At 43.4% G+C, this 43,598-nt stretch carries 42 protein-coding genes and 1 tRNA gene; 33 read left to right on the top strand and 10 right to left on the bottom strand.

Going from position 1 to position 43,598, the window contains the following annotated elements; all coding sequences use genetic code 11:
• Positions 1 to 106: 106 nt before the first annotated feature.
• From RDW05_RS08205 to RDW05_RS08185, 5 genes are all read right to left on the bottom strand, one after another.
• Positions 107 to 637: a 2-oxoacid:acceptor oxidoreductase family protein gene (locus tag RDW05_RS08205; RefSeq protein ID WP_021720380.1), complete on the bottom strand. Its 531-nt coding sequence runs from the start codon at positions 635 to 637 to the stop codon at positions 107 to 109.
• A 2-nt stretch (positions 638 to 639) separates the two neighbouring features.
• On the bottom strand, positions 640 to 1,476 hold the full coding sequence (locus RDW05_RS08200) for a thiamine pyrophosphate-dependent enzyme (protein WP_365688239.1): 837 nt from the start codon (positions 1,474 to 1,476) through the stop codon (positions 640 to 642).
• Positions 1,477 to 1,506: 30 nt separating this feature from the next.
• Positions 1,507 to 2,646, bottom strand: coding sequence for a 2-oxoacid:acceptor oxidoreductase subunit alpha (locus RDW05_RS08195; protein WP_021720378.1), 1,140 nt, complete (start codon positions 2,644 to 2,646; stop codon positions 1,507 to 1,509).
• A gap of 18 nt (positions 2,647 to 2,664) precedes the next feature.
• Positions 2,665 to 2,847: a 4Fe-4S binding protein gene (locus RDW05_RS08190; RefSeq protein ID WP_009146451.1), complete on the bottom strand. Its 183-nt coding sequence runs from the start codon at positions 2,845 to 2,847 to the stop codon at positions 2,665 to 2,667.
• Between the two features lie 385 nt (positions 2,848 to 3,232).
• Positions 3,233 to 4,141 carry a LysR family transcriptional regulator gene (locus tag RDW05_RS08185; protein ID WP_307978615.1) on the bottom strand — a complete coding sequence of 303 codons (909 nt, stop codon included), beginning with the start codon at positions 4,139 to 4,141 and terminating at the stop codon, positions 3,233 to 3,235.
• A 121-nt stretch (positions 4,142 to 4,262) separates the two neighbouring features.
• Between RDW05_RS08185 and RDW05_RS08180 the strand changes: the two genes are divergently transcribed.
• The 7 genes from RDW05_RS08180 (at position 4,263) to RDW05_RS08150 (ending at position 13,098) form a co-directional block, all read left to right on the top strand.
• The gene (locus RDW05_RS08180; protein WP_307978613.1) at positions 4,263 to 5,060 is read left to right on the top strand and encodes an MBL fold metallo-hydrolase; all 798 of its coding nucleotides are present in this window, start codon (positions 4,263 to 4,265) and stop codon (positions 5,058 to 5,060) included.
• Positions 5,061 to 5,219: 159 nt separating this feature from the next.
• A complete protein-coding gene (locus RDW05_RS08175) occupies positions 5,220 to 6,116 on the top strand; it encodes a LysR family transcriptional regulator (RefSeq protein ID WP_293822656.1) in 897 nt (298 codons plus the stop codon).
• 133 nt (positions 6,117 to 6,249) lie between these two features.
• Positions 6,250 to 7,857, top strand: a complete 1,608-nt coding sequence (locus RDW05_RS08170; protein WP_307978612.1) for a nitrogenase component 1 — start codon at positions 6,250 to 6,252, stop codon at positions 7,855 to 7,857.
• Positions 7,858 to 7,898: 41 nt separating this feature from the next.
• A complete protein-coding gene (locus tag RDW05_RS08165) occupies positions 7,899 to 9,005 on the top strand; it encodes an ABC transporter substrate-binding protein (protein ID WP_304134352.1) in 1,107 nt (368 codons plus the stop codon).
• Positions 9,006 to 9,058: 53 nt separating this feature from the next.
• Complete coding sequence (locus tag RDW05_RS08160; RefSeq protein WP_307978611.1) at positions 9,059 to 10,030, top strand: iron ABC transporter permease; 972 nt, start codon at positions 9,059 to 9,061, stop codon at positions 10,028 to 10,030.
• Positions 10,027 to 10,809: an ABC transporter ATP-binding protein gene (locus RDW05_RS08155; protein WP_307978610.1), complete on the top strand. Its 783-nt coding sequence runs from the start codon at positions 10,027 to 10,029 to the stop codon at positions 10,807 to 10,809. Before RDW05_RS08160 ends, RDW05_RS08155 begins: the two co-directional genes overlap by 4 nt.
• Before the next feature lie 60 nt (positions 10,810 to 10,869).
• On the top strand, positions 10,870 to 13,098 hold the full coding sequence (locus tag RDW05_RS08150; RefSeq protein ID WP_307978609.1) for a TonB-dependent receptor domain-containing protein: 2,229 nt from the start codon (positions 10,870 to 10,872) through the stop codon (positions 13,096 to 13,098).
• Between the two features lie 84 nt (positions 13,099 to 13,182).
• Here the strand turns inward: RDW05_RS08150 and RDW05_RS08145 are convergent, their stop codons facing one another.
• Entirely contained in the window at positions 13,183 to 13,515 is a 333-nt protein-coding gene (locus tag RDW05_RS08145; RefSeq protein ID WP_307978608.1) for a hypothetical protein, read from the bottom strand.
• A 135-nt stretch (positions 13,516 to 13,650) separates the two neighbouring features.
• Here RDW05_RS08145 and RDW05_RS08140 point away from each other — a divergent pair, with 135 nt between their 5' ends.
• Entirely contained in the window at positions 13,651 to 14,916 is a 1,266-nt protein-coding gene (locus RDW05_RS08140) for a metallophosphoesterase family protein (RefSeq protein ID WP_307978607.1), read from the top strand.
• A gap of 51 nt (positions 14,917 to 14,967) precedes the next feature.
• Here the strand turns inward: RDW05_RS08140 and RDW05_RS08135 are convergent, their stop codons facing one another.
• Positions 14,968 to 15,918 carry a DUF362 domain-containing protein gene (locus RDW05_RS08135; RefSeq protein ID WP_307978606.1) on the bottom strand — a complete coding sequence of 317 codons (951 nt, stop codon included), beginning with the start codon at positions 15,916 to 15,918 and terminating at the stop codon, positions 14,968 to 14,970.
• Between the two features lie 283 nt (positions 15,919 to 16,201).
• On the opposite strand from RDW05_RS08135, the gene RDW05_RS08130 reads away from it, so the two are divergent.
• From RDW05_RS08130 to RDW05_RS08075, 12 genes are all read left to right on the top strand, one after another.
• Positions 16,202 to 16,699, top strand: a complete 498-nt coding sequence (locus RDW05_RS08130; RefSeq protein WP_307978605.1) for a PepSY domain-containing protein — start codon at positions 16,202 to 16,204, stop codon at positions 16,697 to 16,699.
• Positions 16,700 to 17,231: 532 nt separating this feature from the next.
• Positions 17,232 to 17,669 (top strand): GtrA family protein, encoded by a 438-nt coding sequence (locus RDW05_RS08125; protein ID WP_307978604.1) that lies wholly within the window; start codon positions 17,232 to 17,234, stop codon positions 17,667 to 17,669.
• A 2-nt stretch (positions 17,670 to 17,671) separates the two neighbouring features.
• On the top strand, positions 17,672 to 18,613 hold the full coding sequence (locus RDW05_RS08120) for a diacylglycerol kinase family protein (RefSeq protein ID WP_307978603.1): 942 nt from the start codon (positions 17,672 to 17,674) through the stop codon (positions 18,611 to 18,613).
• 39 nt (positions 18,614 to 18,652) lie between these two features.
• Complete coding sequence (locus RDW05_RS08115; protein WP_307978602.1) at positions 18,653 to 20,662, top strand: sulfatase-like hydrolase/transferase; 2,010 nt, start codon at positions 18,653 to 18,655, stop codon at positions 20,660 to 20,662.
• Positions 20,663 to 20,834: 172 nt separating this feature from the next.
• Positions 20,835 to 22,091, top strand: a complete 1,257-nt coding sequence (dcuC, locus tag RDW05_RS08110; protein WP_307978601.1) for a C4-dicarboxylate transporter DcuC — start codon at positions 20,835 to 20,837, stop codon at positions 22,089 to 22,091.
• Positions 22,092 to 22,198: 107 nt separating this feature from the next.
• A complete protein-coding gene (locus tag RDW05_RS08105) occupies positions 22,199 to 22,891 on the top strand; it encodes a uracil-DNA glycosylase (RefSeq protein ID WP_307978600.1) in 693 nt (230 codons plus the stop codon).
• Complete coding sequence (locus RDW05_RS08100; RefSeq protein WP_293850299.1) at positions 22,891 to 23,682, top strand: threonine/serine exporter family protein; 792 nt, start codon at positions 22,891 to 22,893, stop codon at positions 23,680 to 23,682. Before RDW05_RS08105 ends, RDW05_RS08100 begins: the two co-directional genes overlap by 1 nt.
• A complete protein-coding gene (locus RDW05_RS08095) occupies positions 23,673 to 24,155 on the top strand; it encodes a threonine/serine exporter family protein (RefSeq protein ID WP_303679651.1) in 483 nt (160 codons plus the stop codon). Before RDW05_RS08100 ends, RDW05_RS08095 begins: the two co-directional genes overlap by 10 nt.
• Positions 24,156 to 24,186: 31 nt before the next feature.
• Positions 24,187 to 24,744 carry a manganese efflux pump MntP family protein gene (locus tag RDW05_RS08090; protein ID WP_307978598.1) on the top strand — a complete coding sequence of 186 codons (558 nt, stop codon included), beginning with the start codon at positions 24,187 to 24,189 and terminating at the stop codon, positions 24,742 to 24,744.
• Between the two features lie 77 nt (positions 24,745 to 24,821).
• Positions 24,822 to 25,955 (top strand): M20/M25/M40 family metallo-hydrolase, encoded by a 1,134-nt coding sequence (locus tag RDW05_RS08085; protein ID WP_307978596.1) that lies wholly within the window; start codon positions 24,822 to 24,824, stop codon positions 25,953 to 25,955.
• Positions 25,956 to 26,079: 124 nt separating this feature from the next.
• Complete coding sequence (locus RDW05_RS08080; RefSeq protein WP_307978594.1) at positions 26,080 to 26,355, top strand: type II toxin-antitoxin system Phd/YefM family antitoxin; 276 nt, start codon at positions 26,080 to 26,082, stop codon at positions 26,353 to 26,355.
• Complete coding sequence (locus tag RDW05_RS08075; RefSeq protein WP_307978593.1) at positions 26,352 to 26,753, top strand: type II toxin-antitoxin system RelE/ParE family toxin; 402 nt, start codon at positions 26,352 to 26,354, stop codon at positions 26,751 to 26,753. The genes RDW05_RS08080 and RDW05_RS08075 overlap by 4 nt, the downstream gene beginning before the upstream one ends.
• Before the next feature lie 47 nt (positions 26,754 to 26,800).
• On the opposite strand, the gene RDW05_RS08070 is transcribed toward RDW05_RS08075, so the two are convergent.
• A complete protein-coding gene (locus RDW05_RS08070; protein ID WP_307978591.1) occupies positions 26,801 to 28,333 on the bottom strand; it encodes a Ppx/GppA phosphatase family protein in 1,533 nt (510 codons plus the stop codon).
• A gap of 214 nt (positions 28,334 to 28,547) precedes the next feature.
• Between RDW05_RS08070 and RDW05_RS08065 the strand changes: the two genes are divergently transcribed.
• The 11 genes from RDW05_RS08065 (at position 28,548) to RDW05_RS08015 (ending at position 39,542) form a co-directional block, all read left to right on the top strand.
• The gene (locus tag RDW05_RS08065; RefSeq protein WP_307978590.1) at positions 28,548 to 30,098 is read left to right on the top strand and encodes an HD domain-containing protein; all 1,551 of its coding nucleotides are present in this window, start codon (positions 28,548 to 28,550) and stop codon (positions 30,096 to 30,098) included.
• Positions 30,098 to 32,200 carry an RNA degradosome polyphosphate kinase gene (locus RDW05_RS08060; protein WP_293807082.1) on the top strand — a complete coding sequence of 701 codons (2,103 nt, stop codon included), beginning with the start codon at positions 30,098 to 30,100 and terminating at the stop codon, positions 32,198 to 32,200. Before RDW05_RS08065 ends, RDW05_RS08060 begins: the two co-directional genes overlap by 1 nt.
• Positions 32,201 to 32,332: 132 nt before the next feature.
• Positions 32,333 to 32,671, top strand: coding sequence for a hypothetical protein (locus tag RDW05_RS08055; RefSeq protein WP_307978589.1), 339 nt, complete (start codon positions 32,333 to 32,335; stop codon positions 32,669 to 32,671).
• Between the two features lie 87 nt (positions 32,672 to 32,758).
• Positions 32,759 to 33,367, top strand: coding sequence for a hypothetical protein (locus tag RDW05_RS08050; protein ID WP_307978588.1), 609 nt, complete (start codon positions 32,759 to 32,761; stop codon positions 33,365 to 33,367).
• 96 nt (positions 33,368 to 33,463) lie between these two features.
• Positions 33,464 to 33,540: transfer RNA gene (locus RDW05_RS08045), tRNA-Arg, on the top strand.
• A 760-nt stretch (positions 33,541 to 34,300) separates the two neighbouring features.
• Positions 34,301 to 34,525, top strand: coding sequence for a helix-turn-helix domain-containing protein (locus tag RDW05_RS08040; protein WP_307978587.1), 225 nt, complete (start codon positions 34,301 to 34,303; stop codon positions 34,523 to 34,525).
• Positions 34,526 to 34,600: 75 nt separating this feature from the next.
• Entirely contained in the window at positions 34,601 to 35,809 is a 1,209-nt protein-coding gene (locus RDW05_RS08035; protein ID WP_307978586.1) for a tyrosine-type recombinase/integrase, read from the top strand.
• 80 nt (positions 35,810 to 35,889) lie between these two features.
• Positions 35,890 to 37,953: a hypothetical protein gene (locus tag RDW05_RS08030; protein WP_307978585.1), complete on the top strand. Its 2,064-nt coding sequence runs from the start codon at positions 35,890 to 35,892 to the stop codon at positions 37,951 to 37,953.
• A gap of 401 nt (positions 37,954 to 38,354) precedes the next feature.
• A complete protein-coding gene (locus RDW05_RS08025; RefSeq protein ID WP_307978584.1) occupies positions 38,355 to 38,729 on the top strand; it encodes a hypothetical protein in 375 nt (124 codons plus the stop codon).
• Between the two features lie 3 nt (positions 38,730 to 38,732).
• Positions 38,733 to 39,239, top strand: coding sequence for a relaxase/mobilization nuclease domain-containing protein (locus tag RDW05_RS08020; protein ID WP_307978582.1), 507 nt, complete (start codon positions 38,733 to 38,735; stop codon positions 39,237 to 39,239).
• Between the two features lie 15 nt (positions 39,240 to 39,254).
• Positions 39,255 to 39,542 (top strand): viroplasmin family protein, encoded by a 288-nt coding sequence (locus RDW05_RS08015; RefSeq protein ID WP_307978580.1) that lies wholly within the window; start codon positions 39,255 to 39,257, stop codon positions 39,540 to 39,542.
• A 153-nt stretch (positions 39,543 to 39,695) separates the two neighbouring features.
• Here RDW05_RS08015 and RDW05_RS08010 read toward each other — a convergent pair whose 3' ends face one another.
• Positions 39,696 to 39,881, bottom strand: a complete 186-nt coding sequence (locus RDW05_RS08010; protein WP_307978579.1) for a helix-turn-helix domain-containing protein — start codon at positions 39,879 to 39,881, stop codon at positions 39,696 to 39,698.
• A 101-nt stretch (positions 39,882 to 39,982) separates the two neighbouring features.
• Complete coding sequence (locus RDW05_RS08005) at positions 39,983 to 40,165, bottom strand: helix-turn-helix domain-containing protein (protein ID WP_307978577.1); 183 nt, start codon at positions 40,163 to 40,165, stop codon at positions 39,983 to 39,985.
• A 263-nt stretch (positions 40,166 to 40,428) separates the two neighbouring features.
• On the opposite strand from RDW05_RS08005, the gene RDW05_RS08000 reads away from it, so the two are divergent.
• A complete protein-coding gene (locus RDW05_RS08000; RefSeq protein WP_307978576.1) occupies positions 40,429 to 42,999 on the top strand; it encodes a type I restriction-modification system subunit M in 2,571 nt (856 codons plus the stop codon).
• A 1-nt stretch (position 43,000) separates the two neighbouring features.
• Positions 43,001 to 43,598 (top strand): restriction endonuclease subunit S (locus RDW05_RS07995; protein WP_307978575.1); only part of this gene is annotated, 598 nt, incomplete at its 3' end.

Genomic DNA, 43,598 nt, shown 5'->3' with positions numbered 1-43,598 from the left:
TGCGAGAGTAAAGCAACATACTTTTTCTCTTACACTTATATGGTACTAAACTGCTGCCTCCGGCATGAATGCCGAAAGCAACAGCTTTAATTGTATAGGTCTGCTTTTATTTTTCAATAAGTGCCATACCAGCTTCAAGAGCTTTGGTATTAGCTTCTTCGGTTCCTTTCGGAACGCGGTTCAGCACAGCTTTGAGAATTGCTTCTTTGGAAACGCATTTGGTGAGTGCAACTACTGCGCCCAGAGCAACGATGTTCGCAAACAGTGTCTTGCCGCAAACAGTGTTGGCAGTGTGGGTAATAGGCAGGTCAACGCGTTTGCCGTACTTGCCGGGAACATCAGTTACGAAAAGAGTATCGGTGATAACAGTGGTGTGCTCATCGCAGTCGGCAATGAATTTGTTGGCAGCCTCCTGGCTCATTACCAGCAGAGTATCCGGGCAGATAACACGGCTGAAGTAAATAGGCTCGTCGCTGATGATAGCTTCGGCCTTGGAGGAGCCGCCGCGGGCTTCCGGGCCGTAGGATTGGGATTGTACAGCCAGCTTGTCATCTAAGAGGGCAGCTTCGGCTAAAATAATACCTGCAGTGATCAGGCCCTGACCACCGGTACCGGAGAAACGAAAGCTATGTCTCATAATTATTTACCCTCCTGTGCACGTTGAATAATTTGGTCATATGCCTTGGTGTATTCCATAACGTCGTTGTTTTCGTAGAGAACGCCGATGGGGAATTTGCCGGCAGCAATTGCTTCTGCCTTTTTCTCTTCATCCATGCGGTCCCAAACAGCCTTCATAACGCCATGGTCACGCTGCCAAGCCATCATCTGAGCAGGTCCGCCCATCTTGTTCTGACGGCCAAAGGAAATCGGGCAAGCGCTTACTGCTTCGATGATAGAGAAGCCCTTGTGTGCAATGCCTTTAGCGATAACATCAACCAGTACGGGAACATGGTAGGTGGTTGCGCGTGCTACATAGGTTGCGCCGGCAGCTTTTGCCAGGTCGAGCAGATTGAAGCTCGGTTCAACAGTGTAGTACGGAGCGGTGGTTGCTTTGGAATGAATCGGTGTCATCGGAGAATACTGACCGCCGGTCATGCCGTAAATGCTGTTGTTGAAAACAACCAGAGTCAAATCAATATTGCGGCGTGCTGCATGAATCAGGTGGTTGCCGCCGATAGCGGTGCAGTCACCGTCACCGCTGCAAACGATAACGTTCAGTGCAGGGTTAGCCATTTTTACACCGGTAGCAATCGGCAGAGCACGGCCGTGCAGAGTGTTGGCGGTGTTGAAGTCCAAATAACCGGAGGAACGGCTGGAGCAGCCGATACCGCTGATTACTGCAACGTCGTCTTTTTCCAGACCTTGCTTATCAATTGCTTTTACAATGGCGCCGGTGATAACGCCGTTGCCGCAGCCGGGGCACCAGATGTGAGGCAGACGGCCCGGGCGGAAATATTTATTGATTAAATTTTCCATTTCACTCATCGTTTTTTCTCCTCTCATCCGTTAGGCCATAGCCTTTTTGATTTCAGCTAACAGTTCTGCCGGAGTAGCAGATTCGTTATCGTATTTAGCGTACAGGCTTACAGGAACCTTGCCTGCTACCGCACGTTCAACCTCCAGAACGTACTGACCGCAGTTGAGCTCGTGTACGAGGATGCCTTTAACCTTGCCTGCCAGCTCCTGCATTTGCTTTTCGGCAAACGGCCAGATAGTAATCGGGCGGACGAAGCCAACCTTCAGGCCTTCCTTGCGTGCCATGTCAACTGCTTCATAAGCAGTACGGGCAGCGCCGCCGAAGGCTACAACAGCAAATTCGGCATCTTCCATACGATAGTTTTCTACTTGTACGATGTCGTCTAAGTTATCTTCTAATTTAGTGCGCAGACGGTCCTGAGAGGTGCGGGTTGCTTCGCCGGTGCCTTTCGGGAAACCGGTTTCGTCATGTACCAGACCGGATACGTGCCAGCGGTAACCGCTGCCGAAGTCTGCCATAGCAGGAACCTTGGAGCCTTCCTCGCAGCCGTAAGCCAGATAATCTTCGGGTGCGCAGGTCGGGCGTTTGCGTTCTGCCTGCGGAATTTCATCATAGTTGTCGGGAAGCTCGATTTTCTCGCGCATATGGCCGATAACCTCGTCCATCAGGAGAATAACCGGGCAACGATATTTTTCGCTCAATGCTACTGCACGCAAAGTCAGGTCGAAGCATTCGGGAACACTGGACGGAGAAACGGTAATCAGCCAGTGGTCACCGTGAGTGCCCCAACGGGTTTGCATAACCTCGCCCTGAGCGGGGGAGGTCGGTTGGCCGGTTGCGGGGCCTACACGTTGTACGTTAACGATAACGCAGGGGATTTCGGCGCTGCAGGCGAGGCCGAGCATTTCCTGTTTCAGGGAGAAGCCCGGGCCGCTGGTTGCGGTCATAGCTTTTTTACCGGCCATAGATGCACCGATAACAGTGCCGAGACCGGCGATTTCGTCTTCAGTCTGCATAAATTTACCGCCAACCTGCGGCAGACGCAGAGCTAATTGTTCAGCAATTTCGGTAGAAGGGGTGATCGGATAACCGCCGTAAAATTTTACACCGGCAGCAATCGCACCCTCAACAACCGCTTGGTTACCTTGTAACAGCAGGATTCTTGACATGGGTTACCTCACTCCTTTTTATTTATCTACAAAGATAGCATAGTCGGGGCAACGCATTTCGCATTGTCCGCATTTGATGCAATTTTCTTCAGCAACGGCTTCGACTTTGCCGACTTCGCTGACTGCCAGAACTTTTTTCGGGCAGAAGGCCGCACAAATACCACAGCCCTTGCAACGCTTAGTAATTATTTTTAAGCTCATATGGTCTCCTCCTTATGATACCTTGTTTAAAATAACAGCATGCGATAGCTTTACCTTATATTATAGCAAAAACAGCATTGAAAAACAGTACCTCTGTAAGCTTTTTACTATTTTATTTTTTAAGCAATAAGTCATATTATAGTTTATGATAAAAATACTGTAATTACAGATAGAAATCTTTTGAGCAATTAGGATTTCTTGCATGAAAAAGTATAATAAACTATATTTCTGTGAAGGAGAATAGTTATGCTAGGAGGTTTTACGCCGATGGTAGATTAGGCGCAAAGTAAAAATAAACGTATTCTGCAAGCAGCAGCTGAAGGCCTGATGAAGAAAAACGTGATGCCGGAAAGCTGCAGCAAGCTCATCTTTTGTTGAAATGAGGTCACAAAATAATTTTATCTTTGTTGTGTATGGGCAGCCATGCCAATAAAAAATTCTGCAAATCACGGCACACCTTGCGCGGCAGAGTATTTTTTAGACTTGCAATATACATGTTCTGACCGCTTACTTCAGCATCGAGCATCTTCCATCTAATATCAGGATGTCTTTGCATTGCAGCAATGTAGTCATAGCCTAGATAGATTACGTTGCTTTTCTTTACTAAATCCAGAGCAACGTCAATATCAGTGATTTCCGCAAAAATATCTACATTCAGACCATTACCAAGAACATATTTTTCCATATTGTCGCGAAAACAACGGAAGGATCTTCCTTTACTGATTATTTTTTGATTTTGAAGATCCTGATAGCTGATTCTTTCTTTAGCAGCTAAAGGGTGGTCAGCAGAAAGTGCTATGCAATAATGCGTATAAAATATGGGTGTAAGTGTAAAATTTGTGTTGTCCAACGGATCTGTAGTAATAGCGAAATCTGCATTGCGGGCAAGCAAGGCGTTGAGAGCGGTCTCATCGGTGTTTTCGATAATGCTGAGAATAATATTCGGATATAATTTGCGAAAGTCAAAGAAAAATTCTGCTGTTAAATATTTTACGATGTTATCAAGCGCATAGATGGTGATAACATTTTCCTTTTGCTTTGCCAAGGTGTTCAGGCCTGTTATGTAGTTATATTCATCGAGCAGCTTTTTGGCATGGGGGAATAATGCTTCGGCAAAATCCGTTGGCTCTAAGCCTTTGGATGAGCGTAAGAATAAGTCTGCGCCTAATTCCTGTTCCAGCTCACGAATTGTTTTACTTATTCCTTGGCGAGACACGAAAAGCTTTTCTGCTGCGCGTTGGATATTTTTCGTTGCATAGGCTGTGATAAAATATTGTAATTGCTTTGGCTGCATTGCTTTTTCACCTCAATCTTATTTTACCGCAACGTATTGGTTGCGGTAAAGAACTAAGTTTTTTCTTTTGCTGCAGTGAATTTACATCTATAATGGAATAAAAACTTATGGGAGGAACAAAATGAAAATCAAGCAAATTCGCAGTGCGACGAATAAAATTTTTTATGGTGGCAAAACTTTTCTTTTAGATCCTTGGCTTGTGGAGCAATATGGTTTAGGTTGTTTCGATAGTATTCCGGGAAATCCTTACATGCCTGTTGACTCTGTAAAAGCGAAAATACCAATGCCGCTTTTTGCTTTGCCGGAAACGGTAGAAAGCATTTTAAGTGGAGTTGAAGCTTATATTATAACGCATCTGCACCCTGATCATATAGATATCAATATGCAGAAGGGCACTTTTGGTGATGTTTTGGAGCATGATAAGCCAATTTTTGTGCAAAATGAAGATGATGCGCAGGCTTTAAAAGCTTCAGGTTTTCAGGATGTACGCATCCTGAAAAATGATGGGGTTAAGTTTGCAGATATAACCTTATATAAAACGCCAGCTTTGCATGGCACGATAAAGCCATCGTCCGATGCTTGCGGTGTAGTGTTTAAAGCAGAGCAGGAAAAAATTTTATACGTTGCCGGAGATACGATTTGGTTTGATGGCGTGCGTAAAACTTTGGTAAATTATCAGCCGGAGGTAATTATGCTTAATGCCTGTGCTGCGGAGTTGCGTGCTTATGGCAGGCTGATAATGAATGATGAAGATGTGGATTGCGTACATCAGACATTGCCGGAAGCAAAGCTGTATCTGACACATTTCGATAATGTTGCTCATGCTTCGATTACACGTGGCCAAATGCGGGGTGCGCTTGTACGTCGTGGTGTTGGTAATTATGTGATTCCGGAAGATGGGGAAACAGTGATATATTAAAGTAAGACAAAAATAAGCAGCTGCCTTTAGGTGAAGTGTTTCGACTAAAGGCAGCTGCTTGTTGTTATATATGGGGAAAGACTGTATAATATAAATAACGCAATAAATAGCTTGTTACTATAAATTTTTTGATGAGTAATGATATCGTTTGGAGGAAGTATGGACTTACGTTATATTAACACCTTTCACACTATTGTAGAAGCCGGGGGCTTTAATAAAGCAGCGGAAAAATTATGCTATACGCAGTCAACGATTACGTTTCATGTTAGTCAGCTGGAGAAGGAGCTTGGTGTGCAGCTTTTTGAAAAAGCTGGCAGGCATATGGTTTTGACTAAGGCAGGACAGGAACTGGTGCCTTACGTAGAAAATGTGCTGCAGTCTGTAAATAATATGAAAAGCTTTCGCAGTGTTATTGAAGAGTGCCAGGGAGATATACGTATTGCTGCGCCGGAATCTCTTCTGTGCTTTCATCTGCCGAAGATTTTGCGCGAATTTCGTAAACAGGCACCGCGTGTGCATATTTACCTTGACTCTATGACCAGTACTTCGGTGTATAGGGCTATAAGAGAAAATAAAACTGATATCGGCATTTTTTATGATTTGCCTGTAGATGATGCTACGATAAAGGTTGTACCATATAAGGATTTTGATTTCGTGATGTTTGCTTCGCCAAAAATTAAAAAGCTATATAGCGATTTTATTACGCCTAATCAGGATTTCAGCTCGTTAGCACGTATTTGTCAGCCTGCAGTAGGCAGGGTGCGTAAAAGATTCGATGAATATATCAAAAGCAAAAATTTTACTATGGGACCGACGATAGAAATTCGCGGTACACAGACGATAAAAAATTTAGTGAAGAATGATATGGGTATATGTTTTTTGCCCAAATTTACTATTCAAGAGGAATTGGATAAAGATGTACTGGTAGAAATTCCTATAGATAAAAAGTTTGAGCCGATTCATGCGGTATATGCCTATCGCAAAGATAAATGGCTGAGTCCGCCGTTGAAATTATTTTTTCAGCTGTTGGAACAATATAAAAGGGTAGCAGATTGACAGTTTAAAATTTTTTAAGGAACGGAGCCTTGGTTCAATATAATTGAATCAAGGCTTTAGTAACATCAATTATTATTAACAATGCAAATGTGATAGAATATTAATAGAAAATAGCACGAAAGAAGTGAAAGTAATGAAGCCAATCAAGACTATGGAGTTTAATATGCCAAAACCTCCCTCTGATGTTTTGTGGCAGAGAAAAGACATAATGTTAGTTGCCGCCGGTTCCGGTCCATGCTTGCGAGAGCTTTATTATCGTGCCGTAGAGCAGGGCAAGCTGCAGCAGCTTATGTTTTGCCATACAATAGATGATGATTATACTATGGGAACTGCCGAAGAAAAAATTACGCGCGTTATAAAACGGGCTGCAGCGGTGCATGGTGTACAGGTTGTGGTACTATATTTGAACTGTCTGGATATATTGACAAGACTTGATTTTGATTATCTGGAGAGCAGTCTTTCTGAAGCAACCGGTATTATGGTACGCTACTTCTTTCGTGGACCGTTGGGCAAGATGGACATAAGGCATTTTAAGCCTGTTTACGAGTTTATGGCTGAACTGCCAGAGGAAAATGGTTGCATAAGTCATAACCTGTATCAGCTGCCGCCTTTAGCTACTGATGTTGCCGGTGTTATAGACACATTGCCTGCAAATGAGGCGAAGGTATTGGTAGCGCCCAGCGGTTGCCGGGCTTGTCTGCGCGATGGTGATTTACTGGAGCAAACGCAGGGAGTGTATACTCTGGAAACAAAAAAGCAGGATTTTATTTATGGTATAGAAGATAATTGTGTTAAGCAGTGCAGGGAGCTGATGTCAGACGGAAAATATAAATCGTTGAATCTTATCAGCTCTGCAGTAGCAGCTTTTATTGGCTTTGACGGCAATTGGGTGGCAAATTCAATGGAAAATAATTTGAAAACACGAAGCTTTAATATAGATGGATTTAATGATGCTGTATATGGCGTAAGCTGTGCGCAGGAGCTTTTAGTAGAGGAAGAGCAGGAGCTATATGTAAAGCCTGCTCGTGAGATACTTATTCTAGGATATAGTCCTCTTCTCTGTGGTGAAAGAGAGCAGTATGCGGAATGCTTTGCCTATATTAGAAGTATGGGCTATGAGCCACGGTTTGTTGGCGAAACGGCTGGTGGCAAACCTGCTTTATGTTGGGTTGTATCAACTGCCGGTATACCGGCTGCGCGTATGCTGAACGAAAAATATGCTGTACCGCTGCTGCTGTCATGTCCTGTAGGAGAACATGCTATGAAGATGTGGCGAAAAAATGTGCAGGAGTTGTGCAGCTCAGGAAATAATGAGATACGTCAACTATGTATTCATAACTACAGCATACAGGAAACGGATAAACGCAAGCTGTTATTTATAGGTGATCCCCTGCAAACAATGGGATTGGCGCATGCACTTTGGCATGAAGGCTTTCATCATATACAGTTGGCAACGCTGTGTACCGGTGTAGCCAGCCGCAAATTATACCGTAATACTCCAGGTGCTGATAAGTGGCTGATTATTGTAGATAGCTTAACAGCTTTGCAGGATTTGTGGGAGGATGCAGATATCGTATTTGCCGATACGTTGTTAGCGGATATCATGAGTTCTGTCGGAGCAGAGACGAAGAAGCATGTACCGTTGCCATGGGGAGTTATCTCCGGCCGCAGTGCTTGCACTGCCGGCAGTGGTGCTTTAGGCAAGAATATAGCTGAGCAGCTTAAGCTGCTGGTGAAATAAAATTTGAGTATGAGGTTGCGTGAAGTGAAAGGAGCTTTTCTATGAAAAACTGGAAAAAAATGACTGCTGCTGCGCTGGCAGCGTTAGCTTTGGTGGGAGCGTTAGCAGGTTGCGGTAATAATGCCGACAAAAAGGTGGCTACTAAGCAGGCAACAAAAATAGTTACGGATTTAAAAGGCAGAGAGGTAAGTGTGCCGCAGGATGTGAAGCGTATTGCTGTTGTGCCTATTCCTTGGGCCAGTGTTATTTATGCTATCGACGGAAGCTCTGAGCGTTTGGCGGCAATTCATCCAGGAGCAATGTCAGCCTATAAGGGCAAGTTTTTGGAAACGAAGGATAAGCATTTCGCACAGTTAGATACTAAAATTATTGCGCAGAATTTTTCTGTTAACATTGAAAGTGCAGCCCAGGCCGGTATTGATACTGCTATTTTGTGGCAATATCAGGATAAGGATGCGGAAAAGCTGACTAAGGTTGGCATTCCGACATTATTGATTTACAATGATACCGTAGAAAATCTGAAGAAAAGCTTTTTGATTATTGGCAAGCTTTTGGGCAAAGAAGAACGTGCTGCAAAGATTAACCGGTATTACGATGCAACCAATGAAAAAATTATTGCTAAAAAAGCCTGGGAAAAGACAGATAAGCCTACTGTTTTGTTCCTGCGTAATGCCAAACTGCGTTTACAGGGTAATGATAATTTTATGCATGAGGCACTACGCATTGGCGGAGGTAATAATCCATATGGTCAAATAAATGGTGGCAGTGAGCAGACTATCGCTATGGAAGAGGTATATAAGCTGAATCCGGATATTATTTTGCTGAGTAATTTTGATAAATTTGTGCCTGACGATTTGTATGATAATAAAATTCCCGGTCAGGACTGGAGTACGGTGAAAGCAGTAAAGGAGAAAAGAGTGTATAAGGTGCCTATGGGCATTTACCGCTGGGATGCTCCGGGCGTAGAAACACCGCTCATGATGGAATGGCTGGCACATGTGTTGCAGCCTGAATTATTCAAGGAGCTGGATGTGCGTGCAGATGCAAAAAACTTCTATGAGGATTTTATGCATTACAATATTTCGGAAGCAGATATGGCGCAAATTTTTGCTGATGAAGCTAATAAAAACAGTAAGCCGTTATTCTGATGCAGATAGAAGCAAGTAAATCAAATTATGCGGTAATCATGCTTGTATTTTGCATGTTACTGTTTTTGATGGTAGTAGTGAGCCTGGGAATGGGACGTCTTCATATTGCGCCTATGGATGTCTTTAAAATCTTGTGCTCTTATGTTGTGCCTGTAGAGCAAAGCTGGAGTGATCAGGCGGCGAGTGTTATTTATACGCTGCGACTGCCGCGTGTGCTGGCAGCAATTTTGATTGGTGCGGCGTTGTCACTTTCCGGCGCTGCCTATCAGAGTGTTTTTAAAAACCCGCTTGTAGCGCCGGATATGCTGGGTGTATCCTCCGGTGCATGCGTGGGTGCGTCACTTTGTATATTGTTGGGCTTAGGCAGTACCTTTATTCAGATAGGAGCTTTTGCCGGTGGTATGCTTGCCGTGGGCTGCGCTGTTATTATTCCGCGTATTATCGGTAAAAATTCGATAGTTATGCTTGTTTTGTCCGGTCTTATCGTTTCTGGCCTGATGAATGCTTTGCTGGGTATTATAAAATACCTTGCAGACAGCGAAACACAACTGCCGGAAATCACCTATTGGCAGCTAGGCTCTCTTGTTAGCGTAACCTGGGCTAATATTTTTTCCAGCGGAATACCTATTGTATTTTGTCTTGTGTTTATGTTGGTCATTCGTTGGCGTATGAATATCCTGACGCTTTCCGATGAAGAGGTACATATGCTGGGACGTGATGCCGGCTGGCTGCGCTACGCGATTATCCTGTGTGCGACTGTTCTTACAGCCTGCTCAGTTTGCATTAGCGGTACAATCGGTTGGGTTGGTCTTGTTATTCCGCATTTTTCCAGAATGCTTGTCGGCCCTAACAACCAACGCCTGCTGCCGTTAGCTATCGTTCTGGGAGCATTTTTCCTGTTGGCTGTTGATACGATTTCACGTGCGTCGATGAGTGCGGAGATTCCCTTGAGTATTCTTACTGGTCTGATTGGTGCTCCGTTTTACTTCTATCTCTTGTTAAGACAAAGGTTGGCGTTATCATGAAGTTAATTGTGAATAATTTAGCATTTGCCTATAATGAGCAGTCACCTTTATGGCAGAACGTCAGCTTTACGCTCAACAAGGGTGAGGTTATGACGATTTTAGGCAGCAACGGTATTGGTAAAACAACACTGTTACGTACCTTGATAGGATTTTTTAAACCGTTAGCCGGCGGCAGTGTACGTCTTATTACGGACGAGGGTGATGAATATACGCCTTACGAAAATCAGAAAGAGTTTACTGCACAGATTGGTTATGTGCCCCAGGTACAAAATACTGCTTACTCGTTCCTGGTGCGTGATTATGTTGTTATGGGAAGAGCGCCGCATCTTGGTGTCTTTACTAAGCCTAAACAAAAGGATTACGAGTTGACTGATGAGGTGCTGAATGATTTAGGCATTTATCATTTGCGTAACCGTTCCTTCAATACATTGAGCGGTGGACAGCAACGACAGGCAGTTATTGCCCGTGCTATTGTGCAGCAGCCGCAGCTGGTTATTATGGATGAACCGACCAATCATCTTGATTACGGTAATCAGTTCCGCGTATTGCAGATGGTACAGAAGCTGTCACAAAGAGGAATAGCTGTTATTTTAACAACGCATATGCCTGACCAGGCCTTTTATCTGGGCAGCAAGACGGCGATTTTAAAGCCCGACGGACTTGAGGTTGGCGATGTGCGAGATGTGTTAACAGAGTCAGCGTTAGAGGAAATTTATAAGCTGAAAATAAAGCTGCTGTATTTGCCGGATCAGCAAAGAACTATTTGTGTTCCCTACTAGCTTGTTATTTTACTCTCACATATAAATTTTATAAAGTTGATGATTAAGAGGTGTATCAGAATGTCGAAGAGAAAAAAATTGCTTTTAAGCAGTATCATGTGCTCACTTATTCTTGGAGTGAGTGCAGCTCCTGTAAGCGCAGAAACCATTGAAACCTTCAATCTGGATGAGATGGTTGTTGAAAGCTCCCGTAACCACAAAACTCCTTTGCCGGGTGGTTTTAACAACGATTCCTCCAGAGTAGGTCTTTTAGGTGAAACAGAGGTTATTAAGGCACCGTTTACTGTCCAGAGTATTACTGAGGATACTGTAAGTAAGATGGCTATGCCTAATCAGGATTTGGATACTGTTCTTTCCAACGTGCCTGCAATTCGCACAGGTACTTCTCCGATTAAAACAGACTTTTCTATCCGTGGTATTGCGACCAATGCTTCTGCATATTTGGTAAATAATATTCCCGGCTTTTACATTATGGCTACCGGCCCGATTACGAATACTGTGGGCAGCATAGATGCTATGGTTGGCCCTGCTGCAACGTTAAATGGCTCTGTACCGTCTTTTCAGGGCAGCGGAATTTCTGGAGCGACACCTGGTGCAATTTATTTAAACACTAAGCGTGCAGGCGAGAATGATTTCATAAAATATACGCAGACCTTTGGTGGTCGTGGCGATTATGGCGAATATATTGACATTAGCCAACGCTTTGGCAAAGACCGTAACATCGGCGTGAGAATATATGGCCAATACGATGATGGCGGTTTGGCAATTTCCGGTGCAGGACAGCGCAAGAAAAACTTATTTGCCAATATCAGCTATGAAGGCGAAACAACAAAGACTAATGTTTTTGGCGGTTATTATGACCAAAAGCTTATGGGTACAGAGCGTCGTTTTTCGTTGCATGAATCAGCTACAAAATTCCCTGGTGCTCCGGATAACAAAATGAGCTTTGATGATCCGGATGTTATGCATCAGGATAGTAATGGCTATATGCTGACGTTAAATCATCAGAAGAAACTTAGTGATAATGTTAACTGGTTTGTTAATGCTGGCATGAATCAGACGATTGTACGTCGCTTTATCTATAACTCTGAGTTCATGATTGATGCTAATGGTAATGTTATGGGCGAAGGAGCTTATCCTTGGTCTGACTATATTGACTTGCAGAATCAATATTTGCAGACTGGCTTAAAGGGCGATTTTATGACTGGCATGGCCAAGCATAATGTGGCTGTTTCAGTTGACCGTTCTCATCGAAAATATTACAAGACTGGTAAGAATAGAGAAGATTTAGGTACTACAGGTAATATTTATACAGGTCTCAATTTTAAACCGGGAATTTTTGATGCCGACGAGTCTACTTCTTTGCAGAAAAGATTGAATCAGGAAGAAACTATTGTAAGCTTAAATTTCATGGACAAGATTGAAATTGGCAAATTTACTTTGATAGGTGCAGTTTCTCGCCGTCATGGTGATTATGTGCCTGGATATGGTCCTAAATCAGGTAAGGAAGGTCCTAATTATAAAAAGGAATTAAAGGATAGCAACTGGGCACCGACTTACGGTTTATCCTATGCGCCGACGGAAAACTTATCTTTCTATGCTGCTCAGTCTACTGCCAGAAATCGTGGCAGCTTTGTTGATGATAGCAAAGCTCTCAATAATAATGACTTTTTGGATGCAACGAAGCTGAAAAATACTGAGTTCGGTATTAAAGTAAAACCAAATGAAAATCTTTCTATGAGCATCGCTTATTTTGATATGACGCAACCTAATACGTTGAAAACTTATAGTGCTACTGCCCCCGGTAAATATTGGGTAAGCAATAATGGCAAGAATCGTTTTAAAGGCGTTGATTTCAGTATTGATGCAAAGCTGGCAGATAAATGGAATACCTTTGGTGGCTTTGAATGGCTGAATGCAAAGCAGGAAAAAACTTCAGATGCCAAATTTGAAGGTTTGCCGACACATGGTTCTGTAAAATGGAGTGGAATCTGGGGCTTGGAATACAAGCCTGATGAGGACACCAGCTTTACCAGTCGCTTGAGTTATACCGGTACAGGCAAATTCGTTCATAGTCAGACTGCAAGAGTCTTGGATATTCCTTCTCATGTTACTCTGGATTTGTTTGCAAGTCATAAAACAAGAATTAATAACGTGCCTGTTAAATTTATTGCAGCTTGCTATAATGTGGCTAATGACAGCCATTGGATCGCACAGGTAGGGCAGACTGATAAATTCATGCTCAATAATCCGCGTTCCTTCATGCTTTCTGCAGAGTTTGAATTTTAATTAAGCTCATTATATTTAACTCCATCTCATATACGAAAACAGCAGCTCCAACTCTTTGTGAGTCAGGGCCGCTGTTTTTATTTCTTAAGGAAAATGATAGTATTTTTTCAATCCTCTGCCTTGAACGGTAAGCAGGTTTTTATTCAGCATTTCTTTGGCAATAAGATAGGCGCGGGTGCGCTTTACGTCGAGCAGTGTTTGCAATTCTTCATCAGTTATTTTTCCGTGTTCCCTTAAATAGCTTAAAACCTTTTGCTGCTGTGCATTGGGATAGTAGTTGCCTGCTGCCTGTTTTTCTGCCGCAAGCGGGATTTGCGGATGGTTATTGTTATAGTTAAGGTTAGGCAGCGTAATCTTAAAGGCGTGCTGCGTAACAGTAATGTTAGGATTTACATAGCAGTCCTTGTATAAATTCATTCACTATATTCATTAAAATCACTTCCGACGGTGAATGTAAGTGAAAAATATCTTCTTGACCGCAGTTTTTTCTTGACTTCGACCTCACTCCAAATGTTATGCTATAAGCGAAAACAGCATGAAAGGAAGATACGTATGAGCAAGAAATATAAATTTTTGCTGCTTACACTGTGCGTTGCGGCTTTGGCCTTAAACGGTTGCGCTAAAAACGCCGACAGCGAAGTGCAGGGCAGTGATACGGCTGCGGCAATTACCAATCCGCGTCAGATTGTCGCAGCAGATAACAAAACAGGCCGCACGATTATGTGGGAAGCAAAGGTGAAGCAGCCTTATACGCTGGAATATCGCTTGCAGGGAAGCAAGGATATACAGGCAGTGCAGGCAACGGACAGCAGCTTTACGGACAAGAATAGCGTTATTCAATACACCGCGCGTTTAAGCGGCCTGGCGCCGGGCAGTGCTTATGAATATCGCATCAGCACAGCGCAGAATAAAGGGCGTTGGCACAAGCTGCAGACGGAAAACGGCGCAGGCTTTACTGCCTTAATTTTTCCGGATTCGCAAAGTGCGAATTACAGCGGCTGGCAGCAGCTGGCACGTGAAGCGTACAAGCGTCATCCGCAGAGTGCGTTTTATGTGAATATGGGTGATTTGGTGGACAACGGACAGGATGCGAGCCAATGGCGCGCGTGGTTCAATAGTGTGAGCGTGTTCAGTGATGCTGTTCCATTGGCACCAATCCTCGGCAACCATGAGGCGTACAGTCTGGAGTGGAAGGAATGCCTGCCTGCAAGCTATACGCATTTGTTCAATGTACCGCAAAACGGCTTGGCGAAGTATCCGAATCAGTTTTACAGCTTTGATTACGGTCCGGTGCATTTTGTAGTGCTTGACACCAACTTTCCGGAGATGAAAAATTTTCAGCCTGATTTGCTGGCAGACGAGCTGCCTTGGCTGGAAAAGGATTTGGCGGCGAGCAAGGCACAGTGGAAGGTTGTTCTGATGCACCGCGATATTTTCCTTTACGGCTTTGGGCCGGAGTCCGGCAGAGCGCAGACCAAGACACAGTTTCTTGATTTCAGCTACCAGCTGATGCCGGTGTTTGAAAAATACAAGGTTGACGCAGTACTGACGGCGCACTTGCATACCTATCGCCGCCGTGTGCCGCTGCGGAACTTCGCACCTGCACCGCAGGGAAGCGGTGTTACCTATATCCTGACAGGTGTGGCCGGCAGTGTGCGCTATCCTAAGCTGTGGGGTGATTTTGAGTGGGATGCGGCAACAGCACCGAAGCCGGAAACCGCCAACTATATGACACTGAAGGCCGATGAGAAAACCTTGGAGTTTAAAGCCTTCTTGCAGGATGGCAAGCAGTTTGACGAAGTGAAATTAACTAAATAAGCAAAAAGACTGTCGCATACATAATGAATGCGACAGCCTTTTTTATTGCGCTCAATCAAGTTCAATCAGTTCATATTTGTCATTGCCCATTTTCAGCTCGCGCATAGCGGTGAGCTGGTGCAGGCCGTGGCGGCTTTCCATGCGCTCAACAAGGTCATGGTTGCTTTCCTTGGCATATACAAGATCGACGGAAGCCTGGTCGATGGCCAGAATGTCGGTAGAAGCGAGAATGCCGATATCTGGGATAGTCGGCTCTGCTGCACTTAAGCCGGCGCAGTCGCAGTCAACGGACATGCGGCGCAGGACATTGATGTAAACGATGTGCTTGCCGAAGAAATCAATGGTAGCCTTAGCGGATTCAGCCATATTTTCCATGAGCAGCTCCTTGCCGGGCCATACGTTCCAGTCCGTAGGCAGGTTATCCTTATCTACGCCGTGAACCTGTGCTTTGCCGATGCGGCCGTCTGCGCAGCCGATAGCCAGGTTTTTCATGGAGCCGCCGAAGCCGCCCATAGCGTGACCTTTGAAGTGAGTAAGTACGAGCATTGAATCGTAGTTGACGATGTTTTTGCCCATGGAAACCTCTTTAAAGTGCTTACCGTGGCGTACAGGCAGATTAACTGTGCCCTCTGCGTCCATGATATCAACAGGGCAGAAGGTCCAGCCGTTGACCTTTAAGGTGTCAAGATGCTCTTCGGTGGTATAGCGGTCGCCCTGATACAGGGTGTTGGTTTCCACGATGGTGCTGTCAGGGATTTGCTGCTGCAGTGCTTTGACCAGCTCGCGCGGCAGAATGTTGGGGCCGTGCTTTTCGCCGGTGTGCAGCTTAATGGCAATCTTGCCGTAAATGCTTTCGTTGATTAAATCATATAATTTGATGAGATGCTCTGCATCAATGTGTTTGGTGAAGTATACTTTGGCATGAGAGCCTGCGTTATCGGTTTTAGCAACTCTTTTGCAGCCTACTACAGGGGCTTGTGCAAATTCTTGTGTCAATTTCATCTACCTCCTATAATTTGTTACTTATATTTTAATCCCTGGAGTATACTATAAGTCAAGAGGAAAATGGAAGTTTAGTGGTGAATGTTAACTTCCAACTCATACTAAAAAAACGGGGCAGCACTTGTTTTATATATTCTTGCCTTGAAACAATAAGAACTGGGATTGGAACGCTGGCGTACGTTGGAGCTTCTAAAGAAGTCACAAAGACTTCACAATATAAATCCTAGAAATTTAGTATACTTTAAATATGGTTTAACTTTTCACATTGAAGGAGGTTTATCTCATGAAAAAATTAACAGCTATTATTACTGGCGCACTGACTGTTTTGGCAATTTCTGCTACAGCATTTGCTGCTAATCTGATTAGTGCGGACGAAGCTCGTGCAATTGCGCAAAAACAAGTTCCAACAGGTAGCACTTACCTGCATACTGAAGCAGAACTGCAAAAACTGCACCCATATTATGAAGTGAAGTTTTTTGATACTGATACTCAGACAAAATATGAAATTGATGTATATCAGGTAAATGGTAAAATCAAAGAATATAATATGGAAAGAAAAGCGTTGGGCGGCAGCGCTAATGTAATCTTGTCCAAAGATGATGTAAAAGCAATTGTTGCTAAAGAAGTTGGTGACGTGTCGATTTATGAACTGAAATTGGACAGAGAACGTGGATTATATGAATATGAAGTGAAATTCAGTGCCTCTGGTTTACGTGGTGAGATGAATATTAATCCGGAAACTGGTGTAGTGCTGGATAAAGAGGTGAAATACAGCCTTTAAGAATAAATTTTTATAAATTTTTTAGAGCGGTGCGAAAGCATCGCTCTATTTTTACAATCTTTATTCTTGATTTTGAGTTAAATTCAGATGCCATTAAAAAGCTGCAAGGAGACAATAAGGAGCTGCTAATTATTTCCGGTGCTGTGCGTCGGATTTATACTGCAAGATTGATGTAAGTTCCTTTGATAAAATAGAAGCTTTCTATATGAAATATCTGAAATAAAAGTGGAGGCTATCACTAGAGTGATATGATAGCCTCACTTTTTTCCACAAATCGATTGGGAATACCGATATTGAGAGGGGAATCAGGGGTTTACAGTTGTGCGGTAAACCTGCTTGCTATCTTTGAATTCGATGATGGTTACGCTCTTTACTGCGTCATGCTGCTATACAAAGGAGCGGGCAGTGCATGTTTTTTCAACAATTATCTAAATATATAAATACGTCACCATCGGTATCTTCTAGCGGAAAGCTTTGAAAACTTCGCTTAAAGATGATATAATAAGCTATTATACTATGACTGGAGTACGCTATGCGCAGGAAAATATTATTTGGTGTTGACTATACGGACAGCGAGCTGATTAAGCTCTTGCTGTATCTGTTTGTCGGCGGCACGGCGGCCTTGGTGGAGTGGGCCTTGTTCTACCTTTTCTTCCACTATCTTTTAAGTGGCCTGAGCCTTACACTGCTGACTATGCTGGCAACAGCCTTATCCTTTTGTTTGGCAACACTGTATCATTATTTCTTGGGCAATGTTCTGGTTTTTGACAGCGGCAGCCGTTACCAGCGCGGCAAGGAGCTTAGCCTGGTGTTTTTGGTAAGCTGTATAGGCTTGGCCTTTAACCTGCTGCTGATGTATATTTTTGTCAGCCTGCTTGACTGGCAGCCGATGCTGTCTAAGGTGCTGACAAGCTGTATTGTTGTTGTATGGAACTATCTCTCACGTAAAAAATGGATTTTTAGGAGTTAGATATGCCTGGAGAATATGTAGACGTAAAAAAATTTAAAAAGGTTGTGCTTTTGTATAACCGTAATTCCGGTAAGCAGCTTTTTGCCAGTATGATGGCTAAGGTGAATGAAACCTATAAGCTGGTGAAGGAATTAGTAGGACCTAAAAATGCAGAAATGCGAGATATCCGCTTCTTTGACCAGATACCGCAGATTGCTGCGGAAATAGTTGAGGAAAAGGTTGACTGGGTGATAATTGCCGGTGGTGACGGTACAATCAGGGCTATGATTGAACAGCTGGCTAATCGCAAGTATGTGCCTTATATCAGCGTTTTTCCTGCCGGTACGGTAAATCTGGTGGCTAAGGAGCTGCTGCTGAAGGCGGACCCGCATAAGTGGTTTAAACGAGTATCCAAAGGTATAGAGGTGCCTGTTTATCTGGGACGCGCCAACGGCAACGTCTTTTTGACGGTTGCCGGTATAGGCTTTGATTCCCTTGTAGTAGACAAGGTGACCGAAAAGGAGAAAAAGCTGCTCAACAAGCTTGCTTATGTTTGGCAGGGAACAGAGATTATGCGTAAGGAATTTCTGTTTAACAACTGGCGTTACCGCTTTCAGGTGCGTTTTGATGATGAAGCCGAGTGGTATGATGCAACCTCTGTTATTGTAGGCAAGAGCCGCTATTATGCCGGACGTTACAACCTCTTTAACGGTGCGTCGCTTTCGTCACCTCTTTTACATGCGGCGCTGTTTACCGGTGATAAGCGCGGGGATTTTATACGTTATGCGGCCTGCATTGCTATGGAGGCGCTGACGCTGGATAATGATATTATTATCCGTGCAGCGAAAAAAATGGAAGTACGCTGCAATGAAGAGAATTTTGCAGCAGAGCTTGACGGAGATGCTGTAACAACTGCTCCGCTTTTAATTGAGATGGAGTCCGAGCCGATTAAGTTTTTGGCGTAAGCAAGGAAATGGTGTAAGGTGAATAGGATAAGCAGAAAAATGGGCTGGCTGATATTTATTATCGCGGCCTGCATAGTAGAAGGATTTTTTGCCTGGCAAAGCTTCGGCGGAACGCACCCCTTTCCGCTGAATGAGTTTGGCTTTCAGATTTTTGATCATGTATTGCGTGACAGCGTTTTGGCAGAGATAGCATATGTACTGTATTACCGGCGTAAGCGTGTGCCGGACAGATTGCAGCGCTATTTTCCCGTTATTGTTATCGGTATTCTTTATCTGGGCGAAGCATTTTTTATGGTAAACCAGCTTAGTCTTGATAAAGGTTTGCAGACAAGCCTTTCCGTGCTGGCCGGTATTAACAATAACATTTTTATTGTGCTGCTGATGGCAATGTGCTACCATAAATGGCCTAATATCGGGATGAAAATCCTTTATTTTGCCGTTTATGTATTTTCTGCTCTGGCAGTGGTTTTTGACGGCTTCTATTTTTGGCAGACCTCCATGCATGTGGAGAGCGTTCTCTTCCAAAATCTGAATATCTATGCTGTTAAAGGTATTTTTGCGACGATGAGCAATACGATGATTGCCGGTATTGTTATCAGCATAGTGGTGATTTTACTGCTTTTTTATGTACCGAAGCCGCAAAAGCGTAAGCCGAACTTTGCCTGGTCACTGCTGTGCGTGGCCATGTTTACCTTGGGCTTGAACCTTACCGACAGATTGCTTGGCTATGCCGGCATGTACGGCGTGGAAAATGTTATCGGCATGTATGCGGAGGTAGAGAATGAAAAGACACGCATGAACTACCGCAATATGCTTTCCGTTCCTGTTAACGTGAACTTTGTCAGCAAGGCGATTTTCGATACGGATAAAATTGCCGGCGGCAAGCATGTGGAGCAGCGCGAGCTGACTGCCAAGGATAAAACACGTCTGACGGAAATGGGCATTGATGAGCCTAAAGCAAAGATTGCCAAAATCAAACCGCAGTATGACAGAGTTGTGCTGCTGATTCTGGAATCCATGCACCGTGATTACATCAACTACTATAACAACGATATTCCCGAAGAGGCTACACCGTTCTTAAACAGTCTGGTTATCCGCTATCCGCACATGAACAGGTATTATTCCTCTGCCGTGCCGACAACGCAAGGACTGAATGCTACCTTCCGTTCACATCTGATTATGGATAAGGATATTCCCGGCAAAAATACGCCATCGCTGTTCCGCAGTGTGCAGGCAGCGGGAATGCGAGGCATCTTTATGAACGCTTCCAGCCAGTATTATGCCAACGAGCTGCGCGAATATCCGACGCAGTTCGGCATGAACGAATACTATGCCAAGGAATATCTGGAAAAACAGGGCTATACCGGCGCCAGCGGCTGGGGCTTCCATAATGACGTGATGTATGAGGAAACACTGAAGCTGCTGGAAAAAGCTAAAGCGAAGAATGACCGTCTGGTGATGGTTACCAAAACGCTGGATATGCACCAGCCTTATCCTTATACGGGCTTCAGCTGGAATGAAATGCCGGACAATGTGCGCAGTAACCAGTTTATTACCGTGCGCGGCGTTTATTGGGTTGATAAAACACTGGAGCATTTCTTTAAGGAAGCACAGAAGCGAGGCCTGATGGATGACAGAACGCTGTTCATCATTACGAGTGACCATAATCCGCATAGCGGCGGCGAGTATACGAAGCTTGTTACCAAGGCTGATGATAAGCAGAGCATTGCGCCGATTCCGCTGATTTTTGTGTCGAAGAACCTGGCACCGCTAAATAATCTGCGCACCAATGAATATGCTTCGCAGATTGATTTGGCACCGACGCTTTTGTATCTGCTGGGCATCGACGTGCCGGACAAATTCATGGGCCGCAATCTTCTGCAGCCTACGGATATTCCCTATGCCTTAGGCTACTTTGGCGGTAAGGCGTTTTACTGGTCGGATGAGCGTCACTTTGTCGATCAGATGGATAAGCCTGTACCGGATACAGAATATGAGGATGCTTTAACAAACTATATTATTCATTATTATGGCTTGTGGCATCAATAAAGTTATTAAAAAATACCGTTCTACAGAAATGTGGGACGGTATTTGTACTTTTGCTATATAAACTTAGCTGAAGAAAACAAGTATTATGTATACAATTGACAATACACTTTTCAAAAGCATTTCTATCACATATAATATTAATGCAAAAAATAATTTTATGGAGGGAATGAAGATGTTTCTGATAATTGGTGCACTCGTTGTTATCGGTGTAATTTATCTTTTGTTGAAACGACATGAATCCAGAATGGTACTTATTGCCGCTGGTATTCTGATGTGCTGTATTGCCGGCAAGCCAATGGCTTCTCTTGATGCTTTTGCCAAAAGCATGACTAATGCCGGTCTGATTACTTCTGTTTGCTCCTGCATGGGCTTTGCCTGGTGCATGAAGTATACGGGCTGCGACAAGCATTTGGTTGTTGCTATTGGTAAGGTTTTGAAAAAAATGGGCTTTTTGCTTATTCCCGGCGCTACGCTGGCAACCTTTGTTGTTAATATTGCTATCCCCAGTGCTGCAGGCTGCAGTGCTGCGGTAGGCGTAATTTTTATTCCAATTATGATGTCTGCAGGCATTCATCCGGCAATGGCCGCTGCTGCCGTTAAATCCGGTACCTATGGCAGTATGCTGAACCCCGGCCTGGTACATAACGCCGTTATCGCTAAGCTGGCAGGTGTACAGGTTACTGATGTAATTGCCAACCATATGCTGGCAACTGTAGTCGGCGTAATCATTGCTGCAGCTGTATTGACTGTTCTGGCAGTTGTGCTGAAGGAAAACAGAGGCTTTGCTCCGGAAGGTGAAGCCAGTGTTGACGAGAACTTCGGTATCAATCCGCTTTTCGCTATCATGCCGCTGGTTCCGGTTATCATTCTGCTGCTGGGCAGCACCAAGCTGGTGCCCGCACTGAAAATGGGCGTACCCCACGCTATGGTTATCGGCGCAATCCTGTCTTTGGCAGTAACCCGTAAAAATCCTGTTGAGCTGACTAAGAGCTTCTTTGACGGCATGGGCGATGCTTATGCCAACATCATCGGTATCATCATTTCCGTTGGCGTTTTCGTAGCAGGCCTGAATGCTTTGGGACTGATTAAGGCGCTGATTAACTGGATGCTGAATTCTACCGGTATTGTTAAAATTGCTGCTACCTTCGGCCCGTTTGTACTGGCACTTATTTCCGGTTCCGGCGACGCTGCAACCGTTGCGTTTAACGAAGCTGTTACTCCGCATGCTGCTCAGTTTGGCCTGGAAACCATGAACATGGGCTCTATTGCAGCTTTGGGCGGTACTCTCGGCCGTACTATTTCCCCGATTGCCGGTGCTACTATTATCTGCGCAGGCATTGCCGGTGTAGACCCGATGGAGGTTTGCAAGCGTAATGCTTTGGGTATTACCCTGGCGCTGGTAGTGGGCATGATACTGCTGCTGTTCTAAAATCAGATATTTTTTAAAGTATAAAATGGATGCGGAACTATTGCTTCGCATCCATTTTTATTGCGACGACTTGCCTCTATGCGGTATAATAATGCATGGAGGGAATTATGGAGATTAATACTTTTCTTGATAAATTACAAAGCTATCACAGCGAGCAGGTTTTTAACCCCTGGCGTGATTTTGATATAAGCTGTGATATAGGCCCGCAGGCTCCCGTTATCCGCAGTGCCAATCTGCGCCGTTATCTGGAGCTGCGTCCGGATGCACGTTATTTGTTTATTGCCGAGGCCTTGGGCTATCAGGGCGGTCATTTCAGCGGTATTGCTATTACTTCGGAGCGTATTTTGCTGGGCCACCATCCCGATGTAGAGCCGAAAAGCGTGCTGGGCGAATGGGATTACCGTCGCACGAGTGATGAAAGCAGCGCAATGCTGAATAATACACAGCGCCTGAAGGGCTTTAACGAGCCCACGGATACTGTTGTCTGGAACGCGCTGAACAGTCATGGCCTTGCGTCCTTTGATGTTATTCTTTGGAATATTTTTCCGTTTCATCCGTATAAAGCAGGTAATCTGCTGACTAACCGTACGCCCTCGCCGAGCGAGCTTGATGTAGGCATTGAGTACGCGCGGATGCTACTGGAGCTGCGTCCGGGGATGAAAATTGTTGCTATCGGTCAGAAGGCGGCGACAACGCTGTCACGTTACGGTGTTGAATGTATGTCTGTGCCGCATCCTTCTATGGGCGGTGCCAACCGCTTTAGAGCGGCAGTGGCGCAGCTGTTAGGCGGTGAGGCATAATGGGACTGGAAGCTGCTCCTTTAAGCCGTGAGCAGACCTTGCATATTGCTCTTGGTATGGGCAAGGCACTTTTGAAAAACGGTGCGGAAACCTCCCGAGTAGAGGATACTATTTCCCGCTTTTGTCATACGCACGGCTATCATGATATTCATGTTTTTGTTACGCCGACGGTTATTATTTTAGGCGATGAGGAAAGCGAGGGTGCGACTATTATCAGCCGCATCCGTTATCGCAGCACTAATTTAAGCGTTATCAGCGCTGTGAACGATTTTTCCTATAATCTGAAACGCTGGCCGCTGAATTATGAAAAAACACTGGCGTATCTGGAAGAGCTGCGTCACAAGGCTCCGCCCTATGGCAAATGGCGTGTCTGCATGGCTTCGGCAATCAGCTCGGCAGCCTTTGCGGCAATGCTGGGCGGCAACAGCCATGACTTTATCGCGGCCTTTATTACCGGCGGCCTTTCCATGGTGCTGTTAAAGCAGTTGGGCGGTTATCGCCCCAGTGCCTTTTGGGAAAATGCGCTTTCCGGTGCGGCAATCGGTGCTTTGGCTATTTTTTGCTGTGAGATGGACGGCGAATGTACACGTACCAACATCATCGTAGGTGCGCTAATGCCGTTCCTGCCGGGTGTAGCCTTTACCAACGGTCTGCGCGATTATATGGCCGGCGATTTGATTTCCGGCAATTCGCGTATCGCCGAGGCGATGCTCTTTGCTACATCCATTGCGATTGGCCTGGCATTCAGCCTGCTTGTATGGTATCACTGGGGGTGGAAGCTATGGGCATAAATTATTTTACAGCCTTTGGCTTTGCGTTTATCGCTACGGCTGCCTTCGGTATTCTGTTTCAGGCACCGCGCAAAAGCCTGCCTGTCAGCGGCGTTATAGGTGCGGTAGGCTGGGTAGTTTATTGCTATATCCGCAAGGATATGGCGTATGATTCTTTTTATGCCATGTTTTTTGCCACGGTTGCGCTTTCGCTTTTGAGCGAGCTGGCGGCGCGCATCTTTAAGCAGCCGGTAACGATTTTTGTTATTCCCGGTATTATCCCGATTGTGCCTGGACTCGGCATGTATCGCGGTATGGCGGCGATTATAGAAAATAATTACGATACGGGTATGAACATCCTTATAACCACCGGCATGGATGCCAGTGCTATTGCCTTGGGGATGATGCTTATGACGAGCGTGTTCCGTGTAATTAAGATAAGCAAGGATCATGAACGCTTGCTGCAGCTGCTGCATAAGGAAAATAAAGAATAGATTTGTTTACAGTGAGTGAGGGAAAGAAAATATGAGTTTAGCAGAGCTGTTGCTGCTGGCGGTTGGCCTGGCGATGGATGCCTTTGCCGTGTCCGTTTGCGGCAGTATGGTGCTGACACCGGATAACAGGTTGCGCGGAGCATTACGCTTCGGCAGCTGGTTTGGAGCCTTTCAGTTTTTGATGCCGGTGATAGGCTATTTCGGCGCTGTATCGTTTCGTGATTATATTACGGAATATGATCATTGGCTTGCCTTTTTCTTATTGCTTTATCTGGGAATCAACATGATTCGTGAAGCAAACGAGGCCTGTCATGTCAAAAAAGATTATAGCGTGAAGGAGATGGCGGTGCTGGCGATTGCCACCAGTATCGACGCTTTGGCAGTAGGTATCAGTCTGGCTTTTTTGAATACAGATATCTGGTTTGCTTCCATACTGATTGGCGTGGTGACCTTTGCTATCGCAGCCTTTGGCGGTCTGGCTGGCTTTAAGCTGGGAGCTATGGCCGGCAAGAGAGCTGACGTGGCCGGCGGCCTGGTGCTGATTTTTATCGGTATCAAAATTTTGCTGGAACATACCGGAATAATTTAAGGAATAAAAGTTTAGCGAATTTGCTACCACTTTAGGCACGCTGAGCTTGAATTTATATTATTGAAAGGAAGATAAATATGACGCAAGTAAATAAGGAGCGTATGCTCGCAGAATTTAAGGAAATTGTTGCCCTGCCTTGTCACAGCCTGCAGGAGCGTCCGGTATTCGAACTGCTCAAAGGCAAATTGGAGGCACTCGGCTTTACGGTGGAAGAGGATGACGCCGGTGAAAAGCTGGGTGGCAACTGCGGTAATCTGTGGGCATTTTTGCCTGCCAGCGCAGGAGTTGAAGGTGCGGTGCGCGTGCTGCTTTCTGCACATATGGACGGTGTTGAGCCCTGCGGCGGCACTACCGTTATCCAAAAGGACGGCGTTTTATATAGCGACGGCACCACTATTCTCGGCGGTGATGACAAATCCGGTGTTGTGGGTATTTTAGAGGGTATTCGCCTGCTGTTGGAGGAAGGTGCTCCGCATGGCGATATCCAGATTCTCTTCACTGTATGCGAGGAGGGCGGCGTTAACGGCTCCCGTTGCCTCGACCGCTCCAAGCTGCGTTCCGACGTTGGCTATGCACTGGATGGTGAAGGCGCTCCGGGCGAGATTGTTGTCGGCGCTCCCGGCCAGAAGAAATATAAAATTGACATTATCGGCAGAACCGCGCATGGCGGACTGGAGCCGGAAAAGGGCATCAACTCTATTATGATTGCTGCCAAGGCTCTTGCCGATGTTAAACGCTATGGCCGTATTGATGAGGAAACTACCTGCAATATCGGCATTATCGGCGGCGGTAAGGCAACTAATATTGTGCCTGATCTGGTAACCATTGAAGGCGATGCGCGCAGCCGTAACAAGGAAAAGCTGGAGGCTATCTGCAAGGAAATCGTAGAAACTATTGCAACCAGTGCTGAAAAATACGGCGCTAAGGCAGAGGTTTTTGTGGATAACAAGTATGATTCCTTTGCTGTTGCCGAGGACAGCGATGTTGTGACGCTGGCAAAGGCTGCCTGTGCAATGCATGGCTTTACTCCGGATATTACGGTTACCGGCGGCGGCAGTGATGCCAACTTCCTGAATGCTTACGGACTGCCCAGCGTAATTTTGGGCACGGGCATGAGCAATGTCCATACTGTTGACGAATACATCAAGGAAGAGGATTTGTACAATTCCGCGCTCATGGTACACGGTATTTTGAAGGCTGCGGTAAAATAAAAAAATAAAACGCTGTATATAGCAACAGGCCTGCATGTGCAAAACGAATGCAGGCCTATTTTTATAAAATTTGACCAGATAGCCGAATTAAGGTATAATTTAGCTATACGAAGGAGGTGCGATTATGCCTAAAATTACTTCAAGCGCAGAACTGCGCAATAACTATAACGAAATATCTTCTTTCTGCCATGAATATGATGAGCCTGTTTTCATTACCAAAAATGGCAAGGGAGATTTGGCGGTAATGAGTATAGAAGCTTATGAACAGCTTACAGCACGTTTTGAGTTGTATGGTGCGTTGAAACAAGGTTTAGACGATATTGAGGCTGGAAGAGTAGTTTCTGCAGAAGATGCTAAAGAGATGTTCAGAAAGAAATATCCTGGAGCAAATATATTATGACGTACAAGATAATTTATACGCAAAAAGCATTGGCGGATTTAGATGCTGTCGCTAGTTATATAAAGCTCAAGTTGTGCAATGTCTCTGCGTCAGATTGTATAGTAGAGAAATTTTTCGGCGAAGGAGATAGCCTTGCTTCTTTTCCGACTCGTTATCCCTTATGTAACGACGCATTTTTGCGTGCGTGGGGAATCCGCTTCGTGCCCGTGAAAAATTATCTGCTGTTTTATGTCGTGCGCGAAGATGAAAGTGCTGTTTATGTCATTCGTTTTCTGTATGCTAAGCGTGCTTGGCAAAATGTTTTGCGCGAGTATGTCAAAAAAGAAGGCGGCGGATTTATGCCTGTTTTTACAACGCATTACATTCAGGAAGAAACAGAAAAATACGGAGCAAAATAAAAACAGCAGCCTTGGCATACGCAAGCGTATACTGAGGCTGCTTTGCATTATTCTTCTGCTGCTGTCGCCAGCTGCACCTTCAGCTCTACGCCGAAGGTCTTTTTGAACCATGACAGATGCTCCTGAATCTGATGCATTTCAATACTGGGAATACCTTGAGCATAGAGCTTTAAAGTAGCATTCTTTTTGCTGATGCTCGGTTCAATAACATGAATCTGGGATGTTTCCGTATAATCGAGGCTTTCAGCTAAGGCCAGCAGCAGTGCCAGCTTGTTGATTGTTTTCCAGTTGGCGTCGCTAAGCAGTTCCTTGTAGAAACGGTCCTTGAAATAGTTTTTGGAAACACCGTTGTGCCAGCCGGCGATAGCTGCCGTGATAACCTGCTCCTTGTGCGTCAGTCCGAAGAGCTTGGCATTTAAAATCATATAGGCACTATGACGTGCGTGACTGTAGAAGTTGATAGTAATGCCGATGTCATGCAGCAGTGCAGCGGTTTCCAGCAGACGGCGATAATTTTTGCGTAAGCCGTGCAGCTCACTCCAGCCGTCAAACATTGATAACACCAAATGGGTGATGTGTCTGGAATGCTGCTGGTCGGGTTCATATAGGTTTAACACATTTTCCCTGCTCATTTTAAGGATATCCTTCGCTATAATGGGCACGTGATTTTCTTTGGAATAATAATCGAAGAACAGGCCTTCGCGCAGGCCGCAGCCGGAGGTGATGAGCTTTTTGGCACCCGTTACCTCCAAAAGGCACCTGATAATGCTGCTGCCGGCCAGAATGATATCACTGCGCTCGCTGCTGAGGCCGGAAATCTTTTTGCGCTGCTCCAGATTTGTATTGCGCAGTCTGTTGAAGAAGCTGCAATATGTTTGCGTGGTATAGGAATAATTGTGGATTTTGGTTGCCGGATACTTCTTTTCACGCTGTATGATTTTAGCTACCGTACGCGCGGTACCGCCGACGCCGATGAGAGGCAGCCTGTTCTGCTTGAGCCAGGGGTACTTTTCCAGACGGCTCGTGATAAAAAAGCTCACGTCGCTGAAGACATTGGCGGGCATGACATTGCGTGTGTTGAACATGGAGGTGGTATTGACTGCACCGATAGGCAGGGATACGCTTTCCAAAATTTTACGGTTCTTGAACAGAATCAGCTCGGTACTGCCGCCGCCCAAGTCAAAGATGATGCCGTCCTTGACGTTGAGGGTGTTGATAACGCCAAGATAGCTGATATAGGCTTCGGTATTGCCGGAGATGATGTGCAACTGGATGCCTGTTTCCTCGGCAACGCGTGCGACAAGCTCCGCACCGTTGGCAGCGTTGCGGATGGCTGCGGTAGCAACGGCAATGGTTTTGTCAGCCTGATAAATTTTGCACATATAGGCAAAGCTTTTCATGGTTTCGATGGTGCTGCTGAAGGCTACTTCTGTAAGCATGTTTTTTTCGTCGACCTTCTGACTCAGGCGCAGTGCTTCTTTTTGGTTATAGACCATATTATAAGCACCATTCTTATAAATATGGCTGATAACAAGCCGGGCCGAGTTGGAGCCGATGTCGATAATTGCGATTCGTTGCATTTTTCTTTTCTCCTTGTGGGGTGTTCCTCTAAACTCCGATTATTCTATTTTAACGATATATTTATTATATTACCCATAAGCGGAAAAAATCCTGCGTAAAAAAGTAAAATTCGTGTTAATTTGTTAAATTAATGTATAATCTCGATTTCTTCGCAGGATTTTTGTTAAGAAAAACGAATTATACCAATAATATACTGTTTTGGAGGCTTAGCTAATGAAGCGTAAAAATTATACAACCTTTGCTGCGATTCATCTAGGCTCGGAGATGCTCAGTATGCAGATTACCGAATATCACAATACCGAAAGGTACAAGGTTGTCGAATGCTGCAATCGACGCATCCGTTTGGGTGAGGCAACTTTTAAAAATAAAATAATTCCTTTCCCGCTTGTTTCCGAAATCTGCGAAATTCTGATAGGCTTCAAGCGCCTGATGAAGGAATACGGTGTAGAGGAATATGTTATGCAGGCGACAACGGCCGTGCGTGAGGCCAGCAATCAGGTATTTCTGCTGGATCAGATTTATAACAAGACGGGCCTTGTTGTCGATGTTGTTGATATGCCGCGAGAAATTTATACCAAGTTTGTGGCTATCCGCAATACGCTGAAGGCAGAAAAAATTTCTACCGAGCGTGAGGGCATGCTGATGATGGATATTTCCTCCGGCGGTTTGGGAGTAACGCTGGTGCGTGACGAAAAAATCTGCTATCAGGGCAACTTCCATATCGGTATTATCCGTATTAAGGAAAGCTTTGAGCGCAACCGTCGTGAAAGCATGCATTTTAACAAGGCGCTGACGGAATTTCTCAGCAGTACAATCGGACCGGTAAGAAACGAGCTGGGTGACAGCAAGGTGCGATATCTGGTGCTGTCCGGTACAGAGACCGAGCTTTTGCTGCGCATGCTGGGTCTGGATGAAAAGCAACTGGTGCATCGCATCAAGGCGGCGGATTTCCATGCCTTTTTCGACAGCATGCGTCAGATGAGCCTGGCACAGCTGATTCAGGTATATAAGCTGCCGGAAAATGTTGCGGAGCTTGTGCTGCCTACGGTGCTGCTTTATGAACAGCTGCTGCATCTGATTCCCGCCAAGGAAATTATTATTACGGCAGACCGCTTTATCGACGGTATCCAACTGCTGCATATCGGCAATAAAACGAACCCTGTCATGCGTAAGGAGCTGGAGCAGGAGCTTATCAGCCTTTTCCATACCATCGGCAGCCGTTATCTGTATGATAAGAAGCATGCTCAGCAGGTGGAGCGTCTGTCGCTGATTATTTTCGACAAGATTTCCAAGGCTTACGGCATGGGCGAGCATGAGCGCCTGCTTTTGCGTGCAACCTGCATTTTGCATGATATAGGCAAATACATCTGCATGCGCAGTCACTCTATCTACACCTATCAGTTGATTATGTCTACGGATATTATCGGCCTGAGCGAGAAGGATAAGAAAATCGTAGCGCTGGCATCGTATTATCATGCCAACAGACTGTTTGACAAGAGCAATACGCTTGCGCCGCATGTGGAAAAGGAGCTGGTGCCTGTTGTGGCCAAGCTGGCTGCCATTGTGCGTCTGGCTGATGCCTTAGACCGCAGCTATATGCAAAAAATTCACAGCTGCAGTGTAACGCTGAAGGATAATAAGCTGAAGGTTCTGGCAGCAAGCAAAGAGGATTTGACGTTGGAAATCTGGACGTTTGATGATAAATCTACTTTCTTTGAGGAAGTTTTTGGTATTGAACCTATTTTGGAACGGGTGAATAAGTAATGGGAAAATTAGATTTGACAAAGCCTGAGTATTTTTATAACCGCGAGCTGAGCTGGCTGAAATTTAATCTGCGCGTGCTGAAGGAAGCAATGGTTAAGGACACACCGCTGCTGGAGCGTTTGAAGTTTATCGCCATTTCGGCTTCTAACCTTGATGAATTTTTTATGGTGCGCGTAGCCGGTTTGTGGAGCAATTTTGACAGCGGCGTAGAAAAGCGCGATGCCTCCGGTATGTCGGTGCATGAGCAGCTGGTGGCTATTTCGCAGGCAGCGCATGAGCAGGTGCGAACTCAGACAAAATCGCTGATTGCGCTGATGGCAGAAATGGATGCGGTGAAGCTGCATTTCCGCCGCGTTAAGGATTTGAGCGAGCTGGGAAAGGACTGGCTGGAGGAATATTACCGTGAGGTTGTTTTCCCGGTATTGACGCCGATGGCAGTAGATGCTTCGCGCCCCTTCCCGTTTTTGGCCAATAAAACACTGAACCTTGCTGTTGAGCTTATTAAGGCTGACGGCGAGCACAGCATGGGCCTGATTCAGGTGCCGAGCGTATTGGACCGCATTGTGGAGGTTGAGCCTGAGGGCAAGCGTACCTTCGTATTTTTGGAGGATATTATCGCCAGCCATTGCCATGATCTGTTCAAGGGCTGCCATATTCTGGATATGGTGTCCTTCAGAGTAACGCGTGACAGTGACCTTGACTTGGAAGAGGATGACAGCGTTGACCTTATGAAGGAGGTTGAGGAATCGCTGCGTAAGCGTAAGCGCGGCGCTGCTGTACGTCTGGAAATCTTCAAAACGAATAATAATCGTATCAAAAGATTCCTGGAGGAAAATCTGGATGTTACGGAGATGGAGGTTTATGAAATCAACGGACCTCTGGACCCGACCTGCTTCTTTAAATTTATCGGTATGAAGGGCATGTGGCCGTGGCTGTATGAGCCATTTGTGCCACAGCGTCCGCTGGAGCTGCCGGATGACAGCGATTTGTTCGCCGCTATCCGTGAAAATGATATTTTGCTGCATCACCCCTACGAAAGCTTTGACCCGGTAGTTAAGCTGGTGAGCGATGCTGCTGATGATCCGCAGGTGCTGGCAATTAAGCAGACGCTGTACCGTGTAAGCGGCAACAGCCCGATTGTTGCTGCGCTGGCGCGTGCTGCGGAAAACGGCAAGCAGGTAACCGTACTGGTAGAGCTGAAGGCGCGTTTCGATGAGGAAAACAATATCCTCTGGGCGCGTCGTCTGGAAAAAGCGGGTTGCCATGTTATCTACGGTTTGGTAGGCTTAAAGACACATGCCAAAATTATTCTGATTGTGCGCAAGGAGGATAACGGCATTAAGCGTTATCTGCATCTGGGCACAGGCAACTATAACGACAGCACCGCAAAATTATACACCGACCTTGGCCTGATGACGGCCAATGACGAGTTCGGCAGCGATGCTTCGGCGTTCTTCAATCTGCTCAGCGGCTACAGCGAGCCGCCGGTTTGGAATAAGCTGGTTATGGCACCGCTGGGACTGCGCGAAAAGATTTATGCGCTGATTGATAATGAAATTGCTATGGTGCGTTCCGGTCGTGAGGGACATATCATCGCCAAGATGAACTCGCTGATTGACCAGCCCGTAATCCAGAAGCTGTACGAGGCTTCGGCTGCAGGCGTGCATATTGATTTGATTGTGCGCGGTATCTGCGGTCTGCGCACAGGCATCGAGGGCATCAGCGACAATATTACGGTCCGCAGCATTGTAGGCCGTCAGCTGGAGCACAGCCGTATCTTCTGGTTTGCCAACGGCGGCGAGGAGCAGCTGTATCTTTCCAGTGCCGACTGGATGCCGCGTAACCTTAATGACCGCGTTGAGCTGTTCTTCCCGGTAGAAACAGAGGAGCATATCCGTCGCATCAAGGCGTTGCTCGATTTGTATCTGCGCGATAACGTGGGCGCACATATGATGCAGTCCAACGGTACCTATCGCCGTGTACGCAACAAGCTGGAGCCTGTAAGCGCGCAAAGCACCTTGTACGAGATGGCGCAGCTGGCGGTGACTGCCGATAAGCTGCCGATGGAAAAGCGTCTGCAGCCTGTATTCAGCCGCAGATAATAGTGACGCATTATATTTATCAAGGATTACAGGCTAAGAAAGACTTATATTTTAATTGCTTACTTAAATCCTTATATTGATATTATGTGCTTAAGTTGTTATAATTAGTAACAAGAGCAGAGGGGGATTAAAATGAGTAATTATGCTGTAACCTTGAATTATAATTGCCATTATGGCTATGTAGAATATAACGAAGCGGATAAGACTGCCGTAGTAACCTTGCCGGAGGCTGTTTCCGAAGCTAAGGCTGCTGTCGAAAAGTATCTGGCAACTCCGTTGAGCCTGGATGTGCCGCAGGGTGATACTATCCGTGATTTTGCTACGATAACGCTGGAGCCGCTTTCCAGTAAGGAGGCGTTTCAGGTAGCGCTTACCCGTCTTTGGGGTAAAACCGGCGTGCGTGTTGAATGGAGCATGCCTCCGGGAATGGCGGACGATATCGCCGCTGAGGTGCTTGCAGAGGCACATTAACTGCTGCTTGTTTGAGGGCAGACTCTTTATGTAGTAGAGTCTGCCCTTTTGTTTATAAAATTTGTGTGAAGAATAGGAGAAATGCAGATGCTGGATATCAACAAATTACGCAATGCTTACAATGTTATTCACCGTATGAGCCAAAACAGACATCCTTTTGCCGAGGAGGAGCTTTCACTGGAGGTTGTACAGAGCGCGCAGGTACAGGAGGCGCTTAACGATGCCGCAGAAGTTATTGCTGTTTACGGCAAGATTATGAATCTGGTTTCGCAGAGCACGAGCTTTAAGGTTGCACCCAAAACTTCTAAGGCAGTTAAAAGCAGCTTTGTTGTGGAACAGGATGACCTGAGCAGGCTGCAGCCTATGACTGAAGCTACCAATATCACAAAGCTTGTAAAATATATTAATGATACCTTTGCAGATAAGGAAATGCATAATCTTACCACGGTGGAGCTTGGCAGATGGTTGGAACATGCAGGTTATCTGCAGTTGCCGGAAGATGGGCGCAATAAAATTCCGACAGAAAAGGGTTCTGAGTTGGGTATTGTTACCGAAAAGCGTGTAAGACAAACTACCGGAGAAATTTATTATATTAACTTTTATCCGCAGGCAGCGCAGCAGTTTATTTTTGATAATCTGCCAGCTGTGGCGGAGTTTTTGGCAAAGGAAAAAGAGGAGAAGCTTGCTGACGCATAACTTGCTGTTTCCGCATTGCCAGTAGACTGTTTTTGCGGTATAATATTTAATACAGCTTGGGCGGAAAGGCTTGAGTTCTGCCTGAGCTGTTGTTATGGTTCCGTAGCTCAGTAGGATAGAGCAACCGCCTCCTAAGCGGTAGGTCGCCAGTTCGATTCTGGCCGGGATCACCAGTAACCATGCGGTTTTCCAAATTTTGGAAAACCGTTTTTTTCATTTCCGCACCTTATTTGCACCTTGTTTTCAAATTTTGCCTAAATCAGCGACAAAACCATTAAGTTTTTCGATTTTATGGTTCAATCGTATAGCTAAAACGAAAAGCACGCTCTATACTAAGTTCTAGCTATAAAGAGAAAAATAAAAGCCTTCCTTGATAGAATAATTGCAGTTCCCTAACCGCATAAAAATCAAAGAAGGCTTTTGGTATGCTTGAGATAAACTCTCGAATTTTCGGAAAACAAGGATGGAGGTTTACTCATCATCCGAGGTTATCGGCATCGTATTTTAGCATATCGAAGAAAGCAGTTTCAGATGCTTTAGGGTTCATTTAAGCAAAAATATAAGGGTGTCAGCTCAAATAGTGTCGGTGTCAATGCAGTGTCAGTCAATTTTAAGCATTAAAATCAATTTCAAGAGAATCCAGTACCATCAAGGGTTTGCAGGCTTTTCCATCAACTGGTGTTGACACCGGTGTAAGCGTAAAATATTTATATTTCCTATGTATACTAATAGATAAATCTATATTATATAGAACGTAAAAAATTACAAGACAATGAACATGACAGGTATCAGTTTAAATCATTGCCTGTTATATCTGATGATTGTGCGTGGGACAATAAAATGAAGAAAATGAAAATTGATGGAAAAAGAGCTCAAAAATAAAAAATAAACGGGCCATAACATAGCGGTAAAACCTAGAAAGGAGTGGCAGAAATGAAAAATGAAAATGCTGCAAAACAACAATTTTTAAAAGCAAAAGATGTTGCTCAAGATTTTTTTGGAGGCACCATCAGCTATGGCAAAGTCCTGACAATGACTAAGGCTGGTATACTTCCAGCAAAGAAGTTTGGTAGAGTGTACTATTATACTTTGGATGCACTGAATAACTGGGCTGAAAAAAATATGAACAGCCCTGCTTGGAAAGGCATGAGTAAATAAGAAAACTTACCGGAAAAAGAACTGCTAAACGAAATGTTTGGCAGTTCTTTTTCTATATTATAGGAGGAATTATCAATGGCTGGATCACTAATCAGCAGAGGTAACAATAAGTGGGAACTAAGAGTTTCTGCCGGATATGATGAAAACAATAAACAGCGCAGGTTTACCAAGACAATATATGCCCGCAGTAAAAAAGAAGCTCAAACGCAGCTGGCTACATACTATCTGGAAATAACGGGCAGATTGGCTACGGATAAAGCTATCACTTTTAGTGAATTTGTAACCTATTGGGAACATAGATATAGTAAAAAAGTTGGGAAAATAACAATGGTCAATTACCAACAAATGTTAAAAGACCGTCTGTTACCGGCTTTTGGTTTTATGAGGATAGATAAAATAAAAGGTGAAGATGTGTTAAGGTTCATGGACCAGTTGTGTGAAGATGACGCACGGCTTGACACTAGGCACCAAAAAGGTCTATCTTCGGTGACAATTATGAAGCATTTCAAGCTTTTGAAGTTACTGTTCAATAAAGCTTGTGAATGGAAATATTTGTCAAAAAATCCATGTGCTGACGTACCTAAAGATATGTTAGTAAAAGCAACCTCAGAACACTATCCTATCTGGAACAGAGAAGAGCTACAGAAGTTTCTGGGCATTTTGGAAGAGTTACCCGTAACTTTACCTAACGTCAAGAATAAATTGATGTTTTATATTGCCCTCACAACTGGAGCCAGAAAAGGGGAATTTTTAGGCCTGACATGGGACTGCGTGGACTTGGAATCCTGTTCGCTGAATATAAATAAAGCAATGAAATTTGTTAGCGGGGAAAAGCCTGCTCTAGGAACACCTAAAACGAAGGCCTCGATACGTACATTGTATTTTGACGATTACGTCAAGAAGTTGCTCCAAACCTATAAAGAACTTCTTGATTTATGGTTGCAAGAAGAAAAAATTTCAAATCCGCAAAATTTGGTGTTTGTATCGAGAAATTGCACTGAAAACAGGGAGGCAGTACCCGTGAACGGTGACAGCTTCTATCTATGGCTGAAACGGATGTGCAAGAAACATCAGATGCCTAGAATAGCAGTACACTCTTTACGAGCCATGGCAGCGACGTATGCGCTTATCAGCGGTATGCCTCTTAATATGGTTCAAGCCATGATGGGGCATACTGACATATCTACTACATCAATTTATCTGCGTGATGTACAGGACGAGAGAAAAAGTGCGGTTGCACTTTTATCCAATCAATTTGAGGCTCTGCGCACTGGTAAGGAATAAGTTTGATAGAAGTATTTTAAAAGACTGACAGGCAGCTGTGATATAATATGCTTAGTTATATTATATTGGAGGTGCCTGTTATGTCTAACCTTACTAAATCTAATATTGAGGGATTGGTCGCTCTGATGGATAAAATCGAATATCCTGTTATTCCCGAAGAGAAAAAGGAGAGCAGGCAGGGGTTAAGAGCTTATAGAAGAACTCAAACGCTGAAAAATTTTTATTGCAGAGCGAACTGCTATTACCAAGCCAAAGCAATGCTACAAAAAATTTTTCAAAGTAAAAATTTTAATATAGCTATTGAACCCGCTTGTTACAGTGTTGCACAGGCTTGCGATTACATAAATTACTTTCTAGGCCAAAACAATGGTAACATTGAGAATGCATGTGAAGCATTTTTAAACAAACCAGAAAATGCTGGTAAACCCATACCTACAATAGTAATTTCTGAGTTTGTGGAGAATTATGCTAGAGAGCTAAGCGAACAATATCTAAAAGCGATTGAGAACGTACCTTGGTACACCTGTAATCTTCTATGTAGAAACGGAATGATTTCGCAGGCACAACGTTTTTGGCCAATATATGACTTTGAAGGAAATATTACTTTATTAAGTAATAGTAATGGCTATATTTTCTCCGACGACAGAAAACTTAAGGGAGTGTTCAACAATTTAGAATTGTTCCGGCTTATTGATACATCTGACGGAGAGCATTTACCGATAATCAATGATATTCTGAATGAATTAAAAGCCAAACGACATGGCTTCGTACCAAAAATTTTCCGTTGGAGCGACACGAGGCTAATGTACGAGGTTAAGGTAGCCCTGCTTAAAGAAGCGTCTAATCGCGGGTTATTGCTATATCCATATGAGCCAAATCCACAAAGCCGAGGTTTATATCCTTTTTTCAGCAACCTAAAAACAAAAGATTCTTCAAAATTACTAAAACTATTCAATGCACTGTATGTGATTACTGCGGGGCGTAAGGATTATTTTGATAATATCGCTAAATTAGTAGCTGGTATTATTCTGGGAAGTGAAATCTGTAAAAACAATCGACTGCCAATCAATAATGTAATGTTAATCACGGCTAATAACACGCAATTTGTTCGTGAATTTATCCTGTCGTTGTTTTTACTTGGTGTACCGTCCGGTGGCATACAAGGTAGAGATTTAGATACGTTTAGAGAATTAGTACACAATGAAACGTCTGAGGACGAGCTTAAAGATTCTAAATACTATGGTGTTACTAAACATACTATCAAGGAATTATCTAACGAGAATAATACTGGTAAGTTCTTAGAGGATAGGCTGTATTCTCGCTTCTTGAATATTACGGACGACTTAACCCAAATAAAAAACAAGGAGTATTTCATAAAACTGTTAAAAGGAGAGAAAATCGTTCATGACAGCCAGTTGTTGGGAAAACAGGAGCTAGTATCTGACACGAGTTATCTTTTTATTGCTGCTAAAAAGAATGAATTTAAAGATTATGATGGGCTAAGTTATACAGAATTTGATTTAGCGCAGAACATCCCAGAAGGCAAGCGGCTTTTTGGATTCGAAACCGATTTGAGCGATTACGAAAAATTTTTTATGTTGACAGCCTTTGCCAAATATGGTATTAGCTTATTGAAAAAGGAACAAGCTGATATTGAGGATTCTCAAAGCAGTGAGATAGATAATCCCTTAAAATACTTTATCGAAAAATGCTGTGAACAAAAAAAGGTAAGCGATACGGATAAAGTCCATGAACTTAATTCAACAGCTATACGTACTCTTAAATATGCCTATAATATTTTTTTTGAAATCGTCGCTCCAAAATATAAGATGACTAATACGTGGAATAAAAATACTTTTCTGGATTATGGGCTAGATTACAAAGTGGAGAAAACAAAATGTAATGCTATACGTACCCGTGACTTAAGCAGGGGATACACTGAAAAAGAAGTTTTAGATAAATTCAGTAATGCTAACCATATCATGGGAGTTATTGTTAAGCCAAAAGATGAAATAGAAAAAATTGCTCATGAGTGTAAGAACGAAACAAGTAGTAATCCTGATTCTCAGTCACTAAGCAAAGAAGATTTCCTTAAATTGATTGATAACACCTTTGAACTTTCATTTGATGAAAATGCTATGTGAAAGCCAAGTGCATCGGGAAGAAAATTTTAACCAGATTGACTATATGTGAAGTTTTTAGAAGTAGCCGCTTGTCTGCGAATTGTCTTATTAAAAGCATTCGCAGATGGGCGGTTTATTTCTATAGTAAAGGCTAAGAGATAATCTTAGTCTTTTTATTTTTTATAAAGAGCTAATAAAAGCTCAAACTACATTATTATAATTTAAATAATATATAACAATAAATTAAAAAATAGATAGATAGTTATATATAGTATATGCAGGGTGGCATAGGAAAGAGGTAGAAGCAGTTGTGTATATCACTAAATGATGTAGAATGAAATGAATGAAAAGTTGTTAGCTAAGGGGGTGTTTTATACTAGATATGTATTTGTAAAGCATCTTGAAGCAAGGAGGCGTTTGATATGTCATATAACCTAAAGCAAAGTACACCGAAAATTTTATATTATAAAATCAACACTGAAGAAACTAAGTTTCAAAACAAAATTAAAAAACCTAGCCAAAAGTCTACTAAGATGGTAAATATTCGGGTTACAGACGAAGAATTTCTGGAGATCGAGAATAAAAGTAAAATGGCTGGCATGAGCAAAACCGATTTTATAAAGAAAGCTGTGAAGGAGGCAGTAATTTACAATATTGATTCTAAGATTGTTGAAAAAATAGTCGTGTTACAAGAAAGAATAAATCAGCTGGAAGTAGGTGAGAAAAAACAAGCTAATCAAGTTAATTCAGAGTTTAACAGTATAAAAGACGATATTTTTAAAATGTTAGGAGGTTGAAAAATGTCTACTCTAAGAGCGTTAAACGGAACGTACAGAACGCTGGACGGTATTGTGAAGTATATTGCCAGCAATGAAGAACATAACGATTTGGTCTTGTATTATGATGCTGTCGGTGCTGATCCATTTAGGGCTACCAGAGATATGCTGTTGGTCAAAGCAGCCTATAACAAACGAGGAGGCAGTGAATATGTACAAATCATAGTATCTTTAATGGAAGCAGAGATTATCTGCCAAGATGATGTCGCACGCTTCCAGAGTGCATCAAGAGCTATTGCCGATATGATGTTTAATAAATACTGTTGCCAGATCGCCTATGCGGTACATGGCAATACTGATAACCTTCATGCCCATTTTGTTATTAACTCGGTACGTTATGTTGACGGCTATAAGTTACAGCTAGGTAAGAAGGAGCTTTTCCAGCTAAAAACTATCGTAAGCGATATTTTAAACCAATATGGATTTAGCCGGCTCTTGTATTATAGTGCCGACAAAAATCTAGAAAATTAGTAAGGAGGGTTTACCATGTCAAAAAAAAATAAAAAATTTAGCTGTTACGCAGTCGTAGGTTCTAACGGATATGCACTTACGAATAACTGGCTTGATTGTCAGACTTATATGAAAAATCTCAGACGGGAACGCCATAAAGGCTTTTATAGTTATGAAGATGCGTATGACTGGATTGTTGACGAGTTTGATGGTGACAGTAGGTATAAATTCGGTTTTAAATTCTGTAGTCTGGAGGATTTGATCAAGAAAGAGTTATATGTTGAAAAAACATCCGCAACAAATCATAATTATTTCCATTTTTAGTATGTAGCTTTTTATGGCAGTCATTACAAAACTCTAAAATTTAAAAGAAAAATATGCCACACCAATAAGCCGATTAAAAGGTTAGGAGCTGTGGCATATTTTCTACTGTTTTAATAGACAGTTTAAGCGTCAGTATTGCTGCTGACGCTTAGTTTATTTCTGATAAGCTTTTTTATGTATGTAGTCAATGAGTGCCTGTTTAGGAATTTTCCATTTGCCCTTTAGCATAAAGCAATCCATTTCGCCGCTACGGAAAATTTCGTAAGCTGAGTTTTTGCCTACCCCTAGAATCTCTGCTACCTCATCTACAGTCAGCATATCACTGTATTCTTCAAACATAGCTATTATACCCCTTTCAATATATATTTAACTTTATGTTAACTTTGACATTCCTTTAATGCACACAGATTTCTTTGAATTGGTTATTTTCAATAGGGCTGCTATGGCTTTTTATAACGCAGAGAGTGTTCTACTAACGCTTCCAAATGCTTAAACGGTATAAGATAATTTTTACCTTTCTTGATATATGGAAGCTGACCAGAATTGATCAGTTTATAAATTGTAGCGGTACTATAGTTCAATAAGCAGGCTGCTTCCGCTACAGTAACTAATATTTTTTGCATTTTTACCACCTCCTTCCAACATACATTTATTGATATGTTAGGCGCATGAAGAGGGGAACTGGGCAAAACTGAGCATAAGATGGCTCAAAAAGGTACTAAGAGTGGCATAAATAAGCAGAGCGGTAAATTCAACTGTTAAACAGCATGGTAAGCTACATACTTTTTTAGTAGCCGTTCTACTATCTACCTTTTTGTGCTATACTTATTAGGTAAGATACCGTCATTTTTTAGACCATAAATTTACATTAAAGGGTGATTTTTTTATGAATAAACAGCAGCTCGCTACCAAAATCTGGGAAGCCGCAAATAAAATGCGTTCAAAAATCGAAGCAAACGAATACAAGGACTATATTTTAGGCTTTATTTTTTATAAGTACCTTTCTGATGCCGAAGAGAAATTTCTGTACAGCAATGGTTATGACAAAGAGCTTATTGCGACAGTAGTGGAATCTGACGCCGATACTGTAGAGTGGGTACAAGACAATCTTGGCTATTTTATTGATTACAACAACCTGTTCTCCACTTGGATTAACAAAGACAGTGATTTTGATGTCAGCAATGTCCGTGACGCTTTATCTGCTTTTAGCCGCTTGATTAGCGAATCCCATAAGAAAGTTTTTCAGGGTATTTTTGAAACATTGCAGACAGGTCTGAGTAAGCTGGGCGATAGCTCTGGTTCTCAGACAAAAGCTATCAAAGAGCTATTAGACTTGATAAAAGATATTCCTATGGACGGAAAGCAGGATTATGATGTACTGGGCTTCATATATGAATATCTGATTAGTATGTTTGCCGCTAATGCAGGAAAGAAGGCTGGCGAGTTCTACACTCCGCACGAAGTATCTCTGCTGATGAGTGAAATTATTTCTGACCATTTAAAGGACAACCAATATATTGAGATTTATGACCCTACCAGCGGTTCTGGCTCTCTTTTAATCAATATAGGTAAAAGCGTTGCTAAACGTATCGGCAACAGCAACAATATCAAATACTACGCTCAGGAGCTTAAATCTAATACTTATAACCTGACACGTATGAATCTGGTTATGCGTGGCATTAAACCCGATAATATCGTTGCCCGCAACGGCGATACTTTGGAAGATGACTGGCCGTACTTTGATGAAGCCAATAAAGAAACTACTTACACTCCGCTCTATGTAGATGCAGTAGTGTCTAACCCTCCGTACAGCCAGAAATGGACACCGAAGAGTGATGTCCGCTATGAGCGTTTTGGTCTTGCTCCTAAAGGCAAAGCCGACTATGCTTTCTTGCTGCACGACCTTTATCACATCAAGCCTAGCGGTATTATGGCTATCGTTCTGCCTCATGGCGTTCTGTTCCGTGGTGGTGAAGAAGGAGAAATCCGTAAAAACCTTATCGAATATAACCACATTGACGCTATCATAGGCTTGCCTGCAAATATTTTCTTTGGTACAGGCATTCCAACCATCATTATGATTCTTAAACAGAAACGCAGCAACACTGATGTGCTTATTGTAGATGCTTCTAAAGGTTTTGCTAAAGAGGGAAAAAACAATAAATTACGTGCTTCCGACATTAAACGTATTGCTGATACTGTAATTAACAGACTGGAAATTCCCAAATACTCTAAACTGGTGAGCCGTGAAGAAATCCGTCAGAATGATTACAACCTAAATATCCCACGTTATGTAGATTCTTCTGAAGCTGCTGAAAGCTGGGATATTTATGCTTCCATGTTTGGCGGTATTCCTAAAGCAGAACTTGCCGCTTTAGATGATTACTGGAAAGCTTTCCCCAATTTACAGGAAGCATTATTTGAAGCAAGTGATACTCCTTATACCCAGCTGACTACTGATAATATTAAGGAAGCTATCAGAAGCCATGCTGATGTAGTTGCTTTTGAAAACAGCTTTGCTGATGCTTTTGCTGGCTTTCCTGCTTATTTACATCATGAGCTGATTGAACAGGCAGAACAGGTAGCTATTGCCAAAGAAGAAAATATCATCAGCGATAAGATTTTTACCCAGCTTTCTGGTATACCTTTGGTAGATAAGTACGCTGCTTTCCAGCTTTTAGATGACGAATGGAGTAAAATTGCCGTCGATTTGGAAATTATCCAGACAGAAGGCTTTTGTGCTACCAAAAAAGTTGACCCTAATATGGTACTAAAAAAGAAAGATAATAAAGAGCAGGAAGTCCAGGACGGTTGGATTGGACGTGTATTGCCGTTCTCTTTAGTACAAGATAATATTTTGGTACAGGAAAGCACAGCCTTAAAGAAGCAAGAAGCACGTTTGGCTGAAATACCTGCTGAGATTGAAGCTATTCTTGAAGAAATGAGCGAAGATGACAAGAATAGCTGTGAAGCTGCATTAAATGATGACGCTACTGCTTTTGTAGCTAAAGAAATTCCTAAAAAGATAAAAGAGCTTAAATTGGAAGATCAGTCCGTAGAAATTAGGGAGCTTATTGCTAAACTGACCCAGGCTAACCATCTGCTTAAAGAGGAAAAAGAGCTGAAAGCAAGTATTAAGACTGCTAGCACTGCTCTGCACCTGCTGACTAAGGAAACTATTGAATCTCTTACGAATGAACAGGTTAAAGATCTGCTACACAAGAAATGGATTGATAGTTTGATGGTTAATCTGAATAAAATGCCGGAAACATTGGTTGACGACCTTGTTAGCAAGCTCACTGCTTTGCAGAAAAAATATGCTCTTACATACGCTGATATTGATGCCGAAATCGACGAAACAGAGCAACAGCTGTGTGCTATGTTGGACGAGCTTACTGGCAGCACCTTTGACATGAAAGGTATCAACGAATTTAAAGCGTTGTTACAAGGTGAATGATATGGCTAAAAACACAAAACCTGCAATTAGGTTTAAAGGATTTACTGATGCTTGGGAACAGCGTAAGTTATCTGGTATCTATCAAAACATAGGAAATGCTTTTGTTGGAACAGCTACGCCATATTATGTCGAAGATGGGCATTTTTATTTAGAATCCAATAACATTAAAGATGGACAGATAAATAGAAACTCTGAAATTTTCATAAATGATGAGTTTTATGAAAAGCAAAAAGATAAGTGGTTACATACTGGTGATATGGTTATGGTTCAGTCAGGTCATGTTGGACATGCTGCTGTAATCCCTGAAGAATTGGACAATTCAGCAGCACATGCCTTGATAATGTTCAGAAACCAAAAAGAAAAAGTGAACCCATATTTTTTAAATTATCAGTATCAAACGAACAAAGCCAAGAAAAAAATAGAAGGCATTACAACAGGTAATACAATCAAACACATTCTTGCTTCTGATATGCAAGAATTTGTTGTTGATGTTCCTGACTTTGAAGAACAGGAGATAATTGGTGCATATTTTCAACAATTAGATAACCTTATCACCCTTCATCAGCGTAAGTATGACAGCCTTGTTAATGTAAAAAAAG

It is taken from the genome of uncultured Phascolarctobacterium sp. (assembly GCF_902463975.1).
Taxonomy (GTDB): Bacteria; Bacillota; Negativicutes; order Acidaminococcales; family Acidaminococcaceae; genus Phascolarctobacterium_A.
This window is presented reverse-complemented; position numbering and strand designations above follow the sequence as displayed.

Bases quoted from the DNA above. Each gene is read 5' to 3' on its own strand.
- RDW05_RS08105 (WP_307978600.1), top strand. From the start codon at position 22,199: ATGGAGATTAATACTTTTCTTGATAAATTACAAAGCTATCACAGCGAG.
- RDW05_RS08150 (WP_307978609.1), top strand. From the start codon at position 10,870: ATGTCGAAGAGAAAAAAATTGCTTTTAAGCAGTATCATGTGCTCACTT.
- RDW05_RS08160 (WP_307978611.1), top strand. From the start codon at position 9,059: ATGTTACTGTTTTTGATGGTAGTAGTGAGCCTGGGAATGGGACGTCTT.
- RDW05_RS08175 (WP_293822656.1), top strand. From the start codon at position 5,220: ATGGACTTACGTTATATTAACACCTTTCACACTATTGTAGAAGCCGGG.
- RDW05_RS08145 (WP_307978608.1), bottom strand. From the start codon at position 13,515: ATGAATTTATACAAGGACTGCTATGTAAATCCTAACATTACTGTTACG.
- RDW05_RS08005 (WP_307978577.1), bottom strand. From the start codon at position 40,165: ATGCAAAAAATATTAGTTACTGTAGCGGAAGCAGCCTGCTTATTGAAC.
- RDW05_RS08170 (WP_307978612.1), top strand. From the start codon at position 6,250: ATGAAGCCAATCAAGACTATGGAGTTTAATATGCCAAAACCTCCCTCT.
- RDW05_RS08070 (WP_307978591.1), bottom strand. From the start codon at position 28,333: ATGCAACGAATCGCAATTATCGACATCGGCTCCAACTCGGCCCGGCTT.
- RDW05_RS08095 (WP_303679651.1), top strand. From the start codon at position 23,673: ATGGGCATAAATTATTTTACAGCCTTTGGCTTTGCGTTTATCGCTACG.
- RDW05_RS08085 (WP_307978596.1), top strand. From the start codon at position 24,822: ATGACGCAAGTAAATAAGGAGCGTATGCTCGCAGAATTTAAGGAAATT.
- RDW05_RS08090 (WP_307978598.1), top strand. From the start codon at position 24,187: ATGAGTTTAGCAGAGCTGTTGCTGCTGGCGGTTGGCCTGGCGATGGAT.
- RDW05_RS08130 (WP_307978605.1), top strand. From the start codon at position 16,202: ATGAAAAAATTAACAGCTATTATTACTGGCGCACTGACTGTTTTGGCA.
- RDW05_RS08035 (WP_307978586.1), top strand. From the start codon at position 34,601: ATGGCTGGATCACTAATCAGCAGAGGTAACAATAAGTGGGAACTAAGA.
- RDW05_RS08075 (WP_307978593.1), top strand. From the start codon at position 26,352: ATGACGTACAAGATAATTTATACGCAAAAAGCATTGGCGGATTTAGAT.
- RDW05_RS08120 (WP_307978603.1), top strand. From the start codon at position 17,672: ATGCCTGGAGAATATGTAGACGTAAAAAAATTTAAAAAGGTTGTGCTT.
- RDW05_RS08200 (WP_365688239.1), bottom strand. From the start codon at position 1,476: ATGGAAAATTTAATCAATAAATATTTCCGCCCGGGCCGTCTGCCTCAC.
- RDW05_RS08165 (WP_304134352.1), top strand. From the start codon at position 7,899: ATGAAAAACTGGAAAAAAATGACTGCTGCTGCGCTGGCAGCGTTAGCT.
- RDW05_RS08020 (WP_307978582.1), top strand. From the start codon at position 38,733: ATGTCTACTCTAAGAGCGTTAAACGGAACGTACAGAACGCTGGACGGT.
- RDW05_RS08100 (WP_293850299.1), top strand. From the start codon at position 22,891: ATGGGACTGGAAGCTGCTCCTTTAAGCCGTGAGCAGACCTTGCATATT.
- RDW05_RS08115 (WP_307978602.1), top strand. From the start codon at position 18,653: ATGGGCTGGCTGATATTTATTATCGCGGCCTGCATAGTAGAAGGATTT.
- RDW05_RS08055 (WP_307978589.1), top strand. From the start codon at position 32,333: ATGAGTAATTATGCTGTAACCTTGAATTATAATTGCCATTATGGCTAT.
- RDW05_RS08155 (WP_307978610.1), top strand. From the start codon at position 10,027: ATGAAGTTAATTGTGAATAATTTAGCATTTGCCTATAATGAGCAGTCA.
- RDW05_RS08025 (WP_307978584.1), top strand. From the start codon at position 38,355: ATGTCATATAACCTAAAGCAAAGTACACCGAAAATTTTATATTATAAA.
- RDW05_RS08040 (WP_307978587.1), top strand. From the start codon at position 34,301: ATGAAAAATGAAAATGCTGCAAAACAACAATTTTTAAAAGCAAAAGAT.
- RDW05_RS08135 (WP_307978606.1), bottom strand. From the start codon at position 15,918: ATGAAATTGACACAAGAATTTGCACAAGCCCCTGTAGTAGGCTGCAAA.
- RDW05_RS08205 (WP_021720380.1), bottom strand. From the start codon at position 637: ATGAGACATAGCTTTCGTTTCTCCGGTACCGGTGGTCAGGGCCTGATC.
- RDW05_RS08060 (WP_293807082.1), top strand. From the start codon at position 30,098: ATGGGAAAATTAGATTTGACAAAGCCTGAGTATTTTTATAACCGCGAG.
- RDW05_RS08080 (WP_307978594.1), top strand. From the start codon at position 26,080: ATGCCTAAAATTACTTCAAGCGCAGAACTGCGCAATAACTATAACGAA.
- RDW05_RS08195 (WP_021720378.1), bottom strand. From the start codon at position 2,646: ATGTCAAGAATCCTGCTGTTACAAGGTAACCAAGCGGTTGTTGAGGGT.
- RDW05_RS08065 (WP_307978590.1), top strand. From the start codon at position 28,548: ATGAAGCGTAAAAATTATACAACCTTTGCTGCGATTCATCTAGGCTCG.
- RDW05_RS08185 (WP_307978615.1), bottom strand. From the start codon at position 4,141: ATGCAGCCAAAGCAATTACAATATTTTATCACAGCCTATGCAACGAAA.
- RDW05_RS08140 (WP_307978607.1), top strand. From the start codon at position 13,651: ATGAGCAAGAAATATAAATTTTTGCTGCTTACACTGTGCGTTGCGGCT.
- RDW05_RS08010 (WP_307978579.1), bottom strand. From the start codon at position 39,881: ATGTTTGAAGAATACAGTGATATGCTGACTGTAGATGAGGTAGCAGAG.
- RDW05_RS08000 (WP_307978576.1), top strand. From the start codon at position 40,429: ATGAATAAACAGCAGCTCGCTACCAAAATCTGGGAAGCCGCAAATAAA.
- RDW05_RS08050 (WP_307978588.1), top strand. From the start codon at position 32,759: ATGCTGGATATCAACAAATTACGCAATGCTTACAATGTTATTCACCGT.
- RDW05_RS08015 (WP_307978580.1), top strand. From the start codon at position 39,255: ATGTCAAAAAAAAATAAAAAATTTAGCTGTTACGCAGTCGTAGGTTCT.
- RDW05_RS08030 (WP_307978585.1), top strand. From the start codon at position 35,890: ATGTCTAACCTTACTAAATCTAATATTGAGGGATTGGTCGCTCTGATG.
- RDW05_RS08190 (WP_009146451.1), bottom strand. From the start codon at position 2,847: ATGAGCTTAAAAATAATTACTAAGCGTTGCAAGGGCTGTGGTATTTGT.
- RDW05_RS08180 (WP_307978613.1), top strand. From the start codon at position 4,263: ATGAAAATCAAGCAAATTCGCAGTGCGACGAATAAAATTTTTTATGGT.
- RDW05_RS08125 (WP_307978604.1), top strand. From the start codon at position 17,232: ATGCGCAGGAAAATATTATTTGGTGTTGACTATACGGACAGCGAGCTG.
- dcuC (WP_307978601.1), top strand. From the start codon at position 20,835: ATGTTTCTGATAATTGGTGCACTCGTTGTTATCGGTGTAATTTATCTT.